Origin of the sequence: Sulfitobacter sp. SK025, assembly GCF_003352105.1 — a bacterium.
In the GTDB taxonomy this organism is placed as follows: domain Bacteria; phylum Pseudomonadota; class Alphaproteobacteria; order Rhodobacterales; family Rhodobacteraceae; genus Sulfitobacter; species Sulfitobacter pontiacus.
In genome coordinates this window covers 115343-173013 of the sequence record NZ_CP025810.1, presented here as the reverse complement: position 1 = coordinate 173013, position 57671 = coordinate 115343, and the positions used below count along the sequence as shown (strand labels likewise).

General features: G+C 60.5%; 53 protein-coding genes and 1 pseudogene (2 of these 54 running past the window's edge). 33 read left to right on the top strand and 21 right to left on the bottom strand.

The annotated features are described in order from the left end of the window. The 6 genes from C1J04_RS17495 to C1J04_RS17470 all read left to right on the top strand — a co-directional run. Positions 1-844: the 3' portion of a glycerate kinase type-2 family protein gene (locus C1J04_RS17495; protein WP_009824380.1), read on the top strand. The gene continues 419 nt to the left of window position 1, outside the view; 844 of the gene's 1263 nt are visible here — the last part of the coding sequence; its start codon lies off the left edge, out of view; it ends in the stop codon at positions 842-844. Positions 845-1078: 234 nt separating this feature from the next. Beyond that, entirely contained in the window at positions 1079-4228 is a 3150-nt protein-coding gene (locus C1J04_RS17490) for a CHASE domain-containing protein (RefSeq protein ID WP_254693885.1), read from the top strand. A 135-nt stretch (positions 4229-4363) separates the two neighbouring features. Further along, positions 4364-6016, top strand: a complete 1653-nt coding sequence (locus tag C1J04_RS17485; protein WP_009824382.1) for a PAS domain-containing sensor histidine kinase — start codon at positions 4364-4366, stop codon at positions 6014-6016. A 9-nt stretch (positions 6017-6025) separates the two neighbouring features. Beyond that, positions 6026-6391, top strand: a complete 366-nt coding sequence (locus C1J04_RS17480; RefSeq protein ID WP_005848967.1) for a response regulator — start codon at positions 6026-6028, stop codon at positions 6389-6391. 333 nt (positions 6392-6724) lie between these two features. Beyond that, entirely contained in the window at positions 6725-7228 is a 504-nt protein-coding gene (locus C1J04_RS17475; protein ID WP_009824384.1) for an RNA polymerase sigma factor, read from the top strand. Further along, complete coding sequence (locus C1J04_RS17470; RefSeq protein ID WP_009824385.1) at positions 7225-7965, top strand: hypothetical protein; 741 nt, start codon at positions 7225-7227, stop codon at positions 7963-7965. The genes C1J04_RS17475 and C1J04_RS17470 overlap by 4 nt, the downstream gene beginning before the upstream one ends. A gap of 1 nt (position 7966) precedes the next feature. Here the strand turns inward: C1J04_RS17470 and sorU are convergent, their stop codons facing one another. The 3 genes from sorU to C1J04_RS17455 form a co-directional block, all read right to left on the bottom strand. After that, positions 7967-8698 carry a SorU family sulfite dehydrogenase c-type cytochrome subunit gene (sorU, locus tag C1J04_RS17465; protein WP_009824386.1) on the bottom strand — a complete coding sequence of 244 codons (732 nt, stop codon included), beginning with the start codon at positions 8696-8698 and terminating at the stop codon, positions 7967-7969. 55 nt (positions 8699-8753) lie between these two features. Then, positions 8754-9938 carry a SorT family sulfite dehydrogenase catalytic subunit gene (sorT, locus tag C1J04_RS17460; protein WP_114865674.1) on the bottom strand — a complete coding sequence of 395 codons (1185 nt, stop codon included), beginning with the start codon at positions 9936-9938 and terminating at the stop codon, positions 8754-8756. A 267-nt stretch (positions 9939-10205) separates the two neighbouring features. Next, positions 10206-10742: a redoxin domain-containing protein gene (locus tag C1J04_RS17455; RefSeq protein WP_009824388.1), complete on the bottom strand. Its 537-nt coding sequence runs from the start codon at positions 10740-10742 to the stop codon at positions 10206-10208. Positions 10743-10981: 239 nt separating this feature from the next. Between C1J04_RS17455 and C1J04_RS17450 the strand changes: the two genes are divergently transcribed. The 5 genes from C1J04_RS17450 to C1J04_RS17430 all read left to right on the top strand — a co-directional run bounded on the left by C1J04_RS17450 (position 10982) and on the right by C1J04_RS17430 (position 15356). Further along, complete coding sequence (locus tag C1J04_RS17450; RefSeq protein WP_009824389.1) at positions 10982-11977, top strand: TRAP transporter substrate-binding protein; 996 nt, start codon at positions 10982-10984, stop codon at positions 11975-11977. A 71-nt stretch (positions 11978-12048) separates the two neighbouring features. Continuing rightward, a complete protein-coding gene (locus C1J04_RS17445; protein ID WP_254655099.1) occupies positions 12049-12579 on the top strand; it encodes a TRAP transporter small permease in 531 nt (176 codons plus the stop codon). 2 nt (positions 12580-12581) lie between these two features. Next, complete coding sequence (locus C1J04_RS17440; RefSeq protein ID WP_005848953.1) at positions 12582-13862, top strand: TRAP transporter large permease; 1281 nt, start codon at positions 12582-12584, stop codon at positions 13860-13862. Between the two features lie 58 nt (positions 13863-13920). Then, positions 13921-14637 (top strand): ribonuclease activity regulator RraA, encoded by a 717-nt coding sequence (locus C1J04_RS17435; protein ID WP_005848951.1) that lies wholly within the window; start codon positions 13921-13923, stop codon positions 14635-14637. Further along, on the top strand, positions 14613-15356 hold the full coding sequence (locus C1J04_RS17430; RefSeq protein WP_009824390.1) for a FadR/GntR family transcriptional regulator: 744 nt from the start codon (positions 14613-14615) through the stop codon (positions 15354-15356). The genes C1J04_RS17435 and C1J04_RS17430 overlap by 25 nt, the downstream gene beginning before the upstream one ends. 4 nt (positions 15357-15360) lie before the next feature. Here the strand turns inward: C1J04_RS17430 and C1J04_RS17425 are convergent, their stop codons facing one another. Next, positions 15361-15708, bottom strand: a complete 348-nt coding sequence (locus C1J04_RS17425; RefSeq protein WP_009824391.1) for a cupin domain-containing protein — start codon at positions 15706-15708, stop codon at positions 15361-15363. Positions 15709-16078: 370 nt separating this feature from the next. On the opposite strand from C1J04_RS17425, the gene C1J04_RS17420 reads away from it, so the two are divergent. The 16 genes from C1J04_RS17420 (at position 16079) to C1J04_RS17345 (ending at position 32668) form a co-directional block, all read left to right on the top strand. Next, positions 16079-16825: an SDR family NAD(P)-dependent oxidoreductase gene (locus tag C1J04_RS17420; protein WP_009824392.1), complete on the top strand. Its 747-nt coding sequence runs from the start codon at positions 16079-16081 to the stop codon at positions 16823-16825. A gap of 71 nt (positions 16826-16896) precedes the next feature. Beyond that, positions 16897-18402 (top strand): aldehyde dehydrogenase (NADP(+)), encoded by a 1506-nt coding sequence (locus C1J04_RS17415; RefSeq protein ID WP_009824393.1) that lies wholly within the window; start codon positions 16897-16899, stop codon positions 18400-18402. A 168-nt stretch (positions 18403-18570) separates the two neighbouring features. After that, positions 18571-19563 carry a TRAP transporter substrate-binding protein gene (locus tag C1J04_RS17410; protein ID WP_009824394.1) on the top strand — a complete coding sequence of 331 codons (993 nt, stop codon included), beginning with the start codon at positions 18571-18573 and terminating at the stop codon, positions 19561-19563. A 74-nt stretch (positions 19564-19637) separates the two neighbouring features. Further along, entirely contained in the window at positions 19638-20132 is a 495-nt protein-coding gene (locus C1J04_RS17405) for a TRAP transporter small permease (protein WP_005848940.1), read from the top strand. Beyond that, positions 20129-21439, top strand: coding sequence for a TRAP transporter large permease (locus tag C1J04_RS17400; protein ID WP_009824395.1), 1311 nt, complete (start codon positions 20129-20131; stop codon positions 21437-21439). Before C1J04_RS17405 ends, C1J04_RS17400 begins: the two co-directional genes overlap by 4 nt. Before the next feature lie 38 nt (positions 21440-21477). Then, on the top strand, positions 21478-22668 hold the full coding sequence (gene uxuA / locus C1J04_RS17395; protein ID WP_009824396.1) for a mannonate dehydratase: 1191 nt from the start codon (positions 21478-21480) through the stop codon (positions 22666-22668). Further along, complete coding sequence (locus C1J04_RS17390; RefSeq protein ID WP_009824397.1) at positions 22665-23576, top strand: sugar kinase; 912 nt, start codon at positions 22665-22667, stop codon at positions 23574-23576. The genes uxuA and C1J04_RS17390 overlap by 4 nt, the downstream gene beginning before the upstream one ends. A 129-nt stretch (positions 23577-23705) precedes the next feature. Beyond that, on the top strand, positions 23706-25316 hold the full coding sequence (gene ccoN / locus C1J04_RS17385) for a cytochrome-c oxidase, cbb3-type subunit I (RefSeq protein ID WP_114865673.1): 1611 nt from the start codon (positions 23706-23708) through the stop codon (positions 25314-25316). A gap of 5 nt (positions 25317-25321) precedes the next feature. Beyond that, positions 25322-26158, top strand: a complete 837-nt coding sequence (ccoO, locus tag C1J04_RS17380) for a cytochrome-c oxidase, cbb3-type subunit II (RefSeq protein WP_009824399.1) — start codon at positions 25322-25324, stop codon at positions 26156-26158. Between the two features lie 10 nt (positions 26159-26168). Beyond that, a complete protein-coding gene (locus tag C1J04_RS17375; protein WP_009824400.1) occupies positions 26169-26357 on the top strand; it encodes a CcoQ/FixQ family Cbb3-type cytochrome c oxidase assembly chaperone in 189 nt (62 codons plus the stop codon). Next, positions 26354-27259 carry a cytochrome-c oxidase, cbb3-type subunit III gene (gene ccoP, locus C1J04_RS17370; protein ID WP_009824401.1) on the top strand — a complete coding sequence of 302 codons (906 nt, stop codon included), beginning with the start codon at positions 26354-26356 and terminating at the stop codon, positions 27257-27259. The genes C1J04_RS17375 and ccoP overlap by 4 nt, the downstream gene beginning before the upstream one ends. Before the next feature lie 96 nt (positions 27260-27355). Further along, positions 27356-28963 (top strand): cytochrome c oxidase accessory protein CcoG, encoded by a 1608-nt coding sequence (ccoG, locus tag C1J04_RS17365; RefSeq protein ID WP_009824402.1) that lies wholly within the window; start codon positions 27356-27358, stop codon positions 28961-28963. Then, a complete protein-coding gene (locus tag C1J04_RS17360; protein WP_009824403.1) occupies positions 28944-29414 on the top strand; it encodes a FixH family protein in 471 nt (156 codons plus the stop codon). Before ccoG ends, C1J04_RS17360 begins: the two co-directional genes overlap by 20 nt. Continuing rightward, a complete protein-coding gene (locus C1J04_RS17355) occupies positions 29411-31531 on the top strand; it encodes a heavy metal translocating P-type ATPase (RefSeq protein ID WP_009824404.1) in 2121 nt (706 codons plus the stop codon). The genes C1J04_RS17360 and C1J04_RS17355 overlap by 4 nt, the downstream gene beginning before the upstream one ends. Continuing rightward, the gene (gene ccoS, locus C1J04_RS17350) at positions 31528-31692 is read left to right on the top strand and encodes a cbb3-type cytochrome oxidase assembly protein CcoS (protein WP_009824405.1); all 165 of its coding nucleotides are present in this window, start codon (positions 31528-31530) and stop codon (positions 31690-31692) included. Before C1J04_RS17355 ends, ccoS begins: the two co-directional genes overlap by 4 nt. Before the next feature lie 154 nt (positions 31693-31846). Further along, the gene (locus C1J04_RS17345; protein WP_368074134.1) at positions 31847-32668 is read left to right on the top strand and encodes a glycosyltransferase family 25 protein; all 822 of its coding nucleotides are present in this window, start codon (positions 31847-31849) and stop codon (positions 32666-32668) included. Here the strand turns inward: C1J04_RS17345 and C1J04_RS17340 are convergent. From C1J04_RS17340 to C1J04_RS17330, 3 genes are all read right to left on the bottom strand, one after another. Then, complete coding sequence (locus C1J04_RS17340; protein ID WP_009824407.1) at positions 32665-33288, bottom strand: hypothetical protein; 624 nt, start codon at positions 33286-33288, stop codon at positions 32665-32667. The two genes, C1J04_RS17345 and C1J04_RS17340, sit on opposite strands and share 4 nt — an antisense overlap. 139 nt (positions 33289-33427) lie before the next feature. Further along, positions 33428-34273 carry a glycosyltransferase family 25 protein gene (locus C1J04_RS17335; RefSeq protein WP_037953478.1) on the bottom strand — a complete coding sequence of 282 codons (846 nt, stop codon included), beginning with the start codon at positions 34271-34273 and terminating at the stop codon, positions 33428-33430. A gap of 309 nt (positions 34274-34582) precedes the next feature. Next, positions 34583-35638 (bottom strand): glycosyltransferase, encoded by a 1056-nt coding sequence (locus C1J04_RS17330; protein ID WP_037953480.1) that lies wholly within the window; start codon positions 35636-35638, stop codon positions 34583-34585. Positions 35639-35926: 288 nt separating this feature from the next. On the opposite strand from C1J04_RS17330, the gene hmgA reads away from it, so the two are divergent. The 4 genes from hmgA to C1J04_RS17310 all read left to right on the top strand — a co-directional run bounded on the left by hmgA (position 35927) and on the right by C1J04_RS17310 (position 40211). Then, complete coding sequence (hmgA, locus tag C1J04_RS17325) at positions 35927-37288, top strand: homogentisate 1,2-dioxygenase (protein WP_009824410.1); 1362 nt, start codon at positions 35927-35929, stop codon at positions 37286-37288. Positions 37289-37426: 138 nt separating this feature from the next. Then, positions 37427-38377, top strand: a complete 951-nt coding sequence (locus C1J04_RS17320; protein ID WP_114865672.1) for an MBL fold metallo-hydrolase — start codon at positions 37427-37429, stop codon at positions 38375-38377. 23 nt (positions 38378-38400) lie between these two features. Then, complete coding sequence (locus C1J04_RS17315) at positions 38401-40026, top strand: FAD-dependent oxidoreductase (RefSeq protein ID WP_009824270.1); 1626 nt, start codon at positions 38401-38403, stop codon at positions 40024-40026. 2 nt (positions 40027-40028) lie between these two features. Next, a complete protein-coding gene (locus tag C1J04_RS17310) occupies positions 40029-40211 on the top strand; it encodes a DUF2783 domain-containing protein (protein ID WP_009824271.1) in 183 nt (60 codons plus the stop codon). 150 nt (positions 40212-40361) lie between these two features. Here C1J04_RS17310 and C1J04_RS17305 read toward each other — a convergent pair whose 3' ends face one another. From C1J04_RS17305 to C1J04_RS17295, 3 genes and pseudogenes are all read right to left on the bottom strand, one after another. Continuing rightward, a complete protein-coding gene (locus tag C1J04_RS17305; RefSeq protein WP_009824272.1) occupies positions 40362-41354 on the bottom strand; it encodes an IS30 family transposase in 993 nt (330 codons plus the stop codon). 115 nt (positions 41355-41469) lie between these two features. After that, a pseudogene (locus C1J04_RS17300) lies at positions 41470-42511 on the bottom strand (IS30 family transposase). A 406-nt stretch (positions 42512-42917) separates the two neighbouring features. Further along, positions 42918-44096: a multidrug effflux MFS transporter gene (locus C1J04_RS17295; RefSeq protein ID WP_254693883.1), complete on the bottom strand. Its 1179-nt coding sequence runs from the start codon at positions 44094-44096 to the stop codon at positions 42918-42920. Between the two features lie 142 nt (positions 44097-44238). Between C1J04_RS17295 and C1J04_RS17290 the strand changes: the two genes are divergently transcribed. Then, the gene (locus C1J04_RS17290; RefSeq protein WP_009824276.1) at positions 44239-44811 is read left to right on the top strand and encodes a TetR/AcrR family transcriptional regulator; all 573 of its coding nucleotides are present in this window, start codon (positions 44239-44241) and stop codon (positions 44809-44811) included. A 28-nt stretch (positions 44812-44839) separates the two neighbouring features. On the opposite strand, the gene C1J04_RS17285 is transcribed toward C1J04_RS17290, so the two are convergent. The 5 genes from C1J04_RS17285 to C1J04_RS17265 form a co-directional block, all read right to left on the bottom strand. Further along, positions 44840-45541 (bottom strand): ABC transporter ATP-binding protein, encoded by a 702-nt coding sequence (locus C1J04_RS17285; RefSeq protein WP_005848905.1) that lies wholly within the window; start codon positions 45539-45541, stop codon positions 44840-44842. Next, positions 45534-46310 (bottom strand): ABC transporter ATP-binding protein, encoded by a 777-nt coding sequence (locus tag C1J04_RS17280; RefSeq protein WP_009824278.1) that lies wholly within the window; start codon positions 46308-46310, stop codon positions 45534-45536. The genes C1J04_RS17285 and C1J04_RS17280 overlap by 8 nt, the downstream gene beginning before the upstream one ends. Beyond that, positions 46307-48169: an ABC transporter permease gene (locus C1J04_RS17275; protein WP_009824279.1), complete on the bottom strand. Its 1863-nt coding sequence runs from the start codon at positions 48167-48169 to the stop codon at positions 46307-46309. Before C1J04_RS17275 ends, C1J04_RS17280 begins: the two co-directional genes overlap by 4 nt. Before the next feature lie 72 nt (positions 48170-48241). After that, positions 48242-49459, bottom strand: coding sequence for an ABC transporter substrate-binding protein (locus C1J04_RS17270; protein WP_009824280.1), 1218 nt, complete (start codon positions 49457-49459; stop codon positions 48242-48244). Positions 49460-49515: 56 nt separating this feature from the next. Next, positions 49516-50583 (bottom strand): aromatic ring-hydroxylating dioxygenase subunit alpha, encoded by a 1068-nt coding sequence (locus C1J04_RS17265; RefSeq protein ID WP_009824281.1) that lies wholly within the window; start codon positions 50581-50583, stop codon positions 49516-49518. 158 nt (positions 50584-50741) lie between these two features. Here C1J04_RS17265 and C1J04_RS17260 point away from each other — a divergent pair, with 158 nt between their 5' ends. Then, a complete protein-coding gene (locus C1J04_RS17260) occupies positions 50742-51179 on the top strand; it encodes a MarR family winged helix-turn-helix transcriptional regulator (protein ID WP_005848896.1) in 438 nt (145 codons plus the stop codon). Between the two features lie 3 nt (positions 51180-51182). Here C1J04_RS17260 and C1J04_RS17255 read toward each other — a convergent pair whose 3' ends face one another. The 6 genes in view from C1J04_RS17255 to C1J04_RS17230 are tightly spaced (each overlapping or abutting the next) and all read right to left on the bottom strand, a layout consistent with a single transcriptional unit that may run on beyond the window. Continuing rightward, positions 51183-51767 carry an amino acid synthesis family protein gene (locus C1J04_RS17255; RefSeq protein WP_114865671.1) on the bottom strand — a complete coding sequence of 195 codons (585 nt, stop codon included), beginning with the start codon at positions 51765-51767 and terminating at the stop codon, positions 51183-51185. Then, positions 51764-52348: an amino acid synthesis family protein gene (locus tag C1J04_RS17250; protein ID WP_005848892.1), complete on the bottom strand. Its 585-nt coding sequence runs from the start codon at positions 52346-52348 to the stop codon at positions 51764-51766. Before C1J04_RS17250 ends, C1J04_RS17255 begins: the two co-directional genes overlap by 4 nt. Then, positions 52341-53189, bottom strand: coding sequence for a UPF0280 family protein (locus tag C1J04_RS17245; RefSeq protein WP_009824283.1), 849 nt, complete (start codon positions 53187-53189; stop codon positions 52341-52343). The genes C1J04_RS17250 and C1J04_RS17245 overlap by 8 nt, the downstream gene beginning before the upstream one ends. After that, on the bottom strand, positions 53186-54673 hold the full coding sequence (locus C1J04_RS17240) for a hypothetical protein (protein ID WP_005848888.1): 1488 nt from the start codon (positions 54671-54673) through the stop codon (positions 53186-53188). The genes C1J04_RS17245 and C1J04_RS17240 overlap by 4 nt, the downstream gene beginning before the upstream one ends. Continuing rightward, entirely contained in the window at positions 54666-57413 is a 2748-nt protein-coding gene (locus tag C1J04_RS17235; RefSeq protein WP_114865670.1) for a molybdopterin-dependent oxidoreductase, read from the bottom strand. Before C1J04_RS17235 ends, C1J04_RS17240 begins: the two co-directional genes overlap by 8 nt. Further along, on the bottom strand, positions 57413-57671 hold the 3' end of the coding sequence (locus C1J04_RS17230) for an FAD binding domain-containing protein (RefSeq protein ID WP_009824285.1). Its footprint extends 578 nt past the window's final position; the window shows 259 of its 837 coding nt (coding positions 579-837); the start codon falls outside the window, past its right edge; it ends in the stop codon at positions 57413-57415. The genes C1J04_RS17235 and C1J04_RS17230 overlap by 1 nt, the downstream gene beginning before the upstream one ends.

Here is a 57671-nt window from a genome sequence, read left to right as displayed (position 1 = left end):
CGCGGGGTTGCTGGCCTCTGGCGCGCCGATCACGCAGATGAATGTGGTACGCAAGCATCTGTCGCAGGTCAAGGGCGGGCAGCTGGCGTCGGCGGCCTATCCGGCGGCGATGCATACGTTGATGATCTCGGATGTGCCGGGGGATGATATGGCGATGATCGGGTCGGGCCCTACGGTGGGCGATGTCTCCACCTCGCGCGATGCGCAGGCGATCTTGACGCAGTGGGGCGTGGCGGTTCCGGCTTCGGTCACGCGGGCGCTGGCTGCGGGGTCGCAGGTCGTGCCGCCGGATGATGCGCGGCTGTCGCGTGTGATGAACCGGATTTATGCGGCCCCCAAGCAATCGCTGGATGCGGCACAGGCTTTGGCCGAGGCAGAGGGGTTTCGCGTGATCCGTCTGGGCAATGACCTAGAGGGCGAGGCCCGCGAGGTCGCCCGTGCCCATGCCGCCTTGGCCCTGCAAGAGCAGGCGCGTCTACATCCCGGCGATGCGCCGATTGTTATCCTGTCGGGCGGCGAGCTGACGGTCACGCGGCGCGGGGATGGCGTTGGTGGACCGAATGCGGAATATGCCTTGGCGCTGATGCTGGCGCTGAACGGGGCGGCCGGTATCTGGGGGTTGGCCTGCGATACCGACGGCGTCGACGGCGCGGCAGAGGTCGCAGGGGCGATCATCGGGCCCGACACATTGGCGCGGGCGGGGGCCGCGCGCCTCGACGCAGAATCGGCGTTAGCGGTAAATGACGCCCACGGTTTCTTTGGCCGGATCGGCGGTCAGGTGGTGACGGGACCGACGCTGACGAACGTCAACGACTTCCGTGCTATGATTGTGCATCCCGTATGATCAACAACCCTGAGTTGGGGTGTCTTTAGATTCTGTTGAGGTTTCTGTCTTAATCCTGTGCGCAAGTAATAATTAACGTTGGCAGGGAAACCGGTGCTACTTATAAGTGAGGGATGCCGGTAACATGATCAGCGGGTGGCTTTCATCGATTAGGCGCTTTTCAGTTTTGCGAAATGTGAGAGTATAGTTTTGTTCAAGCGCTTAGATTTGATTTTGGTCGTTGTCTGCCTTCTCGTGACCTTCGGGATCTACGCTGAAGGCGCGCGGATGAACCGCGCCGCGGCCAAGGCCGAATTCGCCCGCATCACCGAGGATGGGCTTCAGGCGCTGGATCGTCGGATGAATATCTATCTGCAAAGTCTGAACGGCGCCGCAGGGATGATGCAATCGGCGGAGAATATCGAATACGACGATTTCGAGATCTTTGTCGAAAGCCTGGATTTAGAAAACTACCTGCCCGGCATCAACGGGATCGGGTTTATCGAGCCCGTGGCCAAGGTGGACGAGGATGCTTTCGTCGGCGATATGCGCGCCAATGGGACGCCGGGGTTCGAGATCAGGCCAGAAACGAACCATGACCAGAAATATGTGATCAAATATATCGCGCCGGTGCTGCCCAACAAGGAAGCAGTCGGGCTGGACATCAGCTTTGAAAAAGGGCGGCGCGAGGCGGCGGATCGGGCGCGCGAAACCAACACCCCGCAGCTGACACCGCGCATCCTGCTGGTGCAGGACGCGATGAAGGAACCGGGGTTCTTGCTGCTGCGGCCGCTGTTCTATGCCTCCGGCCCGCGCGAGGGGACGTTTCGCGGCTGGGTCTATGCGCCGTTCATCGGCCGCAACCTGTTGCAGGATCTGACGCCGAACCAGAACAATGTGTATGATTTCCACGTCTTTGACGGCGACACGACCGACCCCGAGGCTCTGATCTATGCAAGTCAGGATCACGAACATGCGGCGGGTAAGTATAGTGAGGTCTATACCACCGAATTCTTCGGGCGGACCTGGACCGTCCAATATGAAAGCACCCCCTTGTTCGAGGCGTTGTTCCCCGGTGGCACGCCGCTGCTTGCGTTGATCGCAGGGATTGCCCTGACCGCGATGCTGATCGTGGTGCTGCGCGCCATTCGCCAACGCGGGGATTCTCTGGCCGAGGTGGCCGCGCTGCGCGAACAGCAGATCAGCGCCCGCGAAGAGGAAAACCGGTCGATCATCGAGAACAGTGTCGTGGGCATCTTCATTCTGGATGAACGCCGCGAGATCCTGTTTGCCAACCACGCCGCGCTCGAGATTTTCGACAAGCATGAAGACGGGATGGGCGGGTTGCCCCTGACGAAATTCGTGACAGAGGCGGGGTGGCTGCCCGCAGAGGCAGGCTATAACGCCACGGGCACCAAACAGGACGGATCCACGCTGCACCTCGATCTACATTATAACGAATGGGAGACGCTGAATGGCGTCAAACGCATCACCGCCATTGTGCGGGATGTGTCGGTCGAGGTCGGGGCCGTCGGGGAACTGGCCGGGATCAAGGAACGCTATGACCATGCTCTCGCGGGGTCGGAAATTGGCGTGTTCGAGATCGACCTGATGTCGGGCACATCGGTGGTCTCGCCGACGTGGCGCAAGATCATGGATGTCGGTCCGGAAGTCGAGGATACGCAGGAAGAGTTCCTGAGCCGTATCCACCCCGACGATCTGCCCCGTCTGATCGAGGCGGATCAGGATTGTATCACCGGCAAGGCAGAACGGTCGCGCACCGAATACCGGATGCAGTTCGGCGAAAGCTGGCGCTGGATGCGGTCGGATGCCGTGGTCGTGGATCGCGCCGACGACGGGTCGGCGATACGGATGGTTGGGACGCAAAGCGACATTACCGCGCTGCGTCACGCCCGCAACGCGCTTGAGGCGAGCGAGAAGCGATTCCGCACTGTGCTGGACGCGGCCCCCGTTGGCATGGCGACCCTGAACAGCAACGGACAGTTCACCAGCGTGAACAACGCGATGTGCGAACTGACGGGATATTCGCAAAAGGTGATGACCGACCGGTTCAACCTTGCGCAGATCATCCCCGAGGAAGATGTGAAGCTGATGCGTGATATCGTGACCAGGTTCACCGAAAGCGGGTCGAACGAGGTGTACCGCGGCGAACATCCGATCCTGCACAAGGACGGCGGCCAGCGGTGGGGGCTGTTCAACATCACCTGGACCTTCGACAAAAACGAAGGGGCTTATGTCTTTATCGCGCAGGTCAACGATATCACCGACCAGAAGAAGATCGACGAGATCAAGAATGAATTCGTGTCCACTGTCAGCCATGAATTGCGCACGCCGCTAACCTCTATCAAGGGGGCGCTTGGCCTGATCGAGATGTCGGCGCGTGATACCATGCCGGCCTCGGCGCTGCGCCTGATCGAGATCGCGCGCAACAACGCCGACCGTCTGACCACCATCGTGAACGATATTCTCGACCTCGAAAAGATATCGTCGGGCAAGATCGACTTTGACCTCAGCCCGATGAGCCTGAACGAGGTCATCTCTTCGGCCGTGCAAGAGATGATGCCCTTTGCCGTCACCCATAACACCAAACTGGTGATGGATCTGCCCGACACCGACATCAATGTAGCCGCCGATTGGTCACGGATGATGCAAGTGCTGGCGAACCTGATGTCGAATGCGTGCAAGTACTCGTCCGAAGGCACCGACGTCACGATCAAGGCCGAGACGATCGGCGACATGGCGATTGTTTACGTTCAGAACTTCGGCCCCGGTGTGCCCGAGAATTTCAAGAACCGGATTTTTCAGGCGTTCTCTCAGGCCGATGGATCGGACACGCGGGCCAAGGGCGGGACGGGCCTTGGGCTGAATATCACGCGACAGATCGTCTGGCGTCAGGGCGGCAACATCGGCTTTGAAAGCAAGCCGAGCGGGACCACGATTTTCTGGTTCACCTGCCCGCTGGCCACCGATGCCGAAGGGTATGACGTGCTGCCCGATGCCCGCACGTTCGAAGTGATCGACGGCACGAAGGACAACCTTAGGGTGTTGCACCTTGAGGATGACGAAGAGTTTGCAGAGGTGCTGCGCGAAGGGCTGAGACCCTTTGCCGATGTGCAAAACGTCACGCGGCTGAACGAGGTCCACGATGCGCTGAGCGCGGGGCCGCTGGATGTGATCATCCTTGACTGGACCGTGCCAGATGGCGACGCCGCTGCCGTGCTGGACGATATCGCTGAGCTTCAGCCAACGGCGCGGGTGGTCGGGCTGACCTCTGACGCGGCGCGCGCGAGGGATAGTCGGGTGGGCACCCATCTGGTGAAGTCGCAGACCGATCTGAACCACATTATCGAAAGTATTGTAGGTCCGACACAAAGAGCGAGTTGATCTCCTTATGGTTGTGTCTAAAGTTGCTAAAAATCGCCTTAAAAATGTCTAGATACTTTTGTCTATGATGGCGCAAGGGATGGAGAGGGTGCTTGGCTAGGGATGGTGCCTTCTTTTTGTAAGTAAGGACGCGATATGTCTTGGAACGGAAAGAAGCGCCATATTGCCACCGGTTTCGCCGCCGGGTCGGCCTTGGCTGGGGGGTGGTACGCCGCGACCTCGGCGCTGCTGTCGGGCGCACCGGCGCAAACCGTTCCGGTTATCGGGGCCATCGCCATTGCAAGTCTCGTGCCGCTGATCGCCGCGAATGTGCGGGCCACGCCGGCGCGTGCGACGGTTGATGACAGCGTTGCCCAACAGCTGCGTGTTCTAAAGATGCACACGATGGTAAACGTGGTCGATACCGATAACCTGTTGGTCGAGGTGAACGACCTGTTGCTCGAGGCAACCGGCTATACCCGCCAAGAGCTGATCGGCAAACCGGTCGCGATGCTGTATTCCAAGGACAATAGAACCACCGCCACTGAAATCCGCGATCTGCTGCGGCAGGGCAAAAGCTGGCAGGGTGAAACGACGCTGCGCAATCGCGACGGGTCCACCTGCGTGACACAGACGACAGTGACCCCGTTGCTGGATGCGAATGGCCGCTGGATCGGGTCGATCTCGGCGCGGACGGACATCACCTCTACCACCAAGCTGATCGCGCGGCGCGACACGGCGATGACCTTGCACGAGCTGCGCGACGACATCTGGATCGTGTCCGAAGACAACCTTGAGTTGCGCTATATGAACCTTGCCGCCAAGGCGCGGTTCGGCTGGTCGACACGGCCCAAGAACGGGCAAACGGTGCGCGATATGGCGGCCGAGCGCGGCTGCGAGGATGTGCTCGACGCCTGTCTACGGATGATGGATATCGGCGACACCTATATGACGTTCAGCGCAACGATATCGGGCACGAACTTTGAAGGGTCGATCAAGTGGCTCAACAAGGGGACAGTCGACGGGCGTCTGCTGATCATGCTGCACGACGTCACCGAACGGCTTGAACAAGAGCGTCTGCAGGCGGATTTTATCTCTATGGTCAGCCACGAACTTCGGTCGCCCTTGACCTCGATCAAAGGGTCGATGGGGCTGCTGTTGTCGAAAGCCGCGGGCCAGTTGCCGCCCAAGGCCGAGGGCCTGCTGGAGATCGCGCATCGCAACGCCGATCGTCTGGTGCTGATCATCAACGACATTCTGGACATGGAGAAGATCTCCTCCGGGCGTCTGGATTTCGAACTGGAAACCGCCGACCTGTCAGAACTGGTGGCCGAATCCCTGCGCGCCAATGCGACCGCGCATCAGCGGTTCGGCTTGCAGATCAAATGCCACGGGGTGGATACGCCCACCTATATCGAAACCGACGCCAACCGTATCATTCAAGTTTTAACCAACTTGATGTCGAATGCTGCGAAGTTTTCCAAGCCGGGCGGCACGGTGGAGATCTCCGTCGAAAAAACGCCCGAAAACGTATGTGTGTCTGTACGCGATGAGGGTATGGGCATTGCGCCCGAAGACCAGCATAAGATCTTTCAGCGGTTTGCAGATATGGCGAATTCCGACCGGGCGACCAAAGGCGGTACCGGTTTGGGGCTGAGCATCTGTAAAGCAATTGTTGAAGGTTTGGGTGGTACGATCGATTTTGTCAGTAAAGAAGGGCGGGGAACAACTTTCACCTTCACTTTACCTGTCAAAACGCGCCATTCTGGGCCAGAGAATGATTTTGAAAGACTAGAGAACGTTGGATAAGAGTCCCGTATGATTAAATTGCTTCACGTAGAAGACGACGCCGATATTCGCGAAATCGCCAAAATGTCACTCGAACTGTCGGGTGATTTCGTGGTTGAGCAATGCGATTGCGGCGAACAGGCGCTTGAAAAGACGCTGGACTATATCCCCGACGTGTTTTTGCTGGATATGATGATGCCCGGCATGACCGGCCGTCAAACGCTTGAGAAACTGCGCGAGAATCCGGATTTCGCGAATGTGCCCGCGATCTTCATGACCGCCCGTGCGCAGCCGAACGAGCTGGAAGAACTGCGCGGCATCGGCGCGACAGAGGTGATCAGCAAACCCTTTGATCCCATGTCGCTCGCCGACCAGATCAAGGCAGCCATCGCCTGAATAGGGTCAGACGTTAGATGAAGAAACCGCGGCGGAAATGCTGCGGTTTTTTTTTGGTTTGTGGGTCTCGCGGTCTGTCACGTTGATGCGGGTGGGACGATTGTCTGCGAGTTAGAAATTTTTAATCAACGTTATGTTAAATAACGTCACGGCTTAAACCCAGCCGGTGAAGCCACCTGACTACCGTTTCAGAGTCAGCCGCGTGCGCCGCGATTTTTCCGGCAAGCATCACGGATATTCTCGACGCAACTCCTACGCCCGATCCCGCACGAAGAATTCCGACAGCGGTCTGTGTTGGCTTTGATCCGGCCTGAAAACGCGGTACGGATTGATATGGCGCAGCGTACCCTTATCGAGATTCTTTTGCCTGAGTTGAGGGCCTATGCCACGGCCATCTGTCAGTCGCGCGACGCGGCAGAGGATCTGGTGCAGGACGCGGTGGAGCGGGGGTTGCGGTCTGATCGCAGACCCGAACTGCTGGAGGAATTGCGCCCGTGGATGTTCCGCGTCATTCGCAACCTGCATTATGACGAGCTGAGAAAAAGGCGCGTGCGCCGTGAATATTCGGCGGAGGAGAAACGTCTATCTGATGAAGCAGGCGGACCGGATACCGCGCGGGATGTATTGATCCGGCTGGCGTTCGAGAAGCTGCCGCCCGAAACCCGCGAGGTGCTGTGCCTTGTGGACATTATGGGCCTGAAATACGCCGAGGCGGCGAAAGTGATGGATGTGCCAAACGGCACAGTGATGAGCCGGATCAGCCGCGCGCGCCGGGCGTTGCTGGACGTCGTCGATGGGGCCGGAACGGCAAAACAGGAAGTGACGCGGAAGACATGAGCGAGCTGAACGACAAAGACTGGGAACAGGTCAACGCCTACCATGATGGCGCGCTGAGCGCGTCGGAAATGCGCGCCTTAGAGACGCGGTTGGCTGCCGAACCCGCGCTGGCTGCGGCGCTTGAGGATGTGCGGCGCGTTTCGCGCGGTTTGGCGTTGATGCGTCCGGTGCTGGACGATCCAGACGCTACGCCGCAAACGAGGGCTGCAAACAGCAACCGGTACCCGCGACGTTGGCTTTGGGGCGGCGCTGTCGCCGCAGTGGTGGCTTTGGCGATGGTGTTCGGGACTGGCTTCGTCGCCTCCCCTACGGCTTTCGACATTCACACCGAACTTGCAGCACAGACCTATGATCTAGGCTCTGGCGATCTGCGTCCCGTGGCGGGGGGTGGGCTGGCGGGTGTGCCGGATCTTGGGGGCGCGAACCTGACAGCCGTTGCGTCCCGCGTGGCAGAGGAGGGCGATATCATGCATTATGCGGGCCAGAATGGATGTCGCCTGACCTACATGCGCGGCGGGTTTGCCCTGCCAGAGGGTAAGAGCACGTCAGAAAAGCAGATCGCGAGCTGGGGCTCACGGGACCAACAGCGCCATATTATCGTCGCGACCGGGATGGACCGCACCCGGTTCGATGCCATTGCCCGCTTTCTCAAGCTTGAAACGCGCGAACGCGCCTCTGAAAGCGCGATGGCAGCACTTTCAAAGACGGTTCGTTCGGCGCGGCCTTGCGTCGGTTAGGTCAGTCGGCGTCTGACAAACTGGCGAGATAGGCGATCACATCGGCCTGATCTTCCGACTTGCGCAGCCCGGCAAAGCTCATCTTGGTGCCGGGCACGGCCTTGCGGGGGTTGGCGAGAAATGCCGCCAACCGGTCGGGTGTCCAGTCGCCGCCATGGTCGGTCAGCGCGCCGGAATAGCGGAACCCGTCCACCGCCGCGACAGAGGCACCGACGATCCCGTAAAGATTTGGCCCGACGCGGTTTGGGCCATCTTCTTCGACCGTGTGACAGGCTTTGCACTTCCTGAACACCTTCTCGCCCGCGGCGGGGTCGCCTTGCGCCAGAATCTCGGCACCGGGGGTGTCCGTCTCTGCTGCGGCGGCGTCCTCGGTCGGCGCGCTGGCGTCGCTGTTGGCCGCGGCGTCTGATCCGCCCGCGACCGTCGCCACATAGGTCGATAGCGTTTCGATCTCTGCGTCGGTCAGCGTTTCGGCAAAGCCGGGCATAATGCCGATCCCGCTTGTCACGGCGGCGCGGACCTGTTCGACGGTGGGCTTGAAGTCATCAAGGTTCGGGCCGATCTCGCCTTCGGCACCTGCATCTTTCAAGCTGTGACAAAGGGCACATTGCGGCTGCGCTGTCTCGTTGAAAAGGGCGCGCCCGGCGTCAAGAGAGGCGTCGGCTGCTGCTGCGCTGCCGATCAGCGCAAGGAAAAGGGCACCGCCAAGGCGCGGCGTCAGGGATGGGGTCATTTCAATGTCTCCGGGTAAGGGTCGGACCGACGGCCAAGGCCGCCGGTCTTTGGGGTCAGCTGACAGTCACGTCGACGGCATGTGCCCGCCATCCGTTGTTGCCATAACCGCGTTCGTTTGGGGGAAAGTTCTCTGGCTGGGCGTCGCCTGCGGCATTGGTTGCCCGGCTGGCCAGCATATGCGTGCCTTCCGTCAGATCGGTGATCAGCACAAAGGGTCGCCACGCGTAGGGGCCCAAGTCAGGGCCCAGAAACTGCGCATCGGCCCAATTCTGCCCGCCGTCTGTGGACACTTCGACTTTCTCCAGCCCGCTGACACCGCCCATGGCGACGCCGTGGATCTGCACCTTGCCCGTTGCGGCATCCACCAGGGGCCCGGTGATCCATGATTTCACCGACATCTCGTACATGGAGGGTTGCGAGGGATCACCTTTTTCGCCGACGGGGCGGACGCGATAGCCGGTCTGCTGGATCTTATTGGGCGATTCCTCGACCGTCAGGGCCAACCGTTTGAGATACTTGATATTGTTGACCCCGTAGTAGCCCGGGACAATCAGCCGCAAGGGGCCACCGTGCGCCAGCGGCACCGGTTCGCCGTTCATCTCCCAAGCGAGGATCGCGCGATCCATCGCAGCCTTGGGGACAGAGCGTTCAACCTGGATCGATTCAGGCGGCAGCCCTTGGGGAATATCCTCTCCGCCCGTGCCAGTCAGGTAGACGGCATCCGCATCGGCGCCGCCCATTGCGTCAATAACGGCGCGCACGGGCACGCCTGTCCACACGACATTACCTGCCGCCCCGACAGACCATTGCGACCCGCTCGTCTCGTGATCGAAGAAAGCGCGCCCGTTGCCCGAGCATTGCAGCACGCAGACGACCGTTTCGACGCCAAGCGTTTTCAACGCACCGACGGTCATCTTGCCGGGGTTTGCAACACCGTCGATCTCGACCTCCCAGGCATCGCGATCGGCAACGATCTTGTCCGAGGGGGCGGGCAAGTTGTTGCGGATGTACAGCTCGGTCGTGGGGGTGATCAGCTCTGACCCCTGTGCGGCGCGTTTCGTCTCGAGCGTCTGCTTGGAATGGACGATCATGTCCTCGGCGTCTTTCCAGGCGACGTAATCCGGCAATGGCTCTCCGCCTGATTGTGCCAAAGCCGGTGCCCCGACCGCGACGGCTGCCATCGTGCCTGCCGATCCGATCAAAAAGTGCCGACGCTTAACGTTTTCAATGACTTTCATGTCTTCCTCCCGTGGTTCCGGGCCTTTGCTCTGCATGGTGGGCAAAGGCTCTATGACCAAGTGACGTCCGGGGGGTGCGGTTTATTCCCGCGTGACAAAATAACTTTTGATAAAGTTTGCGAGCACCCGCTGGATCGGTGCCCGTTCGCGCAGGCCCGCTGTATCCAGCGCTTTGGCAGAACTCGGGTCTGTCGCGTAGCGGGAGGCGTTGTGTTGTATCGGGGTGCTCCTTTTGGCTGTCTTGCGGTTGGTAGGATCAGGTCGGGTTCAGGCGTTCCCGCGGACAGGTTTGTCGTTGTTGATCGTGAATATCATCCCGTCGAGAAGTTCATCCAGATCGGGGCGCGCCGCCGGACCGTTAGAGATGGCAATGATCTGCGTTGTGCCGTCAGGGCGCAGGCAGAAAATACCGGGCTCTGCAAAGCGACGGTCGGTTTCCTGCGAAGACAGCGGGTCGCTGACGTAAAGCCCCATGGCGCGCATGTCACTCTCTTGCAGGTCGTAGCCGATGTCGAAGGTCCACCCGAAGCGCGCGACATCATCGCTGACTTTCTCCAGCGGGTCGGCCGAGACGCATTTCACCGCAAAACCCGCGTCTTCCCACTTTGCATAGCTGTGTTCCAGCTTGCCCAGGTAGGTCTTGCAGCGTCCGCAATGCTTGCCACGGTATACGATAAGCAGTGTCCAGCCGTCGGTCGCGCCGCCCACCGTCATGGTGCCGCCGCCGAATTTAGGCACCTCGAACACGGGGAAGGCGGTGCCCGCCTGTAGTTTGGTTGTCTGGTTGGAATGCGAATTTGTCATGTATCTACCTCTTCCTATGTATTGGCCCGCCCGTGCAGCAGGGGCGAAATTTCCGGCACCTTAGTCGTCTCTTCGCAGACCTTAATCCCTTTTAAAGTCTAAATATTTGGGTCGGCGCAGTGAAGATCAAAACGACAGGGTCAGGCGCGTCCCCATTAAGACTCGAAAAATAGTACTTGTAAATATTTGTAAGTCATGTGATCACTTTTGCAATAATTTGTCTTTGGGAGGAAACAAATATGAAACTGAATAAAATTATCACCCGTGGTGCCTTTGCGATTGCCGCGGCATCGACGCTGGCTGTCATGCCGGTAACGGCGCAGGCAAAGGACTGGCGCGGCTGGAATATCCACGTCGAGGATTACCCCGTATCGCACGGTATGGAAGCCTTCATGGAAGAGGTCACCGAAAAGACCGGGGGCGAGATCAAGGGCAAGGTGTTCCACGCGGGCGTTCTGGGCTCGCAGCCCGATGCGATTGAACAGCTGCGTCTCGGGATTATGGATTTTGGCGTATTCAGCCTCGGGCCAATGGGTCAGGCCGTGCCTGCGACCAACGTCGTGTCCTTGCCCTTCGTCTTCAAAAGCGTGCCACAGATGTATGAGCTGATGGACGGCGAACCCGGGGCCGCACTTGGGAAAGCGCTAGAGGAAAAGGGGATCGTCGCCCTTGGCTACTATGACGCCGGCGCGCGGTCTTTCTATAACTCGGTCAAGCCGATCAATACGCCCGAAGACGTGCAAGGCATGAAAGTGCGCGTGATGAACAACGACCTGTTCGTCGGCATGATCGAATCCATGGGCGGCAACGCCACCCCGATGGCTTTTGCGGAAGTCTACCAATCGATCAAGACCGGCGTTGTGGACGGGGCAGAGAACAATCCGCCGTCTTATGAATCCACCAGCCACTTCGAGGTCGCGAAATACTATTCGTTGACCCAGCACCTGATCATTCCCGAATGCCTGTGCATGAGCAAGAAGACCTTTGACGGTCTGACACCAGAACAGCAGGAAATCGTGAAAACCGCCGGTAAAAACTCCACCGATCTGCAGCGCAAGCTCTGGGGCGAACGCGAAGCGGCATCGATGAAGATCATCATGGACGGTGGCGTCGAAGTGAACGAGATCGCCGACAAATCGGCGTTCCAGGAAGCGATGGTGCCTGTCTACGAAAAGTATCTGGCGGCCAATCCAGAGATGACGGATCTCGTCAATCTGTTCCGGAACGCTGACTGATCAGCGCGGCTGGACAATCGTGCGCCCTGTTGCAACGGGGCGCACCCCTTCTCTCACAAAGGAATAGGGCCGTGGAACACGCACCCCTCTGGATGAAGCATACCGAGCGTGCGCTCGACGGGCTGAGTTTTCTTTGCATGCTCGCGGCCTCTATCGCCATCGTCGTGCTGATCGCGACCTTTGGCTGGCTGGTGTTCGGGCGCTATGTCTTGAACGTCACACCGACATGGGTCGAACAGCTGGCGCTTTTGCTGATCTGCTATGTGACCTATCTGGGCGCGGCGGTCGGGATCCATGAGAACACACATCTCGGGGTGACGCTATTCCGCGACATGATGGGCTGGCGGGTCAGTAATTTCCTGAAGCTCGTCATTGATATCGTCCTTGCCGGTTTTGGCCTGATCATGCTGGTCGCAAGTATTGAGCTGGTGAAATTCGGGTGGAGCACAATGCTCCCCATGCTGAACATCCCCGAGAGTTTCCGGTCCTTGTCGGCTGCGATGTGCGGCGGGCTTGTCTTTGTATTTGCCGGACTGCGCGCGGTGTTTCGGATCGCCTGTCTTCTGCGCGGTATCCCCTATCATGAAAAAGGTCTGTTTTAATCATGGGTCTGACAATTCTTCTTGGCATTTTCGGTGTCTCCGTCGTGATCGGTATCCCCGTCGCCTTTGCAATGGGTATCGCAGCCCTGACCGCCTTTTGGTACGAAGGTTTTCCGCTGCTGATCACCTTTCAACGGTCGGTTTCCGGCATCTCTGTCTTCTCGCTGCTGGCGATCCCGTTCTTCGTTTTCGCAGGCGAGCTGATGCTGCACGGCGGTATCGCCATGCGTCTGGTCAAGTTCGCCTCGGCCCTTGTGGGGCACGTGCGCGGCGGTCTGGCGTCGGTGAACATCTTTTCCAGCATGTTGTTCGGCGGGATTTCGGGATCGGCTGTGGCTGATATCTCGGCGCTCGGGTCTATTCTGATCCCTGTCATGAAGGAACGGGGCTATCATTCCGATTACGCGGTGAACGTGACCGTTACATCCTCGATTGCAGGCATCGTCATCCCGCCCAGCCACAACATGATTATCTTTGCGGTGGCCGCAGGCGGGGGGATCTCGATCTCGAAGCTGTTCCTCGCGGGGGTGGTGCCCGGCATGCTGATGTGTCTGTGCCTTGCGGTGGCGGCCTATGTCATTGCGATCAAACGTAACTATCCGGCGGAACCCTTCCCCGGCTGGCGTGCGGTCGGCGTTGCATCGCTGCATGCGCTGCCGGGTCTGGTGACGGCTGTGATTATCGTAGGCGGGGTGCTGTCGGGTATCTTCACCGTGACTGAATCCGGTGCCTTCGGCGCGATCTATGCGCTGCTGCTGACCTATTTCGTCTATCGCAGCCTTGACTGGAACGGGTTCAAGACCGCCGTCGTCTCTGCCGTGCGCACAACCGCGATGGTCATGGTGCTGATCGGTTTTGCCAGTTCATTTGCCTATCTTCTGGCGCTGTATCAGGTGCCCGAAAAGCTGAGCAGCTTCATGCTTGGCATCTCGGAAGAAAAGATCGCCGTTCTGCTGATGATCAACATCATGCTGCTGGTGCTGGGGATGATCATGGATATGGCCGCGCTGATCCTGATCTGCACCCCGATCTTCCTGCCCATTGTACGCGATCTTGGCATGGACCCCACCCAGTTCGGGATCATGCTGCTGGTCAACCTCGGGCTTGGCCTTTGCACGCCCCCCGTTGGCACCTGCCTGTTCGTCGGCTGTGCCGTTGGCAGGGTCAAGATCGAGGAAACGCTCAGAACCATATGGCCCTTCTACCTGGCCATTCTGATGGCGCTCTTGCTGGTCACATATGTCCCTGCGGTGTCGCTGTTCCTGCCCTCATTGCTTGAATGAGCCGACCTTTTTCACGCCTTTCAAAACGCCCGAAATACCATATTAGAAAGTTTTCACCATGACTGAACCGACGCCAGAACTCCTTGAAAAGCTCATGCATGTCAGCACGGCAACGCTGACCACCGCATTGTTCAAGCGCGGCTTTCGTAACGTCTTTATTCAGGGGCCGTACCGTATGAACCCCGGGCCGAATATGGTCGGGCCGGCCTACACCCTGCGCTATATTCCCGCGCGCGAGGATTTGGACGGGCTAGAGTCTTTTGCGGATCGTGCCAACCCGCAGCGCAAGGGCGTAGAGGAATGCCCCCCCGGGTCCGTCTTCATGATCGACTCGCGGCGCGATTCAACGGCGGCGTCGGCGGGGTGTATTCTGGCCACCCGATTGATGAAGCGCGGCTGCAAGGGGATCGTCACCGACGGGGGGTTCCGCGACACGCCCGAGATTTCGGCGCTCGAGATGCCCGCCTATCACACCCGCCCCAGTGCGCCGACAAACCTGACCAAACACCACGCCGTCGCGATCAATGATCCTATCGCATGTGGCGGTGTTTCCGTCTTTCCGGGTGATATTATCGTGGGCGACAATGAAGGCGTCGTTTGCATCCCCAAGCATCTGGTGGCAGAAATAGCGTCAGAAACCGAAGAGATGACCGTTTTCGAAGACTTCGTTCTGGAAATGGTGCAAAATGGTGCTTCGATTTTTGGGCTTTACCCACCGACAGATCCGGCAACGAAGGACGAATTCAAAGCATGGCGGGAACAAAACAACCGGTAGCAGGCGCAGATGCGAGCCGTTCCGCCATGGGCAAGCCCGCCAAGGAACGCACGCTCGCGGATCACGCTTACGAGAAAATCCTCGCGATGATTTCCAGCGGGGAGACTGCCGTCGGGGATAAGCTGCCGACGGAACACGCCATGAGCGAGATGCTGGAGGTGTCCCGGCCGGTGCTGCGTCAGGCGCTCAAGCAGCTGCGCGAAGACGGCGTGGTCGTGTCGCGGCAGGGGTCAGGGTCATTCGTGCAGCGCCGCCCCGATACGGCGGTGCTGACCTTTGCGCCCGTGGGGTCCATCGCCGATATCCAGCGCACCTTCGAATTCCGCGCCGCGATCGAGGGGGAGGCGGCGTACCTCGCCGCCGTGCGCCACACAGAAGCGGATTTGGCCAAGCTGCGCGCGCATTTCAAGGAGCTGGACCGCTGCATTCGCGAAGGGGAGTTGGGCGTCGAAGCAGACGAGGCCTTTCATCAGGCGATCTGCGAGGCGTCCGGCAACCAGTATTTCGCAACTGCGCGCACCTCGATGAAGTCGAACATCCTGACCGGCCTCAACCTGACGCGGAACCTGTCGCTCAGCAAACCGCGCGAGCGGATGGAGCTTGTCCAGCAAGAACACCGCCGCATCCTCGCCGCGATCATCGCGCGGGATCAGGCCGAAGCCCGCGCCGCCATGCGCGCCCATGTCGAGAATGCAAAGAACCGTGTGTTCGAAGGCTAACCGCTTACTCTAGCGGTAGCCCGTGGGCCGCCATGAAATCATCCCGCCGCGGTGCAAAACTGTCGAGCAGTTTCCCCGCCTGCAAGCACAGGCAGGAATGTTCGACGTTCGACGGGATGATCAACGCATCGCCGGGGTTCAGGATCTGCGTGTCGCCCCCAACGGTGAATTCGAACTGGCCGGAAGACACGAATGTCGTCTGCACATGGGGATGCGAATGGGGCACGCCGACGCCGTCCTTTTCGAACGTGAACTCTACCATCATCAGCGCTTTGTCCTGACACAAGATGCGCCGCTGCGCGCCGGGGCCCGAGGTCATCCAACCCTGTGATGCGTCTTCTGTGGTGTCCATTGGTATGCCTCCCCCCGGCTTTAATCAGATGTAATAATTTGTAACTATTATTGGATGTTGTCAACAGATTTGGGTGAGAGGCTTGCCGTAGACCGCAGCGATTTTCATCGAGTTTTGTGCCTGATACGACGGATATTCTACTGTTTTTCGGACTTTTCCGCTGGGGTCAAAAACCTTCTCGACTTACCAATCTCCATATTTGTAATAATTTGTATTGTCGCGCCCCTAGGTTTGCCCTAAGCAAGGGGACGGATAATGCAGTTGTTGGGCGTGCATCGCCGCCCTTGAACCCCATTGTGCATCGAAGGGAGACGCGGAGAGCACTGCTCGGTCAGGTTCCTCCGCAGAATTTTATATTCAGGAGACGATCATGGACCTCAAAGGGAAAACCGCAATTGTAACCGGCGGTGGCCGCGATATCGGCCGCGCCTGCGTGCTTGAGCTCGCGGCGCGGGGCGCGAATGTGGCGATCAACTATATGGCAAGCTCTGAAGGGGCCGACAGCGCCGTCGCCGAAATCAAGGCGGCGGGCGGCAATGCCTTCGCGCTGCAGGGCGATATGACCAAAGAGGCCGATGTTGCCGCGTTGGTAGAAAAGACCGTCAAGGAATTCGGACAGGTCGATACGCTGGTCCACGTCACCGGCGGGCTGATCGCGCGGGTCACCATGTCGGAGATGACGCTGGATCACTGGCAGTCGGTCATGGACGTGAACCTGACATCCTTTGTGCTGATGGTGCGTGAATGTCTGCCCCATATGACCGAAGGGTCGTCGATTGTCGGGCTCGCGTCGCAGGCCGGTCGCGATGGCGGCGGGCCCGGTGCCTCGGCTTACGGCGCATCCAAGGGGGCGCTGATGACGCTGACGCGGGGTCTGGCGAAAGAGCTGGGTCCGAAAATCCGCGTGAATTCGCTTTGTCCGGGGATGATCGATACCGATTTCCACAACATCTTTACCAAACCCGAAGTGCGCACCCATGTGGCCAATGTCTCGCCCGTGAAACGCGAGGGGACTTCGGAAGATGTGGCCAAGCTGGCGGTGTTCCTTGCCTCGGATGATGCGGCGTTCATCACAGGTGCCAACGTCGATATCAACGGCGGCATGCTGTTTTCCTGACAACGACACGACCGGCGGCTGCGGATGCACGTGGCCGCCGGATTTTTGACAGAAGCTAAAGGAAGCGCAGCATGGAACTGATGGGCAAACACCTGATCGCAGGCGAATGGACCGGCGCGGCAGAACAATTTTCATCCGACCCCGCCGAAGGGGAGCCACGGATTTTCGCCGCCGGCACCGTTGATCTTGTAGACCGCGCCGCGCAGGCTGCCGAGGATGCGTTTGACGCCTACAGCGCCACCACAGCGCAGGATCGCGCGGCCTTCCTGAATGCGATCGCGGACGAGGTTGACGCCCGTATCGACACATTGGCCCTGATCGGCACCCAGGAAACCGGCCTGCCAGACGCGCGTTTGCGCGGTGAAACAGGGCGCACATCCGGTCAGCTGCGCATGTTCGCGACGCATATCCTTGAAGGCAGCTTTCTGGACGCGCGCCATGATGCGGCCTTGCCGGATCGCACGCCTTTGCCGCGATCCGATTTGCGGATGATCCAGCGCCCGATTGGCCCTGTTGCGGTCTTCGGGGCGTCGAACTTCCCGCTCGCTTTCTCGACGGCAGGCGGGGATACGGCGTCGGCTTTGGCGGCGGGCTGTCCGGTGGTTGTCAGGGGGCACCACGCGCATCCCGGCACGGCAGAGGTCGTGGCCGCAGCGATTGCCGCCGCCATTACAGCTTGTGATATGCCCGCGGGAGTATTCTCGTTGATCCAAGGAGGCGGGCTAGAGGTCGGACAGGCGCTGGTGCAGCATCCGTTGATCAAGGCCGTCGGCTTTACCGGATCACTGCGCGGCGGACGCGCGCTGTTTGATCTATGCGCGCAGCGGCCCGAACCCATTCCGTTTTTTGGCGAGCTGGGGTCGATCAATCCGGTCTTTGTCCTGCCCGCCGCAGCCTCTGCCCGTGGCGCAGAGATCGGGGCGGGGTGGGCCGTGTCGTTGACGATGGGGGCAGGGCAGTTCTGCACGAACCCGGGCGTGGTGGTAGTCACCGACGGCCCCGGTGCCGACGCCTTCCGCGACGCGGCTGTCGCCGCGTTGCACGAAAGCCCTGCCCAAACAACGCTGACGACGGGGATCGCCGATGCCTATTTCGACGGGCGTGATCGTATCGCGCGCGCGGGGTGTACGCGCGCGCTCGTCTCTTCGGAGCGGGGCGAGGCGCGTCGCGTCAGCCCCGCTGTCTTCGAGGTCTCTGGCACCGATTGGCTGAACAGCGACGCGCTGGCGCATGAGGTCTTCGGGCCGCTTGGCATTATTGTGCGTGTGGCCGATGCGGATGAGATGGCCGCGGTTGCCAAAGGGCTGGACGGGCAGCTGACCTGCACGTTGCAAATGGACGCAGGCGATACTGCTGCCGCCAAGGCCTTGATGCCGGTGCTAGAGCGCAAGGCGGGGCGGATATTGGCCAACGGCTTTCCCACGGGCGTCGAGGTCAGCGGCGCGATGGTCCACGGCGGGCCCTATCCCGCGTCGACCAACTTTGGCGCGACCTCGGTCGGGACGCTGGCGATCCGCCGTTTCCTGCGCCCGGTCTGCTACCAAGACCTGCCTGTAGAGCTGCTGCCGGTCGTTTGACCCTGTGCGGGGCAGCGGCGCTTGGGGGGGGTAAGCCGCTGATAAACTTGAGATATACAAATAATTACAAATAAACTTGACGCATTACAAATACTAACGACATATTTCACGTCAGGGAGAATCTGGTCAGGCACGTATCTGGTCAGGCAACAATCAGGGAGGACTACCATGTCATTTTTTACCAAGACAGCACAGCTTGTTTCGGGTGCCGCCGTTGCTGCGACGCTCTTTACCGCGACCGCGCAGGCCGAGACGGTTCTGCGGGGGGCCAGCATGTTCGACGAGGAACATGCCTTTACCAAAACCCTGCGTAAATTCGAGGAACTGGTCGACGAGAAATATGACGGCGATGTGACGTTTGACTTACGTCTGAACGGGGAGCTTGGCGTCGAAAGCGATTACGTCACCTTCCTGAACCAGGGTGTGGCGATTGACTATACGATCCTTGCGCCGTCCAATATGGCCAAGTTCGCCCCGTCCATTCCGCTGATGGACATGCCGTTCCTGTTCCGCGATCTGGATCACTGGAATGCGGTCCTGTCCAGCGATGTGCTTGCGCCGCTGGAGGACGAGCTGCTGGAGAAAGCCGATATCAAGATCGTGGGCTACACCGGCGGGGGCACGCGCAATCTGCTGTCCAAACAACCTGTCGTGACCTTTGATGATCTGAAGGGCCACAAGATGCGGGTCATGGGCGCGCCGATCCAGGCGCAGATCTTCCAGGCGTTGACGGCGGCCCCGTCGGCGATTGCCTATAACGAGGTCTACAACGCCATCCAGACCGGCGTCATCGCAGGGTTCGAGAACGAGGCCGCGAGCATTCAGAACCTCAAGTTCTACGAGGTGGCCCCGAACCTGACGTTGACGCGCCATTCGATCACCGTGCGCCCCATCGTGATGAGCGGCAAGACCTTCAACAGCCTGCCCGCAGACCTGCAGGCCGTCGTGCTTGAAGCGGGCGAAGAGGCAGGGGCCTATGGCCGCGAGCTGGAATCGCGCGAGGACGGCGTAAAGCTGCAAGAGATGGTCGATGCGGGTCAGCTGACCGTGTCCGAATTCGAAAACCGCGACAAGATGCTGGAAATGGTCAAGCCGGTGCAGGATGCCTATGCCGCCGAGATCGGCGCATCGGACCTGCTTGAAGCGGTCCGCGCCAAGTAATCCCTGCGGATGCCCCCCTTGGGTTCTTGTGACCCGAGGGGGATTTTATTTCACTCAAGTTGATCGGTAAGCACATGATCCTGCGTGGTCTGGAACTGCTCGCATCCTTGCTCCGCTTCGTTGTGGGGGTGCTGATGTTTTCACTGGCGATCCCCGTCGGCCTGCAGGTCATTGCGCGCTACACCGGGGTGATCCCTGTCTACCTATGGACCGAAGAGCTGGCCACGTTCATCTTTGTATGGGTGGTGATGCTCGGGTCTGCCCTGGCGGTGTGGGAGGGGACGCATTTCGACGTTCAGGTCATCCCCGGCGCCAAACATCCGCTGCTGGCGTTCTTGCAGCAAGCGCTAGTGCTTGGGCTGGTCGCGGGGTTTGCGCTGTTGTTTGCATGGTACGGCATTGATTACGCCAAATTCGGGGGCAACCAGACGTCGGTCATGATGCGTGCAAATCTGATGTTCACGCATATCTCTGTCCCGATCGCCGGTGTGCTTTGGGCGGTCTTTGCCCTTTACCGTTTGTATCAAGCATTTGCGGTCTACCGCACAGAGGGGCGGGCCGTATCATGATCGTTTCAACGGGCCTTGCCTGTCTTATTCTTGTGGGCGGTTTCATCCTGCTGGTGGCGTTGCGGGTGCCGGTCGCCTTTGCCTTGGGGATCGCGACAATCCCGATTGTGATGCTGGATATCCGGCTGACGCCCTTCATCGTCATCGACCGGATGTTCCAGTCGTATAATTCCTTCATCCTGCTTGCCGTGCCGTTCTTTCTGTTGGCGGCGAACCTGATGAATTCGGGGTTGATCACGCAAAAGCTGATTGATTTTGCCCGCGTGCTGACCGGCTGGATGCCCGGAGGGTTGGGGCATGTGAATGTCGCCGTGTCGATGCTGTTTGCCGGTATCTCGGGGTCGTCCACGGCAGATGCGGCGGGCTGCGGCAAGATCCTGATCCCCGCGATGGTCAAAGAAGGCTATGACACCCGTTTTGCCATCGCGATCACGGCCTGTTCGTCCGTGATGGGGGTGATCATTCCGCCCAGTATCCTCATGGTGGTCTGGGGCGGGGTCATGCAGATTTCGGTCGGCGCGCTGTTTCTGGCGGGGGCCATTCCCGGCTTGCTGATCGGTTTTGCCCTGATGGCGACGGTCTATGGCTATGCCAAGAAATACGACTACCCCGTCACCCTGCGGCCCACATTCGCGCAGTTCTGGTCGGCGTTCAAAGGCGCGGCTCTGGCGATGCTGACCCCGGTTCTGGTGATCGGCGGCATCGTGGGGGGCATTGTGACCCCAACCGAAAGCGCGATCATCGCGGCGGGCTATGCGTTGATCCTTGGGGTTTTCGTCTATCGTACCGTGTCGGTGCGAGATCTTGGCGGCATCTTCTATGACACGGGCCGTTTTGCGTCGATCTCGCTTTTTGCGATCGGGACGGCTTCGGCTTTTGGCTGGATGCTGGCGTTCTACAACGTGCCGCGTTTGATCGTGGACGTGCTGACCGCGCATGAGCTTGGCGTTATTGGCACGTCGCTGATCATCGCGGCGCTGTTCCTGTTTTTCGGTCTGTTCATCGATGCCATCCCGACCATTATCATTCTGGGTACGGTGCTTTTGCCCGTAGCGCGGGCGGCGGGGATTGATCCGGTGGCCTTTGCGATCATCGGGATCATCTCGCTGGCCTTTGGTCTGGTCACGCCGCCCTATGGCTTGTGCCTGCTGATCTCTGCGTCGATCGGGGGGATGAATGTGGTCAAGGTGCTGCGGGATGTCTGCATCATTCTGGCCCCGATGCTGGTGATCTTGTTGCTGGTCATTCTCTTCCCGCAGATCGCTTTGTGGTTGCCACGCACGCTGATGCCGATGTCGTTCCAATAACCCTGACGGCACAGGCTTCTGACTGAAAAGGATACCCAATGAAAGAAACATGGCGCTGGTTTGGCCCCACTGATCCGGTCACGCTTACCCATATCAAGCAGGCCGGCGCGTCGGGCATTGTGACCGCTTTGCACGACTACGGCCCCGGCGAGGTCTGGCCGCTAAGGGATATCACCGCCCTTCAGGCGCGGATCGAGGAGGCGGGCCTGAGCTGGGATGTATGCGAGTCGATCTGGATGCCGGATGCGATCAAGCTGAAGGGTGCCGGTGCCACGGCAGAGATCGCGGCATGGATCGAGACGATGCGCAATCTGGCGCGCGCGGGCGTCAAGACGATCTGCTACAACTTCATGCCGCTGCTGGACTGGACCCGCACCGATCTGCGCTTCGAGATCGACGGGCAGGGGCAGGCCCTGCGTTTTGACATGGTGGATTTCGTGGTGTTCGACGTGCATATTCTTGCGCGCCCGAATGCCCAGGCCGACCACGCCCCCGATCTGCTGGCCGCGGCGCAGATGCGGTGGGGGCATATGACAAAGCCCGAGATCGCCGCGTTAGAGGCGAATATCATCGCCGGGCTCCCCGGGAGCGCGAAAGGGTTTACGCGGGCGGATCTGCTGGCGGGCATCGAAAGTTTCGCATCCCTGTCGCACCGCGACCTTCAAGCCAATCTGGCCGCGTTCCTGAGCGTCGTCGTGCCAGAGGCAGAGGCCTTGGGGGCGCGGCTTGCCATCCATCCCGATGATCCGCCGTTCCCGCTTTTCGGTTTGCCGCGCTGCGTTTCGACCGCGCAGGATTTGGCGTTTATTCTTGATGCGGTGCCGAGCGCTGCGAACGGGCTGACGTTGTGCACCGGATCACTGGGGGCCCGTGCGGATAATGATCTGCCGGACATGGCCCGCCGCTTTGGCGCGCATATCCACTTTGCCCATTTGCGCAATGTGCAGCGCGAGGGGGATGGCAGCTTTCATGAAGCCGCAGCGCTTGGGGGGAGCACCGATATGATTGCGGTCCTCGCGGCGTTGCGCGCGGCAGAACAGGGGCAGCCCGCCCGCGCTATCCCCATGCGCCCGGATCACGGTCACCTGCTGGCATTCGAACAGCAGCAGAAAACAAATCCGGGCTATTCCTATCTGGGGCGGCTCAAAGGATTGGCGGAGCTCAGAGGCGCCTTGGCCGCGCTGGACCATTCAGACACCGGATCAAAACACGCAAGGCAGGTGCAATGACCTCACTTCTTGGCATCGGCGAATGTATGATCGAATTGTCGTCGGCGGGCGACGACCTTTGGCGGCAACGATTTTCCGGCGATGTGTTCAACGCCCTGTGGTACGCGCGGGCGCATTCCGCCGATGATGCGGATGTCGCCTTTCACACCGCTGTTGGCACGGACCCTATGTCGGACCAGATGCTGGCCTTTATCCGGTCGGGCGGGATCCGCTGCGCGGACACGCCACGCATCGCCGACCGGCGCCCCGGTCTGTATACGATCCAGCTGAACGGGGCAGAGCGCAGCTTTACTTATTGGCGCGATACATCGGCGGCGCAGATGATGGTGCGCCACCCCGGCCCGCTTTGGCGCGATGTGGCAGGGGCGGATGTGGTCTATTTCTCGGGCATCACGCTGGCGATCCTGCCGCCCGACGATCTAGAGACACTGCTGGCCGGTTTGGTAGAGCATAAAAAGCAAGGCGGGCTTTTGGCCTTTGATCCGAATATCCGGCCTCACCTCTGGGCGGATAAAGACCGGATGCTTGACGTCATATCGCGTGCCGCGGGGCTGAGCGATCTTGTACTGCCAAGTTTCGACGATGAAACAACGGCCTTTGGTGACCGGACCCCGCAGGACAGCGCGAAACGTTATGCCGATCTGGGGGCCGGGCATGTTGTGGTCAAGAACGGGCCTGCGGATACGATCCACCTGCAGGACGGCCAACTGACGGCTTTCCCCGTGGCCCCGGTCAGGGACATTATCGATACAACCGCCGCCGGAGATTCCTTTAACGGCGCCTATATTGCGTGCCTTCTGCGCGGCTTGCCGACCGAAGACGCCATATCGGCCGCGCAGAGATGTGCGGGGCAGGTGATCAGGCATAAGGGTGCCATTATCTCGCGCAATGATCTGGGGCTGGTCTGACAGAGCGCGCGCACCCGCCGATAGATTGCCCCTGGAATTCCTGCCAAGCCCGTGCCGCATTTGATCTAGATCAAGGCGCCGCCCCTGCCGCCATGAGAACCGTGTCCCGAAATAAAGGGGATTCGGGATATGTTCGATACGCTCAAGTTGGTCGTGCTTGCGCTCATTGTGTTTTTCGCAGCTTTGGCGGCCGATTGGGCGCGGGATCCGGCCTATATGGTCCATGCGCTGCTGATCATGGTGATCGCCGCCGGCCTATTCTTCTGGCAACTGCGCAATATGCCGGTCGAGGATGTCGCCGCGCCCCACGCCCCTGCGCCGCAGGGCTATATGGACGGGCCGATCCGCTATGGCGTGATTGCCACGGCGTTCTGGGGTGTTGTCGGGTTCCTTGCGGGGACATACATCGCCTTTCAACTCGCGTTTCCCGCGCTGAATATCGAATGGGCGCAACCCTATGCCAACTTTGGCCGTCTGCGTCCGCTGCACACCAGCGCGGTGATCTTCGCCTTCGGCGGCAATGCCCTGATCGCCTCTTCTTTTTACATCGTGCAACGCACGTCGGCGGCACGGCTTTGGGGCGGCAACGCCGCTTGGTTTGTTTTCTGGGGCTATCAGTTGTTCATCGTGCTGGCAGCGACGGGCTATCTGCTGGGGGCGACCCAATCGAAGGAATATGCCGAGCCGGAATGGTATGTCGACATCTGGCTGACCATCGTCTGGCTGACCTACCTCGCCGTGTTCTTCGGTACGATCCTGAACCGGCGCGAGCGGCATATCTATGTGGCGAACTGGTTCTTTCTGGCCTTCATCATCACCGTGGCCATGCTGCATGTGGTCAACAACCTCGCCATTCCGGTGTCGATCTGGGGCTCCAAATCGGTGCAGGTCTTTGCGGGTGTGCAGGATGCGATGACACAGTGGTGGTACGGGCATAACGCCGTGGGCTTCTTCCTGACCGCCGGTTTTCTTGGCATGATGTACTACTTTGTGCCGAAACAGGCGGGCCGTCCGGTCTATAGCTACAAACTGTCGATCATCCACTTCTGGGCGCTGATCTTTCTCTACATCTGGGCCGGGCCGCACCACCTGCATTACACCGCCTTGCCCGATTGGGCGGCGACGCTGGGGATGGTGTTCTCGATCATCCTGTGGATGCCCAGTTGGGGCGGCATGATCAACGGTCTGATGACGCTCGAAGGCGCATGGGACAAGATCCGCACCGATCCGATCATCCGCATGTTTGTCGCCTCGCTCGCCTTCTACGGGATGTCCACCTTCGAGGGGCCGATGATGTCGATCCGCGCGGTGAACAGCCTTAGCCACTACACCGACTGGACTATCGGGCACGTGCATTCCGGTGCGCTTGGCTGGAACGGGCTGATCACCTTTGGTGCGCTGTATTTCCTGACACCACGGCTTTGGGGGCGGGCGCAGATGCATTCGCTGCCGGCGATCAACCTGCACTTCTGGCTCGCGACCGTGGGCATCGTTCTTTACGCGGCGTCGATGTGGGTTTCGGGCATTATGGAGGGGCTGATGTGGCGCGAGGTCGATGCCAACGGCTTCCTTGTCAACAGCTTTGCCGACACCGTCGAAGCCAAATTCCTGATGTATGTGGTCCGTGGTCTGGGCGGGGTGCTCTACCTCGCGGGGGGTGCGGTGATGGTCTGGAACATGTGGATGACCATCCGCGCCCCGCAAGCCCGCCCCGTCACCGTCGCCCTGCCAGCGGAGTAATATCAATGGCCAAGAACCCCCAAAGCCCCAACTATGACCCCGCTGACGATCCCAAGGTGGTGACCGCCAGCGAAGGGATGAAAAAGGGCAAAATCCCGACCGAACTGCCGCCCGAGACGCAGACGATCACCTTTCACCAGCGGTTTGAACGCAATGCGACGCTGCTGCTGATCGCCTCTCTCGGGGTGGTGAGCATTGGCGGCATCATTGAAATCGCGCCGCTGTTCTGGCTGGAGAACACGATCGAGAAGGTCGAGGGCATGCGCCCCTATTCGCCGCTGGAACTGGCGGGGCGCGAGATCTACGTGCGCGAGGGCTGCTATGTCTGCCACAGCCAGATGATCCGCCCCATGCGCGACGAGACGGAGCGTTACGGCCATTACAGCCTCGCCGCCGAATCCATGTATGACCACCCGTTTCAGTGGGGCTCCAAGCGCACGGGGCCGGATCTGGCGCGGGTCGGTGGGCGCTACTCGGACGAGTGGCATGTGGACCACCTGATGGACCCGCAGTCGGTCGTGCCGGAAAGCGTGATGCCGAAATACGCCTTTCTGATGGAGGCCAAGCTGGAAAGCGAGGATGTGACCGATCTGCTGGCAACCCACCGCATGGTTGGCGTGCCCTACACCGACGAGATGATCGCCAGCGCGAGCGGGGATTTCCGCATGCAGGTTGACCCGATGGGGGATTATGACGCGCTGCTTGACCGCTACCCCGGTGCGCAGGTGCGCGACTTTGACGGGCAGCCCGGTGTCAGCGAGATGGATGCCCTGATCGCCTATCTGCAAATGCTCGGGACGTTGGTCGATTTCTCGACCTTTGTGCCCGATGCCACCCGCTGAGGAGCCCGCCATGGACACCTATTCCTTCCTGCGTGAACTGGCCGACAGTTGGGCCTTGCTGATCCTGACGCTGATCTTTCTGGGGGTCATTGCTTGGGCCTATCGCCCCGGATCGCGCGCGCTGCATGATGACGCGGCGGATGTGCCGTTTCGCAACGACGACCCCGACCAAGCCCGCCAAGACGGAGCCCACCAATGACCGACAACCGCAAGATCGACCCCACCACCGGCACCGAAACCACGGGCCACAGCTGGGATGGCATCGAAGAGCTGAACACACCCCTGCCGCGGTGGTGGCTTTGGACATTCTACGCCACCATCGTCTGGGGCGTGATCTATACCATCCTCTATCCCGCGTGGCCGATGGTTTCGGGGGCGACGGCGGGGCTGTTGGGCTATTCCACCCGTGGCGAGGTCGCGGCCGAGATCGCGCGTGTCGATCTGTCGAATGCCGATCTGACGGAAAGCCTGATCAACGTCGATATGGGGGTTCTGAAAGACAACGAAGAACTGCACCGTTTCGCCGTGCAGGCGGGGCGTTCGGTCTTTGCGGCGAATTGTTCGCAATGTCATGGCGCGGGGGCAGGGGGGGTGGTGGCCTCTGGCTACCCGAACCTTCTGGACGATGACTGGCTTTGGGGCGGTACGATGGCCGAGATCGCCTATACCGTGCGCCACGGCATCCGCAACGAGGATGACGCCGACGCGCGGGTGTCGCAGATGCCGTCCTTTGACTGGCTGGGCGCTGCGGAACTGGACGCCACGGCCCATTTCGTGCGCAGCCTTTCGGGGCTCGCGCATGACGAGGCAGCGGCCCAAGCGGGTGCGGATATCTTCGCCACGAATTGCAGCGCGTGCCACGGTGAAACGGGCCTTGGGGATCGCGAGATCGGCGCGCCAAACCTTGCCGATGCGATCTGGCTGCGCGGCGGCAGTCACGAGGCGATCATCCAACAGCTGAAAACGCCGCGCATGGGGGTCATGCCGCCGTGGCAGGCGCGTTTGGGCGAAGCCGATGTGCGCGCTGTAACGGCCTACGTGCACGGTCTGGGCGGGGGGGAGGCCGCGATGGACACCGCCCAAGATACGCCTGCTGACTGAGCCGCCGCACGACAAGACCTGTTGTTTGATGCAGATCAAAGCGGCCTGCGCCCCACGGGTGTAGGCCGCAAGACGTAACCCCGGAGCCCCCCGCCCATGTCCAACGCCGCCCCCCCGCTTTTCGCCGCGCGCGAGCCGATCTTTCCCCGCCGGGTCAACGGGTTCTTTCGCCGGCTGAAATGGGTGATCCTGATCCTCACGCTGGGGGTCTATTACGTCACCCCGTGGCTCCGTTGGGACCGCGGGCCGAACCTGCCGGATCAAGCGGTTCTGGTCGATCTTGCGAACCGCCGTTTCCATTTCTTCTGGATCGAGATCTGGCCGCATGAGTTCTATTTCGTCGCAGGGCTGCTGATCATGGCGGGGCTGGGGCTGTTCCTGTTTACCTCTGCCTTGGGGCGGGTCTGGTGTGGCTATGCCTGCCCGCAAACCGTCTGGTCTGACCTCTTCATGACCGTGGAGCGCTGGATCGAGGGTGACCGCAACGCCCGCATCCGCCTGCACAATGCGCCGTGGAGCCTGCGCAAGGCGCGGTTGCGGGGGGCGAAATGGGCGGTCTGGCTGCTGATCGCGGTGGCGACGGGCGGGGCTTGGGTCTTTTACTTTGCCGATGCGCCCACATTGGCGCGCGACCTCGTGACCCTGCAAGCCGCCCCCGTGGCCTATGCCACCATCGCCGTGCTCACTGCCACGACCTTTATCTTTGGCGGCTTCATGCGCGAACAGATCTGCATTTACATGTGCCCCTGGCCCCGCATCCAAGGCGCGATGATGGACCCCGGCACGCTGACCGTCGGCTACCGCAAATGGCGGGGGGAGCCGCGCGGGAAGGGTGGGGTGAAACGCCAGCAAGCCGCCGCCGCCGCGATTGGGAAAGGCGATGCCGTGGCGCGCTATGGTGCCGCGCTGGACATAAACTCCGCCGGAGACCGCCAGTCGCGCAGCGGCGACGTGCTGGGGGATTGTATCGACTGCAACGCCTGTGTCGCCGTCTGCCCGATGGGGATCGATATCCGCGAGGGTCAGCAGATGGAGTGTATTACCTGCGCCCTCTGCATCGACGCTTGTGACGATGTGATGGCCAAGATCGGGCGGCCACGGGGGTTGATTGACTATCTCGCGCTGGATGACGAACCGCCAACCGCCCCGCAAGAAAGCGCCGCAGTCGCGGGGTATGCCGAAGCCCCCGCCGGTGAGGTTGCGGGGGCGTCGCTGCCCCCGTGGCAGCCCAAGCCGCTTTGGCAGCATATCTTTCGACCCCGCACGATCCTGTACACGACGGCATGGGCCTCCATCGGTGTGGCGCTGGTCGTCGCGCTGTTCATCCGGCCCGAGATCGACATGACCATCGCGCCAGTGCGCAACCCGACCTTTGTCACCCTGTCGGACGGGTCCATCCGCAACGCCTATGACATCCGCTTGCGCAACAAACACACCGAAGCGCGGGATTTCAGAGTGTCGCTGGTGGCCGACAGCTCCTTGGAACTGGCGGTAGAGGGCGCAAGTAACGCCGTGGTCAACGTGCCCGCTGACACCAGCCGGTTGCAACGCGTCTATGTGATCGCCCCTCCGCAGACCCCCGCCGCCCGCGCGCAGCGCAGTGATCTGCGCCTTTGGGTCGAAGATGTCACCTCGGGCGAGCGGGCCTATGGCAATACAATTTTCAACGGAAAGGAAGGATCTGATGAGCGCAGTACAGACTGAACGCCCGCTAACCGGCTGGCACGTGCTGGCGATGTTTATCGGCGGCTTTTCGATCATCATCTCGGTGAACCTCGCGCTGGCGGTCAACGCGGTGCGGACTTTCCCAGGCAAAGAGACCGAGTCGAGCTATGTTGCCTCGCAGAACTTTGACACCGACCGCGCCGCACAGGAAGCTTTGGGCTGGACCGTGCGGACGGAGCTGACCGACACGACGCTTACGCTCTCTGTGACAGATGCGGGCAATAGCGTGGTAAGGCCCGAGATCATCTTTGCCACATTGGGACGCGCAACAACGGTAGCGGATGACATCACGCCGGAATTCAGCTGGGACGGCACCGCATGGGTCGCCCCCGTCGCGTCGGGCCCCGGCAACTGGAACCTCCGGATAGAGATGCGGGCCGCTGACGGCACGCTCTTTCGGCGCCGCATCCCGCTGCGGGGCCTGCGATGACCGTCGCTGCCTGTCCGGGCTGTATCGCGCTGGCCCCATCGGTCGACACCGCGAAGAAGGGCGTGGCCGAGACCGAGGCGGCGGTCTACCTTGCGCTGCCGCAGATCCGCTGTGCCGCCTGTATTGCTGGGGTCGAAGGGGTTTTGGCCAAGCTGCCGTCTGTGAAAGCGGCCAGAGTAAACCTGAGCGCCAAGCGGGTTCGCCTTGTGCTCGCCCCCGGGTGTGACGCCAGCACCGCCCTTCAGGCCTTGAACGACGCAGGCTTTGACGCGCATGAACTGGACGCGACCGCCCTGCGCCCCGCCAATGACGACGCGGGGCGGCGCCTTCTGGCCCGTGCTGCGGTGGCGGGCTTTGCGATGATGAATGTGATGGCGATCTCTGTCGCGGTCTGGTCGGGGGCCGGAGATGTGACACGGGTGATGTTCCACTGGGTCTCGGCCGCGATAGCACTGCCCGCCCTCGCGTTTTCTGCAGTGCCTTTCTTTGCCTCGGCATGGGGTGCCTTGCGGGCGGGGCGGATGAACATGGATGTCCCCATTGCGCTGGCGATCCTGCTGGCCGCTGCGACATCGCTTTATGAAACCTTTGCGGCCCGCGGGGCGCATACGTGGTTTGATGCCGCGCTGTCTTTGACGTTTTTCTTGCTGGTGGGGCGGTATCTTGAACACCGCGCGCGGGCGACGGCGCGTTCTGCCGCAGCAGAGCTGACGGCGCTGGAGCTGCCGCGCGCCACCCGACTGACCGCGACAGGGCGCGAAACCGTGGATGTCGCCGTGCTGATGCCAGACGACCGGATCGCGCTGGCCGCAGGGGCCCGTGCGCCTGTGGACGGCATAGCTGAAACCGCCGCAATGGTGGACCGCTCTGCCCTGACCGGAGAGGCGGACCCCGTCGCTTTGGCGGCAGGGGATCTGGTCTGCGCGGGCGAAGTGATCCTTGGTGCACCGCTGACACTGCGGGCCACGCATCGCGCCGAAGACAGCACCCTGCGCCGTTTGGCGGCCCTCGTCGAGGTCGCAGAGACCGGCAAGCACCGCTACAGCGGGATCGCGGACCGCGCCGCACGGCTTTATGCGCCGGTGGTGCATGGTTTGGCCGCGGTGGCTTTCGCGGTCTGGTGGGCGCTGACGGGGGATCTGCATCACGCCATTGCGGTGGCCACCGCGACGTTGATCATTACCTGCCCCTGCGCCTTGGCGCTTGCCATTCCGGCAGTGACGGCGGCAATGACGGGGCGGCTGTTCCGCGCGGGCGTGCTGCTGAAATCGCCCACGGCGCTGGAACGGCTGGCTGACATCGACACGGTGGTTTTTGACAAAACCGGCACGCTGACCGAAGGGGTGGCTGTTCTTCCCGCGCTTGATCCCGACGCCGCGTCAGTTGCCTTGAGCTTGGCCCAAGCGTCGAACCACCCCGCGTCCCGTGCGCTGGCGGCGTCCCTTGCGGGGCAGGCTCCTGCCGACTTGCGCGACGTGGTCGAGGTCGCAGGGAAGGGGGTCACCGCCCTTTGGAATGGTGAGCCCGTGGGGCTGGTGCGCGGAGAGGACGGGCCCGAGCTTCATCTGCCCGATCGGTGCATCCCCCTCCCGCTGACCGAGACCCCGCGCCCCGGCACCGCCGCGTTGATCGCCGCGCTTCGCGTCGGCGGGTGGCAGGTCGCGATGGTTACCGGAGACACATCGGCCCGCGCCGCCGCCCTTGCTGCAAAGCTTGGGATTGATCAGATACATGCCGGTGTCTTGCCGCACGAGAAAGTCGATCTGGTGCGTGGCATGTCCGAACAGGGCAGGCGGGTGCTGATGGTGGGTGACGGGCTGAATGACACCGCAGCGCTTGCCGCCGCATATGCATCACTCGCCCCCGGTTCAGCGCTGGACGCGGCAAGGGTCGCCTCGGACGGTGTCATTCTGGGGGGCACTCTCGGCACCGTCGCAGAGGCTCTGAGCCTGGCACGTCGGGCGCGCAGCCGCATCAAGCAGAACCTCGCCCTCGCCGCCGCCTATAACTGCGTGGCGATCCCGGTCGCGGTCATGGGCTTTGCCACACCGCTGATGGCGGCGGCGGTCATGTCTTCGTCCTCCATCCTTGTCGTCCTGAATGCGCTGCGACGATGAATATTCTGATTGTCCTCATCCCCGTTTCCGTATGCCTCGGCGCAGTAGGGCTGATCGCCTGTCTGTGGACATTACGCAGTGGTCAGTACGAAGACCTGGAAGGCGATGCCGCGCGTATCTTGCTGGAGGATGACATATGGGTTGAAGGTGAAGAGGGGTAGAGCTGGGCTTAGGACGCGCGTCACAGCCTACCACGCCGCAGCGGTTCTAATGGCCGCTCCCGCCCTCGGCCCCATAAGGATCACGAGGGGCGAGAATAATCATCTTAGATTGCCGTGTGAGGTGACTGTTGATAGAAGCCGGTAGTCGCACGCTATCTGTCCGGAGGGGCTCCTCATACTGTCGATCATCATCAACGTCGCTTCGGCTCGGGACCGTATGGCCTTTATGGCGCAACAGATGGATGCGCTAGGTCTACCCTATCAACGGCTCGAAGCCGTTACCCCCGATGCGCAGAGCGGATCGCATAGCGCGGCCTATTGGGCCAGTTGGCAACGCCCCCTTAAGGAAACCGAGAAAGCTTGTTTTCTGAGCCACGTAGCAGCATGGGAACGTGTTGCGGCTTTGGAGGAGCCTGCGTTGATCCTTGAGGACGATGTCGTGCTTTCTCGTGCGACGCAGGTATTGCTCAAGTCCTGTCGCGTGCTGGTGGATGTCGACCATCTGACGCTTGAGGTACGCCAGCGTCGGAAGATTGTCGCCAAAGACGCACAACCGCTGACAGACGACCACGTTATGCGCCGTCTCTATCAGGATCGCAGCGGTGCCGCCGCATATGTGCTATGGCCGTCAGGGGCGGCAAAACTGTTGCAGCGTGCAAAGACACAGGCAGCACTTGCCGATGCGATGATCTGTGGTGCTTACGAGCTTAAGAGCTATCAGGTCGAACCGGCCTGCGCGATCCAGATCGACCAAGCGGAGGCTTACGGCGTTGCTGTCGGGCTTAAGACACATTCGCTGATCGGGGCCGGTGTGCCGACACGGCAGCCAACCACCGCGAGGTTCAAGCTGCGCCGCATCGCCGCCCAACTTCGCATGGGCATGCAAGCCTTGTTGCATGCCGTGGATGCCGAACGCCGCGAGATATCGTTGTCACCCGCCGAGTTTTATACGGCCCCTCAAGAGCCGCGGCGCTAAGCCTCGTCCCACCAGCTTGTTTTATCGCGTTTGTGCTGTGCCTTGAAGCGCGCAAATGCGGTGTCATTGATCTGCAGCCGCGCCCAGATCTCCTGGAAAATGGGCCCGACGGGATCAAGCGCCATAAACGGTTCCATCCTCCAGACCATATTGCGCAGGGTGTCATCCGTTCCGACGGTAAAGCAGGACATTCCTTCGAAAAGTGGGATGAGCCGGTGTTGAACATCCTCGACATGCGTGGGAGTCATCGTGGTGTCCAAGGTATCAGTCAAATACCGTTCACTTTCGTACATTTTAACTGTGTTGACGACCGCGCTTGTCATCATGGCAACCGCGCGCACCGCCATATCGCTATCATGGGTCGCAAATGTGTCGGTGGCTGAGACAAGCCAGCGGATATTCAGTTTCTCCCGCAGGAAGTCCCCTTCGGCCATCCACAGGGTGCGGAATTTTTGGTAGGTTTCAGCCAGGTTGTGGTCGCGCCGGATCAGCACGATCAACTCTGCATGATAAAGCAGCAGCGCAGACTGCCCCGAAAATTCCGTCCTTAGATTTTGCAGATGCAGGTCGATGGATTTCGCTGACCCTCGCGTCTGAACCGGATCGCCCGCGTCAATCATCGTCGCCTTGAGCTCGGCTAGATCATGTTCCGCCGTCGCATGCCTGCGCGCCCCCCAGCGTTTGCGATGCTGGTTGAGGGATAAAAACCGTCTAAGCCGTCCGGGTTTCTTTCGCATTGGTCTCGCTTTTCCTATCGGGTTAGTGGCGCAACACTCCGTAAAGACGCAGTACATCAAACCGCCGACGTAGTCTTCGGCTTTTTAGGAAGGGTCTGAGAAGCCGGTATTTCAGCGCCATCTTCCCTTGGTCAAAGCGCCCCGGAATATCGGAGTCCTTATCAGTTTGCGTCACAATAGGTCGGGCTAAAAAGCCCTGCCGCAGCATGCCCGGGGCGTGCCGCCAAACGAGATCGATCGGAAAGAAGAGGTGCTCGGTGGTCTGCAGAAACGCCTCTGCCGCACGACGTGAAACGATGTACCCGCTTCCCAGTAGCGGTGCCGGATCACATTCACACGCCACATGGCCGTTGGGGAGCGGATGAAGGTGGAAAATCCGCCAACGCCTACGCCATTCAAGCCTGCGCCATAGGCGACGCCGTGACCGTTCAAACACCGTTGGGCGTGTTCTAACTGCGTCGTTCGCAAGTTGACTGAGTGTCTCTTCATCCAGCGTGTAGGTGTAAGGCGCGTTAGAGGAGAGATTCAAGAAATCCAGGCCAAGGCCGGGCATTTGCTTCTGAACCATCTCCAAATCCGGTGCGATATCAATATCATCTTCAAGGATCAGTGCATATTCTTCGTCTGTTTCAAGAAACTGCCGCCAAACGGCGATGTGCGAGGCTGCGCAAGCAATTTCACCGCGTACGGGCTGCTTTTTCTGATTGATCACAAATAGATGTCTATTCAAATCTGGGAGCTTAGCATCATCGTCATGGCCATCGACGGCGCGGAAGATTTTGAATGGCAACCCTAGTTCAGCCATCTTTCGCGAAACCTCCGACAGTCGGTCAGGGCGCCGCTCTAGGTTGATCAGGTAAGTATCCACAGAGTTCCTCGTTATTTACAACTGGACAGTATCCAGTACCTCTACTTGTTCCAGTTTGCACTTGTGTGGCCAAAACCTTGATCGGACCAGATATTGTTAGGTACCCCTTAGGATACGACTTCAGGTTGTTGGTCAAGATCATTCTTTGAGTCCAAATATCTAGTGTTCACGAGGCATTCCCCACTTTCAGGCGCAACAACTTGTGACCGGGCTATGAAAGCTATGTATCGCCTGATCATGTTGAGTGCCGAACATTGCGCCTCAAGGTCATCAGTACATCTTGTCGTCGAATATTTCCGGGCATATCCATCAAGCGCTCAGGCTCATATAAGCGCGGGTCACGGCCTTGGCATCGAACTTTTCGGGGAAATCGATCCTGAAACGCTCCGGGTTGTCTGAGGCTTCCGTCATTCGGGCTGAAAGCGCTTCGATGTTATCGGGTGGTGACACGAGATTTGGTGTGGGCAGTATTTCAGCCGGCCCCGAGGGGCAATCCGTGCTGATGACGGGGACACCAAGGACAATCGCTTCGAGGATTGTCATGTTCAGCCCTTCATATTCCGACGATACAACCATGAATTTTGCCGCCTTGATCAACGGGAACGGGTTTTTCTGGAAGCCCACAAAATGCACGCGGTCCGCGATGCCCAAAGAATGCGCCAATGCTTTGGTTTCCTCCAGCAAGGGTCCGGTCCCGACGAGCAGCAGGTCATACGGGGTCTTTGCCTGCGCATATGCATGTAGCAGACGGTCGTGGCGCTTGGCTTTTTTGAACTTGCCTACGTTGACGATATAGTCCTTCCGGCGCGGCACCGGTTCACCAGCCTGCCGTTGGATCAAAGCCGGTTCAACCGGGTTATAGATTGTGCGGGTCTCTAGCGATTGACCAAACAGCGCCTGCATGTCCTCTTCGACGCCCTTGCTAACGCAGATACATTTTTTTCCGCTGTAGATCTGCTTCAGTCGATTGAGGCGAGGGTCGGCGGCATCATCAAGAGCATACTCCTGCGACGTATTATTATGCATGATAAAATGAATATTCGGGAGCCGGCTCTTTGAGAGAATAAAATCGACGGGATGAAGGTTGGAAAGCACCAGATCAGGCGTCCCGATGTTCTTCCTGATAAATCGGTCAAAAAATTTCGCCGCAATCTTGGGGCGGATTTTTCGAGGTAGCGATCGAAAAGCACGGTACGGAAATTTGTGGATATGAACCCCGTTATCTAGCGGCAGATCAATAGTGTCTTTAAATATAACGATATGCGCCGTGCCACCCAATGCGTTTATATTTCGCGCCAGTGTTTGAACAACGCGCTCTGCACCATTCCCCTGTAGGCTGAAAACAGCGAGAACTATCGTTTTCATTTTTCTCTCCAATATGCGCTTTGGGCGTTGCATAGACCAAACGGTAGATAATGCGCACAGGCGTTGTGAAGTCCAGAACGGTTTTCGCAAGGATGCCGTGCTAAGGTGCCGTTATCTGTTCGGGACGTGTCCGGCGGCTGTAGTGGGGCCGACATTGGCGCGGCGGAACTGACGCCAGATGTTTTACCCATCCCCCAAACCACCTCACACCGTCCCCCCCAAAAAAACCAGTTGTTAGTTACAAATGCAACCTTTAGGCAATCGCTAGTGGAACGCGAGGAGCCGAGTATGACTGTTGAAAAACATCCGACCCGTATGACCCAAGCCCCGTCTCTTCCCGGGGCCAACGCCGGATATATGCCGGGCTTCGGGAATGATTTCGAGACAGAAGCGCTGCCGGATGCCTTGCCGCAAGGGATGAACAGCCCGCAAAAATGCAACTACGGGCTTTATGGTGAGCAGCTTAGCGGGACCGCCTTTACGGCGCCAAGCCATCAGAACGAACGTACCTGGTGCTACCGCATTCGCCCGTCGGTCAAACACTCGCACCGGTATCACAAGATCGATCTGCCCCTTTGGAAATCCGCGCCCAACATCGTCGCGGATGTCACGAGCCTTGGGCAATATCGCTGGGATCCGCTGCCGCACACAGACACGCCGCTGACATGGCTAACGGGGATGCGCACGATGACGACGGCGGGGGATGTCCATACGCAGGTCGGCATGGCGACCCATGTGTATCTTGTGAATGCCTCCATGGTTGATGCGTATTTCTATTCTGCCGACAGCGAGATGCTGATCGTCCCGCAGGAAGGGCGTCTTCGGTTTTCCACTGAACTGGGGATCATTGATATCGCGCCGCAGGAAATTGCGATCATTCCGCGGGGGCTGGTCTACCGTGTCGAAGTGCTTGAAGGGCCGTGCCGCGGGTTCGTCTGCGAGAACTACGGCCAAAAGTTCGAGCTGCCAAATCGTGGGCCGATCGGGGCCAACTGCATGGCCAACCCGCGCGATTTCAAAGCACCCGTTGCCGCGTTTGAAGACCGCGAAGTCCCCTCTACCGTGACGGTGAAATGGTGTGGGGAGTTTCATGAAACCAAGATCGGGCAGTCACCGCTTGATGTGGTGGCATGGCACGGGAACTACGCGCCGGTGAAATATGACCTGCGCACCTATTGCCCCGTGGGGGCGGTGCTGTTCGACCATCCTGACCCGTCGATCTTTACCGTTCTCACCGCGCCCTCCGGTGTCGAAGGGACGGCGAATATCGACTTTGTCTTGTTCCGGGAACGCTGGATGGTGGCGGAAGATACGTTCCGCCCACCGTGGTATCACAAGAATATCATGTCCGAATTGATGGGTAATATCTACGGCCAGTATGACGCGAAGCCCAAAGGCTTTATTCCCGGCGGGATCAGCTTGCACAATATGATGCTGCCGCACGGGCCTGATCGTAATGCCTTCGAGGGGGCCTCCAACGCAGAGCTGACGGCCCAAAAGCTCGACAATACGATGTCGTTCATGTTCGAGACCCGCTTCCCGCAGCAACTCACGAAATTCGCCGGACAGGAGGCCCCCTTGCAGGATGATTACATCGATTGCTGGGCGGACATCGAAAAGAAGTTCGACGGGACACCGGGCAAGAAATGAAGCGGACTCCGGCCGGTGAAAGCACAACGTTGACCCGGCGCGGTGCCGCAGGGCGTGACGGGTATCAGATGAGGTCGGGCAGGTGCCAAAGCACCGTTCGGCCCGCAAAAAAATCCCCAAAGTAAAAGGACCAGAACCATGGCAAAAGCATTCGCATCCCAAGGGGATATGACAGAGAAGAAAGTCACCTTCGACGAAGTCGGCGAGGGCCTGTGGGCCTTCACCGCGGAAGGCGACCCGAATTCGGGCGTGATCATCGGCGATGACAGCGTCATGATTGTAGAGGCACAGGCGACGCCGCGTCTGGCCAATAAGGTCATCGAGAAGGTGCGCGAAGTCACCGACAAGCCGATCAGCCACGTGGTGCTGACCCATTATCACGCGGTGCGTGTGTTGGGGGCCTCTGCCTATGGGGCACAGCAGATCATCATGTCCGATGTTGCCCGCGCAATGGTCGAGGAACGCGGACAGGAAGATTGGGACAGCGAGTTCCAACGCTTTCCCCGATTGTTCGAGGGGCATGAATCAATTCCCGGTCTGACTTACCCGACCACCACATTCAGCGACAGCATGACCGTCTATCTGGGCAAACGTCGTGTTGATATCAAACACATCGGCCGCGCCCATACGGCGGGTGATGCGGTGATCCATGTGCCGGATCAGAACGTCATGTTCACGGGCGATATCGTTGAGGACCATTCGGCCTGCTATTGCGGCGACGGATACTTCGGCGACTGGGGGCAAACGCTCGATAACATCAAGGCCTATGACGTGGATGCGATCGCACCGGGTCGGGGGGGCGCCTTGATCGGCAAGGACGCCGTTGAGCGTGCGATTGAAAGCACGCGTGATTTCGTCGAAAGCACCTTCAAGCCAGCGCAGCGGGTCGCCACGAAAGGCGGCACGTTGAAAGAGGCATGGGATGCGGTGCGCGCGGAATGCGATCCGAAGTTCAAGGATTACGCGATCTACGAGCACTGCCTGCCGTTCAACGTCAGCCGCGCCTTCGACGAGGCCCGCGGCATCTGGCATCCGCGTATCTGGACAGACAAGCGCGATCTGGAAATGTGGGCGCAGTTGCAGGGCTAAGGCCGGGTCTGGGAGGGCAAACCATGGTCGACGTCCGCTATGATATCGCGTTCAAACTATACCCCTACCAAAAGGGTGCGGATCAAGATCTTGCCCCCCGGCGTCACCCTGTGGTGATCGTCGGGGGCGGGCCCATCGGGATGGCGCTGGCGCTTGATCTTGGGCGCAAGGGCACGCCTGTTCTAGTATTGGATGATCATGAAGGTGTCGGACAGGGCAGTCGCGCCATCTGTTTTGCCAAACGCACGCTCGAGATCTGCGACCGCCTTGGCGCGGGCAAAGCGATGATCGACAAGGGCGTTCAGTGGAACGTCGGCAAGGTGTTTCATGGCGATGAAAGGGTGTTCGAATTCAACCTGCAACCCGAAGACGGCCATAGGGCCCCGGCGTTTATCAACCTGCAACAGCCCTATTTCGAGAAATACCTCGTGGATGAAATTCGTGTGGCGCAATCTGACGGCGCGCCCATTGAAATCCGCGGGCGCAACGCGGTCACGGGGGTGACACCGCGGGGCGATCACGTGGTGCTGGATATCAACACACCCGACGGCCCCTACCAGCTTGAAGCCGACTGGCTGGTCGCTTGCGATGGCGCACGGTCTCCCACGCGCGAGATGCTGGGCCTGAGCTTTGAGGGCCGCGTGTTCGAGGATAATTTCCTGATCGCTGATGTGAAGATGAAGGCCGATTTCCCGACCGAACGCTGGTTCTGGTTCGAGCCGCCCTTCAAAGACAGCGGCGCGTCGGCGCTTCTACACAAGCAGCCCGACGATATCTGGCGGATCGATTTCCAACTGGGGTGGGACATTGACCGCGCCAAGGAACTGAAGCCCGAGAATATTCGCGCCCGCGTGGATGCCATGTTGGGCGAGGGGGCGGAATACGAGCTCGAATGGACCTCGATCTACACGTTCCAATGTCGGCGTATGGAAAAGTTTCGACACGGCAGGGTGCTCTTTGCGGGCGACAGCGCGCATCAGGTATCCCCCTTTGGGGCGCGGGGGGCCAACTCTGGCGTGCAGGACGCGGACAATCTAGCGTGGAAACTTGATCTGGTGATCAAGGGCTTGGCACCCGACCGCCTGCTCGACAGCTATTCGCAAGAGCGGGTCCACGGCGCTGACGAGAATATCCTGAATTCCACCCGCGCAACGGATTTCCTTACCCCCAAAACAGAGATGAGCAAGATTTTTCGCAATGCGGTATTGAACCTCGCACACCGTCACCCCTTTGCACGGCCCCTGGTGAATTCCGGTCGTTTGTCCGTGCCATGTGTCTATGACGGGCTGTCACTGAACGGCCCCGATGCGCTGAATGGCCCCGCGACAAGCCGTGTTGGCGCCACCTGCAGCGACGCGCCCTTGAGGGACGGCTTCTTGCTGGATGTGGTGGGCGGCGTATTCACCGTTCTGGCGATCAATACCGACCCGCCCGCGCTGGCCGAGGTCGACGGGGTCACGGTAAACACCGTCACGCTGAACACGCAAACCGACGATCCCAACGGAGCCATTGCGGCACGCTACCTCGGCGACGCGCCCTGCGGCATCTACCTGATCCGCCCGGACCAGCATGTCGCCGCACGGTGGGCCCGCGCAAGCGCCGCAGACATCCGGTCAGCCGTAGGCATCGCAACAGGAAAGGGGCAGTAACGATGGGTCTCAACCTTCAACCGAACATCAAGGATCCGGACGGGTTCTATGATGAATTGCTTTGCGCACATGAAGGGCGAAGCAAGGACGAAAGCGACGCATTCAACGCACGCCTGATCCTCATCCTCGCGAACCATATTGGTGAAAGAGAAACCCTGCGCGCAGCATTGGCCGCCGCTAGATAGGGGGCATCTGGCGTCTGAAGCCGCGTTGAGGTTTGGGATGCTATCGCTGATGTTCGTTGTCGCCGGCGAGAGCAAAGATAGTTCTCGTCCAATGAGGCGCGTTCCCTGTCGCGCCTTTTGGATTCTCAAGGGTCGTTGCGACGGTTTCCGCTATCTCAGTTTCATCAGTTCTTCCCTGAAGGCTTCAGTCGGCGTTTTCCATCCCAGGCACTTTCTGGGGGTGCCGTTCAAGCGGTCACAAATCGACTTCATATCTCGATTTGAGAGCGCGGCCACAGGCGCATCTCTGGGCAAATAACGCCGCGCACGTTTGTTCAGGTTTTCGACGGAACCCTTTTGCCACGGAGCCTGTGGATCACAAAACCAGGCCTCTGTGCCGATACCAGGCTTCAACTTACGCCAATTCCTGAACTCGATCCCACGGTCAAAGGTGATGGATTTGCGGGCCGGTTGGGGCAGGGGTTCCATCACACCCATCAAGCGGTTCATCAGATGCGTGGTGCTGCGGTCGTTGTTGCGGAACAGGACGGCAAAGCGGGTCTTCCGCTCGACCAGTGAGGCAACGTTCATCGTGCCCTGAGCGCGCTCGAATATCATCAAATCGCCTTCCCACTCGCCGAAAGTCTCGCGGCTATCAACGTAGTCAGGGCGTTCGTGAATTGAGCGATCCGGCGGGAACACAAGGCCTCGTGGCCTGCGCGAATGATGTGGCCGTCGCTTTTTACGCCTGTTGGGCAGATAACGAGCAAGTTCCTTGGATTGGCCATCTGGGCCGTAAACATAGGCGTAGATCGTCTCGTGGCTCACACGCACGGACTGACCTTCAAACTGCAATCGGCCTGCGATCTGTTCTGGCGACCAACCTTCTTTGAGCTGCTTGATCACTGCTTTGCGGAGACCAACAAACCGCACCAGCTTCCGTCGCCGCGCGCGTCTCTGTATCGCTGTCCGCTGCGCAACCACGCCGTAGTATCCACTCAATTCCGGCAGCTCAGTATCAGTGTAGCCGTTGCGCTTGATGTCTCGATACACCGTCGAAACTTGCCTGCCGATCTTCGCCGCGATCCCTCGCACAGGGATCTTCGCATTCAACATATCTTCAATCACGCGCCGTTCGCGCAGGTTTAGCTCTCTATGCGCCATCTTTCATTCTCCTTGCTTTCCAGCAAGATAGGGGAAATTTCGCAACCCAGTTTAGAATGTGCCTTGTGTGAGCGATACCTGAACCGCGACTCTTGTTGGGATCAGGGTAGGGATGTCATAGCATTTCCTCCAATATCTTTTCGCGGAAGACCTCGGCTGGGGTCTTCCATCCAAGACACTTTCGTGGCGTGTTGTTGAGGCGATCACAGATCACCTTCATATCGTGATCTGTGCATTGCCGGATGTCGCGTTTGCGGGGCAGCCACCTTCGAAGGCGTCGGTTAGTGTTCTCGACTGTGCCTTTCTGCCATGCATTGCCCGGCAGGGTATCGCGTAGCGATGTCCCGAGAGGGGCTGGAGGGGTCGCAAAACCACGTTTGGGTTCCGATCTCGGCTTGTAGGTGGGGCCAACTGACAAACTCGGTTCCGCGGTCAAAAGTGATGGACCGGCGGGCGATGAGGGGGAGATCTTTGAGAGACTTCATTATCTTTCCCATGACCGGTTTGGTGCGTTTGTTCGGGTTTTTCAGGATCACGGTGAAGCGGCTGACGCGCTCAACCAGTGAGGTGACGTTGTTCTGGCCAAGCTTTTGTTTGAACAGCATCAAATCGGCCTCCCAGTGACCAAATTGCCGACGATGCGCGACATCATCGGGTCGGAAAAGGATACTGACATCGCGGTGGAATTTGGGTTCTCTGCGCCTTCTGGTGCGACGTGGTCTGCGGGCGACACGGTGGGTCGGTAGATACCACCACAGGTCTTCGCGCTGACCTTCCTTGGAATAGATGTAGCGATAGATGGTTTCTTGGCAGACCCTAAGAGGAGCACCCTCGTGGATCATGCGGTTACTGATCTGCTCGGGTGTCCAACCGTTCTTGATGCGCTCGATCACGCGTTTACACAGCTCAGGATGTTTGATCAGTTTGCGCTCTCGAGCACGACGTTCCGCTTGCATCAGGTGCGCGGCGGCACCGTAATAGCCATCGCATCCCGGCATGCTCTCGTCCGAGAAATGGTTGCGCTTTAGCTCGCGGAATATCGTTGACCTGCAGCGCTTCAGAACGCGCGCCATCTCGTCAACCGAGACCTGCGCGTGTCTCCAGCGTTCAATCTTGCGACGTTCTGTGATACTCAGTTGGTTGTAAACGGCTCCCATACCGATTCCTCTCATTAGATAAACTACTGTTTTCTAACAAGAGTCGCACTTGAGGGTAGCGCGCGCCCGGCCGCGTTTTACAAACGGATAATTAGGATTATGTAAAAACGTGTTCAACCCAGCGGCCAGCCCGCACACATATCCCGGCTTATATATGCGGTGCCAGTAACGCTTGGATGTCGCTGTCGGGGGGCGCGTTTCAGCGGTTTCGGATTGGCGAAGCCGTGTCGGCCCGCGGCACCCACGCCGTGATTTATGACGCGCTGCGCTTGGTGAAAAGCGTGTAGGCCGCCTTGATCAAGAAGAGCCCACTCTAGCCCCGCGCAGGCAGTCCGCTTTACCGCAGACCGTCTGCGCGGGGGCTAGAGTGGGCGGGTGCCACTGCCCACCTCAACACGCATGGGGCTTAGGAGGTCAGTCGCGATGACGAAGGCACGGTGAAGCGCCCTGCCGCGAAGAACAATACCGTTGCCAATCCCGCGGGGACCACAAGCCCGAGGGACATGGGGAGCGCCGTACCCGCCCCGCCAATCGCGACAGAGGTAGAGACGGCAAAGGCAAGGGCGAACTGGATCGCCCCCAGCAACGCCGATCCCATGCCGGCAGCTTTCTCTGTCAGCGACATCGCGATGGACATCGCATTCGCCGATAGCAGCCCGACGCAGCCAATCGATATCCACAGCGGGATGGCGAATACCAGAAGCGAGCTTGTCTGGGACAGCAGCGTCAGCACCAAAGTAGCGGCGAAAAACAGCGGCAAGACGGCGGTGAGAATCTGTTCGGGGCTATAGCGGTTCAACAGCATGCCATTGATGCGGCCAAAGATGATAAGCGCGGTCGCAATAGCCGCGAACATCATGCCAAAGCCGATTGAACTCAGCCCGTAGATCCCTTGGAACACCCCAGAGGAACCCGTGATAAACGCGAACATGCCGCTTTGAATAAGCCCCGCGACCAGCGCCATGATGAGAAATCCGCGCTCGGACAGGAGCCGCTTGGCGGTTTTTGCACCCGTGCGGAAGGGGTGAGGCTGGCGGCCTTCGGCGGGCAATGTCTCGGGCAAGGTGATCACGGACAAGAGCAGCGCGACAAGGCTGATAAGGGCCATCGTCGCAAAGATGGAACGCCAGCCAAACGCTTCAAGCAATAGGCTGCCCAAAGTGGGCGAGGCGATGGGGCCAAGCGTCAGCAACATGACAAGCACCGTCATGACTTTCGCCGCCTTTCGTCCTTCGTACAGGTCTTTGACCATGGCGCGCCCCACGACCATGCCCGCGCTCGCCCCGATGGCCTGTATGAAACGAAGTGCGTTGAACCACGCGATGTCGCTGAGCAACGGCAGAACAACAGAGGTCACGGTGAAAAGGACGGTGCCGATCAAAAGCGGCCCCTTGCGCCCGTAGGTATCGGTCAAGGGGCCGATCATGATTTGCCCGAAACAGAGCCCCAGAAAAAAGAGAGAGAGCGACAGCTCGGCCGCCGTATGGGTGGCGTCCATCGACGTCGCGAGATCCCCGAGGGCGGCCAGATACATGTCGGTTGCCAAGGGCGGAAAAAGGGAGAGCAGGCCTAGGGTTGCGGTCACAGCGAACGCGCGGCTTGAGGACAAGGAAATTTGAGACATCTTCGCTCCAACGAGATAATAGACTACGGTCTACTTGCGTTTAGTAGATCGCAGTCTAACAATCAATGTCATACCACGCTGCATCGATGAACAGGAGCTGTGCATGTCGGTAAAGAAGTCGGGCGGACGCCCCGCGAATGAGGAAGCCAGCGCCGCTTTGAAAGCCGCCGCACTGCGGCTTGTGCGGGAAACGGGGTACGAAAAGGTCTCTATCGCGGCGATTATTGCCGAGGCGGGCGTCGCACGCCAAACGCTCTACAATCGCTGGGACACAAAGGCGGACCTCATCCTCGAAGCGATTTTCGAGGCGACGAATACTTATGCCGCTGAACCGGATATAGAGCGCGCGCAAGACTATAGGGCGCAGCTTGAAGACTTCCTGATCAAGGTTTTCGAACACCTGAAGCTGGATGGCGGAACCATCCGGTCGCTGATTGCATCGTCACAGCAAGACGCAAAATTTCACGCGTCGTTCCATGCCAAATTCGTCCTGCCGCGCGAGCAGATGATGACGCTGATGCTGCGTCAGGCGCAGGACCATGGGGCGCTTTCACCCGCGCGCAACGTTGAGGTATTGTCGACCATGATCCACGGTGCATTCTGGTATCGCTTGTTGAACCGCGGCGTATTGGATGCGGCTTTCGCGAAAGAGCTCGTGGCAGAGACCTTTGCCTGAACCCGCCTTGTGATCGCTGGCACCGCCCCTAAACCGACAGATATTGATCCCGAATTTCCGGCTGCGATTGCAGCGCGGCGAGCGTGCCGACGAATTTCTGTGTGCCGTGTTCGATGATCACCACGCCATCGGCGACCGCTTGCGCGAAATGCAGGTTCTGTTCGGACAGTAGCACCGTCAGCCCCTCTGCCTTGAGTTGCAGGATCACGCGGGCCATCTGTTCGACGATCACCGGCGCGATACCTTCGGAGGGTTCGTCCAGCAGGATGAACGCGGGGTTGCCCATCAGGGTGCGGGCGATGGTCAGCATCTGCTGTTCGCCCCCCGACAGCGCTTTGCCGCGGTTGTGACGGCGTTCGGCGAGGTTGGGGAAGAGGTCGAACACCATGTCCTCGGTCCAGGTGGTGCAGCCGTCGCGGGGGGGCTGGCGGCCGACCTCAAGGTTTTCCAGCACGGTAAGCTGGGTGAAAATCCGGCGTTCCTCGGGGACATAGCCCAAGCCGTTGCGCGCGACCTTGTGGCTGGGCCAGCCGGTGATGTCCTGGCCCTGATAGATGATCTTGCCCTGCCGTGGCCGAACCAGCTGCATGATGGACTTCATCGTCGTGGTCTTGCCCGCACCATTGCGCCCCAGCAGGGCGACGACAGTGCCGCGATCCACGGTAAAGTTCAGGTCATTCAGCACCTGCGCCTTGCCGTAGAATGAATTGACGCCGTTCACCTCAAGCATGGGCATCCTCCTGCGCTTTGAACAGGGTGCCGCCGCCCAGATAGACCTCTTGCACCTGCGGGTTGTTGCGGATCTCGTCCACAGTGCCGTCGGCGATGAGCTGGCCACGGTTCAGCACCATGATGCGGTGCGAATGGGCAAAGACCACGTCCATGTCATGTTCGGTAAACAAAACGCTGATGCCCCGATGCTCTAGTATATCGGCGGTCAGCTGCATCAGCGCGATCCGTTCGCGCGGTGCCATGCCAGCGGTGGGTTCATCCATCAGCAGCAGGATCGGGTCATTGGCCAGCGCCACGGCGAGCTCCAGCCGTTTGAGGTCACCATAGGCAAGCACCGCGCAGTGACGTTCGGACTGGTCGACCATGCCCACGGTATCAAGCAGCGCCAGCGCCTCGTCGCGGTAGAGTTTATGGGCGAAGGTGGTCAGGGAATAGAGCCGCTTGTGATGCGACATCAGCGCCATCTGCACGTTCTCGACCACGGTCATCGAGGCATAGGTCGCGGTGATCTGGAACGTCCGCCCCACCCCCATGCGCCAGATCTTGCGCGGCTGCATGCCCGCGATGTTCTTGCCCATCAGCTGCACGGTGCCCGACGACGGCTTGAGCTGTCCCATCAGCATGTTGAAACAGGTGCTTTTGCCCGCGCCATTGGGGCCGATCAGCGCCAGCAGCTCTCCCTTGGCAAGATCAAAGCTCACGTCATCCACGGCTTTGATCGCACCAAAATTGCGGGACAGGTTGCGCACAGACAGGATCGGGCTCATTTCGCGTCCTCCGGTGTTTTCAGCAGGCCAATGCGTTCGCCCGCCTTGCGCAGCGATCCGACGATGCCTTCGGGGCCAAGGATCACGACAAAGATGATCAGCAGGCCCAAGGCGAGGCGCCAGTATTCGAAACGGGTCAGGTAGTCTTTGACGCCTTCAAAGAAGGCTCCGCCGACCCAGCCGCCCGACAGGGTCTTCACCCCGCCCAGAAACACCACGATCAGCGCGTCGAAACTGCGCGCGGTTTCAAGCTCGTTCGGGAAGATGCTGCCCTTGGAGAAGACGAACAACCCGCCCGCGAGCCCCGCCATGATGCCCGCAAAGGTAAAGGCGACCCATTGGATGCGTTTGGTGTTGATCCCCATCGCCTCGGCTTGGCGCGCACTGTCGCGGGCCGCGCGCACGGCATAGCCGAAGGGCGCATGCGCAGCTTGGCGCAGCAGCAGGATGCCCCCGATGCAGAAGACAAAAGCGAGGTAGTAATAAACGTCATTGTCCGACGCCCAATCGGACGGCCAGATGTTGACCAGCCCGTCATCGCCCCCCGTCACATCACCCCATTGGAAGGCAAGGCTCCAGAGCAGTTGCCCGAAGGCGAGCGTTAGCATGGCGAAGTAGACACCGGTGGACCGCAGGCAGACCCAGCCGATCACCACGGCGGCCAGCCCCGCGCAGATCGGGGCCAGCACCAGCGCCAGCTCCATCGGGGTGTCGGCATAGGTCACAAACAGCGCCGCGGCATAGGCCCCCCCGCCAAAGAAGGCCGCATGGCCAAAGCTGACCAGCCCGCCCTGCCCCAGCATGAAATGCAGCGATGCGGCGAAGAGACAGAAGATCATGATGTCGGTCACCAGCACCACGGCGAAATTCCCGCCGTAGAACGGCAGCAGCGCAAGGATGAACAGCCCCGCCATCACCAGCAAGCGCATCCGATTGCCCGCGGGCTTGATCGGGCGCTCCGGCTCTCCGGTCTGGCCATGCTCGCCCGCGATCTCCTCTTTCCCGAGCAGGCCGAAGGGGCGGAACATCAGGACGATCACCATGACGACAAACATCAGCACAAGCGTCGACTGCGGCGCATAGGTCACGCCAAACACATTCAGGACCGAGATGATCACCGCCGCCAGATAGGCCCCCGGCAGTGACCCCATGCCGCCGATGACCACGACCACAAAGACCGACCCGATAATGCTGAAATCCATCAACAGATCGGCACCCCCCTTGGGCAGTTGCAACGCGCCGCCAAGACCGGCAAGCGCACAGCCCAGAAAGAAGACGCCCGTGAACAGCCACGCCTGATTGACCCCAAGGGCACCGACCATCTCTCGGTCTTGCGTCGCAGCGCGCACCAAAGTGCCGACACGGGTTTTCGTGATCAGATACCACAGGGCGATGGCGACGAAGGGCGTGATGATGATCAGCGCGATGTCATATTGCGGCACGGGTTCCCCCATGATGCGGATCACCCCTTTCAGCCCCGGCGCGCGCGGGCCCAGCAGATCTTGCGGGCCCCAGATCATCAACGCCAGGTCCTGAATGACAAGGATCACGCCAAAGGTCGCGACCAGCTGGAACAGTTCAGGCGCGCTATAGACAGGGCGCAGCACGCAGATCTCGACGATCACCCCGATCAGCCCGACGATCAGCCCCGCCAGCAGGATCGCCCCCCAGAAACCGACCATGCCCGGCAGCACCTGCATCAGCGAATAGCCGACATAAGCCCCCAGCATATAGAACGACCCATGGGCAAAATTCACCACCCGCGTGACGCCAAAGATCAGCGACAGCCCAGAGGCAACCATGAAGAGCGCACCCGCATTGGCAAGCCCAGTCAGAATCTGTGCGATGAAAAGGCCCATGGGCACCTCTTGATGTTGGGGGTGGGGTCAGATGCAGCCAAGGGGGCCTCCCCCCTTGGCTGCGGGTCCGGGTTATTCTGCCGGACGCAGTTTCGACACCTCTTCGTCAGACGGCAGGTAGTCGGCGCCGTCCAGATAGGTCCAGTCGGTCATGACGCCCGCACCGTCCTTGAGCATGGTCTTCCCGACAAAGGCCCCCATGGTGGCCTGATTGTCGATCTCGCGGAACGTGATGTCGCCCACGGGCGTCGCCACATCCAGCCCTTCGAAAGCCATACGGATCGCGTCGCCTTCGGTCGATCCCGCCTTGCTGATCGCGGCGGCGATGCTTTGCGCGGTCATATACCCGACGAGAGACCCGAGCTTTGGTGTTTCATCGAATTTCGCCTGATAGGCATCAACGAAAGGCTTGTTCGCACCGTCCTCATCCGAGAAGTCATACCAGGGATAACCGGTCACGACCCAGCCTTCGGGGGCTTCGTCGGCCAGTGGTTCAAGGTATTCCGGTTCGCCCGAAAGCAGGCCATAGACCGTGCGCCCGTCGAACAGACCACGGGTGGTACCTTCGCGGACGAACTTGGCAAGGTCGGGGCCGAAGGTCACGTTATAGATCGCGTCCGGCTTGGACCGCTCCAGCGCCTGAACCTCGGCGCCGGCGTCGATCTTGAACAGGGCGGGCCATTGCTCTCCGACGAATTCGACCTCGGGCTTCAGTTCGGTCAGCACTTCCTTAAAGGCGGCCACCGCGTCTTTGCCATAGGCGTAGTTGGGTGCGATGGTCGCGTATTTCACGGCATCGGTCTTGGCGGCCTGTTCCGCCAGCATCGCGGCCTGCATATAGGTCGAGGTCCGCAGGCGGAAGGTCCAGGGGTTGCCTTGGCTCCAGGTCAGGGCATCGGCCAGCGGTTCGGCGGCGAGGTACACCCAGCCCTTTTCCGCCGCGACCGAGGAGATCGCCAGACCGACGTTCGACAGGATCGAACCGGTGATCATCACGGTGCCTTCGCTGGTCATCAGCTCTTCGGCGATTTTGATCGCTTCACCGGGGTCGCCCTGATCGTCGCGGAAGATGAATTCGAGCGGGCGATCCAGCACACCGCCATCGGCGTTGATTTCCTCAAGCGCCAGTTCGATGCCCTGTTTATACGGCTCGGCAAAGGCGGCGAGACGTTTGTAGTGGTTGATCTCTCCGACTTTGATCGGGTCGCCCGACTGCGCCGTTGCGGCAAAGCCGGTGACGCCAAGGGCAAAGGCCCCTATGACGCTGTTCAGGAATGTCTTTCTGTTCATGTGATGGTCCTCTCGTGTTGGGGTGTGCCGTCTGCTGCGGCTTTGCTTTTTATGGATCAATCATGCTGGACAAAGACCGGTGCGACGGGGTCGCCCAGATCGTCCGTCGCCTCTGCCTCGATCCGGTCGCGGATGCGTTTGCGGTAGACGTTGGGCGCTTTGTCGATAGCGATGCGGATGGGTTTGCGTTTTTGGGGGCGCTGTTCTTCTTGGTGGACGGCTTCCAAAATCGCCTTGTCCTCGGCAAATGCTACGCGGAACATCGCGTCCATTTGGTCCGACGCGGCGTCATCGCCTAGGGCGGTGTTGCGCAGGTGCATCCAGTGGTCGATCGTATAGTCCTCTGTCACGGGTGTGACGAAATGGAGCGCAAAGATACGCACGCCTTTGTTGCGCTGATCTTCGGGAAGTTCAAGCTTTGCATCAGACGACCCAAAGTCAATCACGGCGGTCGAGGGCATGTGCAGATAGTAATAATGCCAGCGGTCCACATTGCCGCTAAAGCCGCCGAATGCCTTGAAAAAGCCGATGGGTTCCGCGTCTCTGATCCAGCGCCATGCCACGATCACCTCGTCTGCGGTTTTGACATGCACGGGTACGTTTTCGGAGGCCGCATTGCCCAATGTCGTCGGATGGACAAAGCTGACATGCGCCGGATCCACAAGGTTTTCGGCAACGTTGAGGTAATTTGCGCGGATATGCAGCTTGTCCCCGTGGTGGACGTGCCACCCCTCCTGACCCAGCTCGGGCAAGTCAAAGGCCAGCGCGGGGTCGGCCTTGTCGGCGTCGCCCATCCAGATGAACACAATGTCGTGGCGTTCCAGCACCGGATAGCTGTCAACATAGGCGGATTTGGGCAGGTTCGATTGCCCCGGCACCCGCACGCAGGCCCCGTCCGCGCCAAAGGTCATACCGTGATAGCCGCATTGAATGGTGTCGCCGATGCGCTTGCCCTTGGACAGCGGTAGCAGCCGGTGCGGGCAGCGATCTTCGAGCACGGCGATCTGGCCATCGCTGGTGCGGTAGGCTACTAGGTTCTGCGCAAGCAATGTCAGCGGCACCAGCTCATCGCCAAAGTCGGTAGACCAACCCGCAACGTACCAAGCGTTTCTGACAAAGGACATCGGTTCACTCCTTGCTCTGCACAGCTTCATGAAGGACCAAAAAATTGTTAGCTGTCAAACAATTTCTTGCGCCCCATCTGATATAGACCCCAGATGGAAACCGTGGGATGATAGTGCCTAATCTATACGCATTGACCCAAGAGCACTGGATAAGAACCTTGGTTGAAACCACACAAGACCTGACCCTGACCGCAGACTATGCGTTGGAACAACAGATCGGGTTCAAGCTGCGCCTCGCGAACCAGCGCCACCTTGAAATCTTTAACCGGCGGATGCCGGATATCACGCCGACACAATTCGCCGTGCTGGCCAAGCTGCGCGACGAGGCGCGGATCAGCCAGAACCATCTGGGGCGTCTGGTCGGGATGGACGCGGCGACCACCAAAGGCGTGATCGACCGGTTGCGCAAAAAGGGGCTGGTCCATTCGACCCCGTCAAAGACCGACATGCGGCGGCTGGAGATTTCGCTGACCGACGAAGGCATCGCGGTGACTGCCAAGGCGATTGCCACCGCGCAGGAAATCTCGGCCGAGACGGTCGGCAACCTCACCCCGCGCGAGGTCGACCGGCTACTGGCCCTGCTTGAGAAACTATAGGCTCTAACGCAGGCCGTCCTTGCCTTCGGCGTCTGCGTGGGTCAGCCCACCGACACGGGGCAAGGGGCGCCCGCTATCGGTCACGGCCACGGCCACCAGTATCTCGCCCGCGCGCGGCGCGTCGTTCAACCGCACCTCGATCCCGTCGAAATGGCTGCGCACATAGGCGGCGTCCTTGTGCCCCAGAGGCACGTCAAGCACCTGCCTCGGCCCGCCCATCTTTTTCGAAGACGGCACCAGTGCGGCCCCCTTTTCAACCGCGACCCGCAGCGGTGCGCCCAGTTTCGGGTGCAGGATCGCGGCGGCATGTTCCAGCTCTCCCCCCTCGCCCACCATCGCGGCCTTGCCATAGCTTTCGGCCTGCGCGGGGGTGATCCCAAGGGCCGCAACACATTTATCGCCCAGCAATCCCCCCAGCTCTGCGCCGATGTCCATCAGCGGGGTCAGGTCCTCGGTATAAGAGCCTGCAAAGGGGTTTTTGATCACGGCCACAGCTACGGCCTTGCGCGTGGGGGGCGATATCTGCTGCCCGATCTCGCGGTGAGTCTCTTCGACCCAAGTGGCGATTTTGCGAATATCGGCGCTCATCTCAGGCCATCCTTTCCTTCGATATCCTTTGCATCCAACCCGCCCGCGCGGTTGTGGATACGGGCCCCTGTGGTCATCACAAGGATCACCGCCATTTCATCGGCGCGGGGGCTGTCGTTCAGGCCGACCTCGATTGAATCGAAATGGCTGCGGACATAAGAGGCATCGACATGGGTCACAGGCACATCCAGCCGCACCCCCGCCGCGCCAACCTTTTTCGTCGATGGCACAATCGCCTTCGACCCCCCAAGCACGTCGCGCATCGCATAGCCGCCGGGGGCGTGCCAGAGCGCACCGTGCTCCAACTCTCCGCCCGTGCCGACGATGCTGCCTTTGCCGTAGCCTTCGATCTGTGCCGCCTCGACCCCGAGCGCCGCCAGCAGCTTTTGCGCCATCGCGACCCCCAGCGGTTTGAGGTCTTCCATAAAGGGCTGGATGTCCTCGATATAAGAGCCTGCATAGGGGTTTTGGATCACAGCCATAACCGACCCGCGTTTCAGCGGCGTATTGGCACGGGGGCCGCCTTCGTGGAAAATCTCTTCGACGCTGGTGACAATTTTACGGGTCATAACCTCAGGCATATTCGGGGGCTTTCACTAGGGATTTCAGGGTTTCGGGCAAGCCGATAACAGTATGTTGGTCGCGCAGAAAAAGCGCCGCGCCAAAGATGAGGCCACGGTCGCGCAAACCCTGCGCCGCTGTCGCGCCCGCCTTGAGGGCGTGGTTAACATCGGCAGGGGAGAGCGGCCCGACATGGGTAACCACCGTTGCCGCACCAAGGTCACTGTCGTCGTGCAGCAGGTTGGCGGGGCTACGCCGGATCGCGGGATGTGCGGGCAGATCGACGGCGTTGCCAAGTTTGGTCGCCGCCGCGTCGGCCATCGCGGCGGATCGGGCCAGCACGGTGACACTGTCGGCAATGCCCAAGGACTGGCTGCGCCCGCCCTGCCCGCTGGTGGCGATGCCGCGAATGGGATCACTGCTGCGGATCGTGACGGTGCCAAGCGACCGCCCGTCCAGCCCCGCGATGCCCAAGTCAAAGCGCGCGCCTTCGGTCAGATGCAGCGCGATATCGCCACCGTTGTTCACATAGGCGCGGGTCAGATCGGCGGCATCCACCATGGCCGACAATACCTCTGCCGCGACGGCACCGGCGACGCAGATCATCGGCGTGGTCAGCCTGTCGGCATGGGGCAAGGCGGCGCGGTACATGGCGCGGGCGATCTTGCCGTTTGGTTTGGTGCCCACAGGGCGGCGCAGCAGGGGCAGTTCTGCCGTCAGTTCAGACAGGATCGTGCCAAAGCGATCGAAACCCGCGCGAAACGCCAGATCTCGCGCGCCATCCGCCCCGATGACCAGATCAATCGGGCCGTGGGACAGATGCAGCCTGCCACCGGGGAGTAGAGCCGCCTGTGCCGTCATGTCTTGTCCTTCGACCAGCCGTAGTTTTCCCGCGCGTTCGGGTCGGGTTGCAGCAGTTGCTGCGCCACCCGTCGCACATCATCGGTGACCACATCACGCACGGGCTGGATATGCTCCATATGCCCGCCAAGCGTGCCGTAATCCTCGCGCCGCAGGGTGAATTCGATCGGTGCCACCAGCGCGGGGGTGGGTACATAACCGAAAGAGTTCGTGGGCATATCCATGACATCCACCATGACGGTTATGCCGCCCCCCGGCCAGACATAGGCCTCGGCCCCGCCGCAGGACACATGCGTCAGCGATTCCTTGACCGACCGCGTCAGCCGCACGGGGTTCTCTGTCACGCCGGCACGCAAACTGCCGCCCGCCCCCCCCATGAACAGCACCGAACAAAGCGAGGGTTCGCAATTCTCGGCGATGCGGTCCGCGACGACCAGCAGCTCGGGCGTGATCTTGGCGGGTTGCGGGATCAGATCATCATCCAGCGTGAAATAGGCCCATTGCTCTCCGGTGGTAGAGATCATCAGCAGCCGCAGCCCCGGCCAGGCACGCTTCGGGTCGGCGTCACGCAGGATGGTCAGCGGGTCTTCAACATCGGTGCCGCCCCATCCGGTGCCGGGGTCCGCCACCTGAAAATACCGTCCCGGCGTTGACCGCCGCCCGTTCACGCGGATGCCCGACGGGGTCATATCCAGCCCCTTGCCCGCCTCGTGTTCTGTCAGCACGCCGGTGATGTGATCATCGACAACGACGACCTCGTCCACATGCCCGTGCCATTGTTTGGCGAACATTCCGATGGTCGCTGACCCACAGCCCACGCGCATCAGCTTTTCCGGGACGCCGTTGATGATCGGCGCTTTGCCCGCCTCGACCACCATGGTGACGCCGCCGTCGATGGTGACCTCGACCGGTTCACGGTTACATAGGCGCAGCAGCGCGTCACAGGTCACGCGGCCCTCTTTCTTGGAGCCGCCGGTCAGATGCTCGACCCCGCCCAAAGACAGCATCTTGGACCCGTATTCCGAGGTCATCACGTGTCCGATCGCCTCTCCGTCAACGCGCACCACAGCGCGCTCGTCGCCGATGTGGCGGTCGGTGTCGATCTTCACCTTGACCCCGCAATACGAAAAAATGCCTTCGGTCACGACGGTGATCATATCCACGCCCTCGACCTCTTGGCTGACGATGAAGGGCGCGGGTTTGTAATCCGGATAGGTGGTCCCCGCCCCCACGGCGGTGACGAAATCGCGCCCGCCCTGAATCACGTCGCCGTCCCAATCTTGCGCATTATCGCCCTGATCCAGAAAAGCGACGGCCTTGGCCCCCGACTGGATCACGGTCAGCGGGTCCAGCCGTACCAATTCGCCCGCGTGGTTGGCATAGCGGTCGCAGGCTCCGGATTTGCCGTCGGCGATGAAACACATCACCGGGCAGGCATCGCAGCGGATTTTCACAGGCTTGGGGTCGCGCAGGTCGTCAGGCATGTCCGGCCTCCTTCAGGGCGGCGCGCAGGCGCGTCGGCGTGGCCGGTGTCTGCGTCACGCGCGCACCGGTGGCATGGTAGATAGCGTTGAGGATCGCGGGGGCGGTGGGGATCAGCACATGTTCGCCCAGACCTTTCGCGCCGTAGGGGCCATGGGCATCGGCGACCTCCAGGATCAGCGTCTCGATCGGGGGAACGTCGCCGATGGTCGGCACCAGATAGTCATGCAGGTTCTCGGTGCGTCCGGGGATATACTCCTCCATCAGCGCCATACCAAGCCCTTGGGCGATGCCGCCCTGCACCTGCCCCTCGACCAGCAACGGGTTGATCGCACGACCCACGTCATGGGCGGCGACAAAGCGCAGCGGGCGGCAAAGGCCAAGGGCGATATCCACCTCGACCACCACCAGATGCGCGGCATAGCCGAACTGCGCATAGGGCACGCCCTGCCCGTTTTCATCCAGCGGTTTGACTGGCGGATCATAGCTTTCCTGCGCCTGCAGCACATAGCCCTGCGCATCGATCGGCAGCCGCGTCAGATCAAGGCGCTGCGTGCGCCCGCCGTCGGTCACCGTGAGCTGCCCGTCTTGGGAGCCGATCTGCGCGGCGGGGCCCGCATTGACTTGCCGCAGGATCTGCGCCCGCAGCGCCTCTCCGGTCTTCAGCGCGGCATTGCCCGACACAAAGGTCTGCCGCGAGGCAGAGGTTTTGCCCGCGTCCGGCGTGATATCGGTGTCACCGCCCAGGATCTTGATCCCCTCGACAGACAGCCCAAGCGCTTGGGCAAAGATCTGCGGGATCACCGTATTGGCCCCCTGCCCGATGTCCATCGCGCCTTGGTGCAGCACAACCGTACCATCCGGCCGCACGCCCGCCAGAATGGTCGACGGGTTCGGCAGCGAGGTATTGCCGCAGCCGTACCACGCCCCCGCGATCCCGACACCGCGTTTCACCGTGTCATTCTTTGCATTGAACCGGGCGCATTCGGCTTTCGCCTCCTCCCACGCGGGGCGCAACGCCTCTAGACAGGGAGCGATGCCGACGCCCTGATCGAACACCTGCCCGCAGACCGTGGGCACCCCGTCCGCCAGCGCGTTCTTCAGACGGAACTCAAGCGGATCAAGCCCCAGCTTTTCGGCCAGCAGGTCAAAGGCGGTTTCCTGAGCGATGGCCGATTGCGGCACACCGAAGCCGCGGAAGGCACCTGCGGGGGGGCAATGGGTATGCACGGCACGGCTGCGTGCGCGATAGTCAGGGATGTGGTAGGGGCCAGAGGCATGCACCGGCACGCGATTGGCGACCGTCGGACCCCAGCTCGCATAGGCGCCGGTGTTGAAATCCCCGTCGAACCGCAGCCCCGAAAGCGTCCCATCCCCCTTGGCCCCGATCTTGATCGTGATCTGCGCGGGGTGGCGTTTGGTGGTCGATTGCATCGTCTCGGCGCGCGCATAGGTCATGCGCACGGGCCGCGCCGTCTTGAGCGCGGCAAGCGCGATGAAGGGCTGCAACGACAGGTCGATCTTTGATCCGAAGCCGCCCCCGACCGCCGTCGGCACAATGCGGATGTCGGCCATGGGACGGTCAAGGATCGCGGCCAGTGCTTCGCGGTCCATACCTGGCGCCTGGGTGCAGGCATGCACATGGATGCGCCCGTCGATCACTTGGGCAAAGCCTGCCTCTGGCTCGATATAGCCATGTTCGACAAAACTGGTGGTATACTGCGCCTCGACCGTGACGTCGGCGGCGTCGAGCGCGGCCTCCACATCGCCGCATTGCACGAAGCCGCCGCACATGATGTTCCCTTTGCGGTCCTCGAACAGCTGCGGCGCGTCGGGGGTGGTCGCGGCATCGGTATCGGCAAGCGCAGTTTGTGGCGACCAATGGACAGGAAAGCTTTCCAGATCAAGGGCGATCATCGCCTCCGCCTCTCCCACGACGCAAGCCACCGCCTCCCCCCGGAACCGGATGTGGTTCACAGCGAAAACCGGCTGGTCGATGAAGCCCGGGATCACGCCAAAGGCGTTGAGGCCGGGCACGTCATCTGCGGTCAGGATGCAATGGATCCCGGGCTGCGCGCTGCGCCATGCCTCAAGATCGCCGAAGGAAAATCCGGCCGAGGCATGGGGCGAGCGGATGACCCGCGCGACCAAAGCACCGGCTGGGGCAACGTCATCGCCAAACGCCTCTGACCCGTCGACCTTGGCCTGCCCGTCCAGCCGCCGCGCAGGCTGGCCAAGCGCGGTAGGGGCGACAGTCAGCCCGTCGGCAGCATGGGCCCCGACCACCGCGTCGATGATCTTGCGATAGCCGGTGCAGCGACACAGCACGCCGCCAAGGGCATCCTGCACCTGCGCCGCGCTCGGCTGCGGCACCTCGCGCAACAGCGCCACGGCAGAGACCATCATCCCCGGTGTGCAAATTCCGCATTGCGCGGCCTGATGGTGCTGGAAGCTTTGCATCAATGCCTGCGCGTCGTGGTCGGTTTTCACCAGCCCCGCCAGCGTCTCCACCTGCCGCCCCACCGCTTGCTGCACGGGCATCAGGCAGGCGCAGACCGGCGCGCCATCGACCAGCACAGTGCAGGCCCCGCAATCGCCCGCGTTGCAGCCGATCTTTACATCCTTGCGGTCCAGCCGCTCGCGCAGCGCGTAAGACAAGCGTTCACCGGGCAGCGGTTCAACCTGCGCAATGCTGCCGTTCAGGGTGAAAGAGGTCACTTCTGTCGTGGTCGGTTTATCCATCACAGGGCCCCTTTCAAGGCGCGCATCACAGCGCGGCGGATCAAAGTGACGCTGGCGGCAAGGCGGTAGTCGGCGCTCGCGCGCGCATCCGAAATGGGGCTCAGCGTTTGCACCAGATCAGCAGTCATGCGGTTTTCTACATCGCCAAGGGCGCTACCGCGAAGCTGATCCTCAAGCGCGGTCAGCCGCTGCGCGACGGGGGATGCGGCGCCGATGGCGATGCGGATATCGGTGAGCCTGCCGCTCTCGATCTTTGCC

Bases quoted from the DNA above. Each gene is read 5' to 3' on its own strand.
- C1J04_RS17485 (WP_009824382.1), top strand. From the start codon at position 4,364: ATGTCTTGGAACGGAAAGAAGCGCCATATTGCCACCGGTTTCGCCGCC.
- C1J04_RS17480 (WP_005848967.1), top strand. From the start codon at position 6,026: ATGATTAAATTGCTTCACGTAGAAGACGACGCCGATATTCGCGAAATC.
- C1J04_RS17475 (WP_009824384.1), top strand. From the start codon at position 6,725: ATGGCGCAGCGTACCCTTATCGAGATTCTTTTGCCTGAGTTGAGGGCC.
- C1J04_RS17470 (WP_009824385.1), top strand. From the start codon at position 7,225: ATGAGCGAGCTGAACGACAAAGACTGGGAACAGGTCAACGCCTACCAT.
- sorU (WP_009824386.1), bottom strand. From the start codon at position 8,698: ATGACCCCATCCCTGACGCCGCGCCTTGGCGGTGCCCTTTTCCTTGCG.
- sorT (WP_114865674.1), bottom strand. From the start codon at position 9,938: ATGAAAGTCATTGAAAACGTTAAGCGTCGGCACTTTTTGATCGGATCG.
- C1J04_RS17455 (WP_009824388.1), bottom strand. From the start codon at position 10,742: ATGACAAATTCGCATTCCAACCAGACAACCAAACTACAGGCGGGCACC.
- C1J04_RS17450 (WP_009824389.1), top strand. From the start codon at position 10,982: ATGAAACTGAATAAAATTATCACCCGTGGTGCCTTTGCGATTGCCGCG.
- C1J04_RS17440 (WP_005848953.1), top strand. From the start codon at position 12,582: ATGGGTCTGACAATTCTTCTTGGCATTTTCGGTGTCTCCGTCGTGATC.
- C1J04_RS17435 (WP_005848951.1), top strand. From the start codon at position 13,921: ATGACTGAACCGACGCCAGAACTCCTTGAAAAGCTCATGCATGTCAGC.
- C1J04_RS17430 (WP_009824390.1), top strand. From the start codon at position 14,613: ATGGCGGGAACAAAACAACCGGTAGCAGGCGCAGATGCGAGCCGTTCC.
- C1J04_RS17425 (WP_009824391.1), bottom strand. From the start codon at position 15,708: ATGGACACCACAGAAGACGCATCACAGGGTTGGATGACCTCGGGCCCC.
- C1J04_RS17420 (WP_009824392.1), top strand. From the start codon at position 16,079: ATGGACCTCAAAGGGAAAACCGCAATTGTAACCGGCGGTGGCCGCGAT.
- C1J04_RS17415 (WP_009824393.1), top strand. From the start codon at position 16,897: ATGGAACTGATGGGCAAACACCTGATCGCAGGCGAATGGACCGGCGCG.
- C1J04_RS17410 (WP_009824394.1), top strand. From the start codon at position 18,571: ATGTCATTTTTTACCAAGACAGCACAGCTTGTTTCGGGTGCCGCCGTT.
- C1J04_RS17405 (WP_005848940.1), top strand. From the start codon at position 19,638: ATGATCCTGCGTGGTCTGGAACTGCTCGCATCCTTGCTCCGCTTCGTT.
- C1J04_RS17400 (WP_009824395.1), top strand. From the start codon at position 20,129: ATGATCGTTTCAACGGGCCTTGCCTGTCTTATTCTTGTGGGCGGTTTC.
- uxuA (WP_009824396.1), top strand. From the start codon at position 21,478: ATGAAAGAAACATGGCGCTGGTTTGGCCCCACTGATCCGGTCACGCTT.
- C1J04_RS17390 (WP_009824397.1), top strand. From the start codon at position 22,665: ATGACCTCACTTCTTGGCATCGGCGAATGTATGATCGAATTGTCGTCG.
- ccoN (WP_114865673.1), top strand. From the start codon at position 23,706: ATGTTCGATACGCTCAAGTTGGTCGTGCTTGCGCTCATTGTGTTTTTC.
- ccoO (WP_009824399.1), top strand. From the start codon at position 25,322: ATGGCCAAGAACCCCCAAAGCCCCAACTATGACCCCGCTGACGATCCC.
- C1J04_RS17375 (WP_009824400.1), top strand. From the start codon at position 26,169: ATGGACACCTATTCCTTCCTGCGTGAACTGGCCGACAGTTGGGCCTTG.
- ccoP (WP_009824401.1), top strand. From the start codon at position 26,354: ATGACCGACAACCGCAAGATCGACCCCACCACCGGCACCGAAACCACG.
- ccoG (WP_009824402.1), top strand. From the start codon at position 27,356: ATGTCCAACGCCGCCCCCCCGCTTTTCGCCGCGCGCGAGCCGATCTTT.
- C1J04_RS17360 (WP_009824403.1), top strand. From the start codon at position 28,944: ATGAGCGCAGTACAGACTGAACGCCCGCTAACCGGCTGGCACGTGCTG.
- C1J04_RS17355 (WP_009824404.1), top strand. From the start codon at position 29,411: ATGACCGTCGCTGCCTGTCCGGGCTGTATCGCGCTGGCCCCATCGGTC.
- ccoS (WP_009824405.1), top strand. From the start codon at position 31,528: ATGAATATTCTGATTGTCCTCATCCCCGTTTCCGTATGCCTCGGCGCA.
- C1J04_RS17340 (WP_009824407.1), bottom strand. From the start codon at position 33,288: ATGATTGACGCGGGCGATCCGGTTCAGACGCGAGGGTCAGCGAAATCC.
- C1J04_RS17330 (WP_037953480.1), bottom strand. From the start codon at position 35,638: ATGAAAACGATAGTTCTCGCTGTTTTCAGCCTACAGGGGAATGGTGCA.
- hmgA (WP_009824410.1), top strand. From the start codon at position 35,927: ATGACTGTTGAAAAACATCCGACCCGTATGACCCAAGCCCCGTCTCTT.
- C1J04_RS17320 (WP_114865672.1), top strand. From the start codon at position 37,427: ATGGCAAAAGCATTCGCATCCCAAGGGGATATGACAGAGAAGAAAGTC.
- C1J04_RS17315 (WP_009824270.1), top strand. From the start codon at position 38,401: ATGGTCGACGTCCGCTATGATATCGCGTTCAAACTATACCCCTACCAA.
- C1J04_RS17310 (WP_009824271.1), top strand. From the start codon at position 40,029: ATGGGTCTCAACCTTCAACCGAACATCAAGGATCCGGACGGGTTCTAT.
- C1J04_RS17305 (WP_009824272.1), bottom strand. From the start codon at position 41,354: ATGGCGCATAGAGAGCTAAACCTGCGCGAACGGCGCGTGATTGAAGAT.
- C1J04_RS17290 (WP_009824276.1), top strand. From the start codon at position 44,239: ATGTCGGTAAAGAAGTCGGGCGGACGCCCCGCGAATGAGGAAGCCAGC.
- C1J04_RS17285 (WP_005848905.1), bottom strand. From the start codon at position 45,541: ATGCTTGAGGTGAACGGCGTCAATTCATTCTACGGCAAGGCGCAGGTG.
- C1J04_RS17280 (WP_009824278.1), bottom strand. From the start codon at position 46,310: ATGAGCCCGATCCTGTCTGTGCGCAACCTGTCCCGCAATTTTGGTGCG.
- C1J04_RS17275 (WP_009824279.1), bottom strand. From the start codon at position 48,169: ATGGGCCTTTTCATCGCACAGATTCTGACTGGGCTTGCCAATGCGGGT.
- C1J04_RS17270 (WP_009824280.1), bottom strand. From the start codon at position 49,459: ATGAACAGAAAGACATTCCTGAACAGCGTCATAGGGGCCTTTGCCCTT.
- C1J04_RS17265 (WP_009824281.1), bottom strand. From the start codon at position 50,583: ATGTCCTTTGTCAGAAACGCTTGGTACGTTGCGGGTTGGTCTACCGAC.
- C1J04_RS17255 (WP_114865671.1), bottom strand. From the start codon at position 51,767: ATGAGCGCCGATATTCGCAAAATCGCCACTTGGGTCGAAGAGACTCAC.
- C1J04_RS17250 (WP_005848892.1), bottom strand. From the start codon at position 52,348: ATGCCTGAGGTTATGACCCGTAAAATTGTCACCAGCGTCGAAGAGATT.
- C1J04_RS17245 (WP_009824283.1), bottom strand. From the start codon at position 53,189: ATGACGGCACAGGCGGCTCTACTCCCCGGTGGCAGGCTGCATCTGTCC.
- C1J04_RS17240 (WP_005848888.1), bottom strand. From the start codon at position 54,673: ATGCCTGACGACCTGCGCGACCCCAAGCCTGTGAAAATCCGCTGCGAT.
- C1J04_RS17235 (WP_114865670.1), bottom strand. From the start codon at position 57,413: ATGGATAAACCGACCACGACAGAAGTGACCTCTTTCACCCTGAACGGC.